The 57,671-nt window shown below is 51.6% G+C and carries 46 protein-coding genes and 1 pseudogene (1 of these 47 only partly in view); 20 read left to right on the top strand and 27 right to left on the bottom strand.

What is annotated here, in order from left to right; all coding sequences use genetic code 11:
* Nucleotides 1-1,122: the start of an ELWxxDGT repeat protein gene (locus EHT87_RS11070; protein ID WP_124906688.1), read on the bottom strand. It extends 1,125 nt beyond the left edge of the window; only the first 1,122 of its 2,247 coding nucleotides appear in the window; it begins with the start codon at nt 1,120-1,122; its stop codon lies beyond the left edge, outside the window.
* Nucleotides 1,123-1,277: 155 nt separating this feature from the next.
* Nucleotides 1,278-2,291, bottom strand: coding sequence for a zinc-binding alcohol dehydrogenase family protein (locus tag EHT87_RS11065; RefSeq protein ID WP_124906687.1), 1,014 nt, complete (start codon nt 2,289-2,291; stop codon nt 1,278-1,280).
* Nucleotides 2,292-2,808: 517 nt separating this feature from the next.
* Between EHT87_RS11065 and EHT87_RS11060 the strand changes: the two genes are divergently transcribed.
* From EHT87_RS11060 to EHT87_RS11045, 4 genes are all read left to right on the top strand, one after another.
* Nucleotides 2,809-3,951 (top strand): fatty acid desaturase family protein, encoded by a 1,143-nt coding sequence (locus EHT87_RS11060; RefSeq protein ID WP_124906686.1) that lies wholly within the window; start codon nt 2,809-2,811, stop codon nt 3,949-3,951.
* Between the two features lie 115 nt (nt 3,952-4,066).
* Complete coding sequence (locus EHT87_RS11055) at nt 4,067-5,350, top strand: M20/M25/M40 family metallo-hydrolase (protein WP_124906685.1); 1,284 nt, start codon at nt 4,067-4,069, stop codon at nt 5,348-5,350.
* A gap of 31 nt (nt 5,351-5,381) precedes the next feature.
* Nucleotides 5,382-6,539, top strand: a complete 1,158-nt coding sequence (locus tag EHT87_RS11050; protein ID WP_124906684.1) for an NAD(P)-binding domain-containing protein — start codon at nt 5,382-5,384, stop codon at nt 6,537-6,539.
* A gap of 73 nt (nt 6,540-6,612) precedes the next feature.
* Nucleotides 6,613-7,362, top strand: coding sequence for a hypothetical protein (locus EHT87_RS11045; RefSeq protein WP_124906683.1), 750 nt, complete (start codon nt 6,613-6,615; stop codon nt 7,360-7,362).
* Nucleotides 7,363-7,449: 87 nt separating this feature from the next.
* On the opposite strand, the gene EHT87_RS11040 is transcribed toward EHT87_RS11045, so the two are convergent.
* The 8 genes from EHT87_RS11040 to EHT87_RS11005 form a co-directional block, all read right to left on the bottom strand.
* Nucleotides 7,450-8,514, bottom strand: coding sequence for a ScyD/ScyE family protein (locus EHT87_RS11040; RefSeq protein ID WP_124906682.1), 1,065 nt, complete (start codon nt 8,512-8,514; stop codon nt 7,450-7,452).
* 198 nt (nt 8,515-8,712) lie between these two features.
* Complete coding sequence (locus tag EHT87_RS11035; RefSeq protein WP_229320993.1) at nt 8,713-9,750, bottom strand: dienelactone hydrolase family protein; 1,038 nt, start codon at nt 9,748-9,750, stop codon at nt 8,713-8,715.
* A 192-nt stretch (nt 9,751-9,942) separates the two neighbouring features.
* Nucleotides 9,943-10,677 carry a DUF72 domain-containing protein gene (locus EHT87_RS11030; RefSeq protein ID WP_229320991.1) on the bottom strand — a complete coding sequence of 245 codons (735 nt, stop codon included), beginning with the start codon at nt 10,675-10,677 and terminating at the stop codon, nt 9,943-9,945.
* Between the two features lie 134 nt (nt 10,678-10,811).
* Complete coding sequence (locus EHT87_RS11025) at nt 10,812-13,232, bottom strand: alpha-glucuronidase family glycosyl hydrolase (RefSeq protein ID WP_124906679.1); 2,421 nt, start codon at nt 13,230-13,232, stop codon at nt 10,812-10,814.
* A 43-nt stretch (nt 13,233-13,275) separates the two neighbouring features.
* The gene (locus EHT87_RS11020; RefSeq protein WP_124906678.1) at nt 13,276-14,112 is read right to left on the bottom strand and encodes an HpcH/HpaI aldolase family protein; all 837 of its coding nucleotides are present in this window, start codon (nt 14,110-14,112) and stop codon (nt 13,276-13,278) included.
* Nucleotides 14,113-14,229: 117 nt separating this feature from the next.
* Nucleotides 14,230-15,903 (bottom strand): SusD/RagB family nutrient-binding outer membrane lipoprotein, encoded by a 1,674-nt coding sequence (locus tag EHT87_RS11015; protein WP_124906677.1) that lies wholly within the window; start codon nt 15,901-15,903, stop codon nt 14,230-14,232.
* A 12-nt stretch (nt 15,904-15,915) separates the two neighbouring features.
* Nucleotides 15,916-19,230 carry a SusC/RagA family TonB-linked outer membrane protein gene (locus tag EHT87_RS11010; protein WP_124906676.1) on the bottom strand — a complete coding sequence of 1,105 codons (3,315 nt, stop codon included), beginning with the start codon at nt 19,228-19,230 and terminating at the stop codon, nt 15,916-15,918.
* 80 nt (nt 19,231-19,310) lie between these two features.
* Nucleotides 19,311-19,691, bottom strand: coding sequence for an RNA polymerase sigma factor (locus EHT87_RS11005; RefSeq protein ID WP_124906675.1), 381 nt, complete (start codon nt 19,689-19,691; stop codon nt 19,311-19,313).
* A gap of 459 nt (nt 19,692-20,150) precedes the next feature.
* Between EHT87_RS11005 and EHT87_RS11000 the strand changes: the two genes are divergently transcribed.
* The 7 genes from EHT87_RS11000 (at nt 20,151) to EHT87_RS10970 (ending at nt 26,139) form a co-directional block, all read left to right on the top strand.
* Nucleotides 20,151-20,864, top strand: coding sequence for a hypothetical protein (locus EHT87_RS11000; RefSeq protein WP_124906674.1), 714 nt, complete (start codon nt 20,151-20,153; stop codon nt 20,862-20,864).
* Between the two features lie 21 nt (nt 20,865-20,885).
* Nucleotides 20,886-21,527 carry a hypothetical protein gene (locus tag EHT87_RS10995; RefSeq protein WP_124906673.1) on the top strand — a complete coding sequence of 214 codons (642 nt, stop codon included), beginning with the start codon at nt 20,886-20,888 and terminating at the stop codon, nt 21,525-21,527.
* Complete coding sequence (locus tag EHT87_RS10990) at nt 21,491-22,324, top strand: sensor histidine kinase (RefSeq protein ID WP_124906672.1); 834 nt, start codon at nt 21,491-21,493, stop codon at nt 22,322-22,324. The genes EHT87_RS10995 and EHT87_RS10990 overlap by 37 nt, the downstream gene beginning before the upstream one ends.
* Before the next feature lie 72 nt (nt 22,325-22,396).
* Complete coding sequence (locus EHT87_RS10985) at nt 22,397-23,044, top strand: response regulator transcription factor (protein ID WP_124906671.1); 648 nt, start codon at nt 22,397-22,399, stop codon at nt 23,042-23,044.
* 127 nt (nt 23,045-23,171) lie between these two features.
* Nucleotides 23,172-24,131 carry a methylenetetrahydrofolate reductase [NAD(P)H] gene (metF, locus tag EHT87_RS10980; protein WP_124906670.1) on the top strand — a complete coding sequence of 320 codons (960 nt, stop codon included), beginning with the start codon at nt 23,172-23,174 and terminating at the stop codon, nt 24,129-24,131.
* Nucleotides 24,132-24,164: 33 nt separating this feature from the next.
* On the top strand, nt 24,165-25,679 hold the full coding sequence (locus tag EHT87_RS10975) for a glycoside hydrolase family 32 protein (protein WP_124906669.1): 1,515 nt from the start codon (nt 24,165-24,167) through the stop codon (nt 25,677-25,679).
* 28 nt (nt 25,680-25,707) lie between these two features.
* Nucleotides 25,708-26,139, top strand: a complete 432-nt coding sequence (locus EHT87_RS10970) for a nuclear transport factor 2 family protein (protein ID WP_124906668.1) — start codon at nt 25,708-25,710, stop codon at nt 26,137-26,139.
* Between the two features lie 20 nt (nt 26,140-26,159).
* Here the strand turns inward: EHT87_RS10970 and EHT87_RS10965 are convergent, their stop codons facing one another.
* Together EHT87_RS10965 and EHT87_RS10960 are read right to left on the bottom strand one after the other, a co-directional pair.
* Nucleotides 26,160-26,738, bottom strand: coding sequence for an acyl-CoA thioesterase (locus EHT87_RS10965; protein ID WP_124906667.1), 579 nt, complete (start codon nt 26,736-26,738; stop codon nt 26,160-26,162).
* 157 nt (nt 26,739-26,895) lie between these two features.
* Complete coding sequence (locus EHT87_RS10960; protein WP_124879477.1) at nt 26,896-27,222, bottom strand: HesB/IscA family protein; 327 nt, start codon at nt 27,220-27,222, stop codon at nt 26,896-26,898.
* 173 nt (nt 27,223-27,395) lie between these two features.
* Here EHT87_RS10960 and mce point away from each other — a divergent pair, with 173 nt between their 5' ends.
* The 5 genes from mce (at nt 27,396) to EHT87_RS10935 (ending at nt 31,978) form a co-directional block, all read left to right on the top strand.
* Nucleotides 27,396-27,803: a methylmalonyl-CoA epimerase gene (gene mce, locus EHT87_RS10955; RefSeq protein WP_124906666.1), complete on the top strand. Its 408-nt coding sequence runs from the start codon at nt 27,396-27,398 to the stop codon at nt 27,801-27,803.
* 76 nt (nt 27,804-27,879) lie between these two features.
* Nucleotides 27,880-29,031: an AAA family ATPase gene (locus EHT87_RS10950; protein ID WP_310587537.1), complete on the top strand. Its 1,152-nt coding sequence runs from the start codon at nt 27,880-27,882 to the stop codon at nt 29,029-29,031.
* On the top strand, nt 29,024-29,656 hold the full coding sequence (locus EHT87_RS10945; protein ID WP_124906664.1) for a DUF4276 family protein: 633 nt from the start codon (nt 29,024-29,026) through the stop codon (nt 29,654-29,656). Before EHT87_RS10950 ends, EHT87_RS10945 begins: the two co-directional genes overlap by 8 nt.
* The gene (locus EHT87_RS10940) at nt 29,653-31,029 is read left to right on the top strand and encodes a cystathionine beta-synthase (RefSeq protein ID WP_124906663.1); all 1,377 of its coding nucleotides are present in this window, start codon (nt 29,653-29,655) and stop codon (nt 31,027-31,029) included. The genes EHT87_RS10945 and EHT87_RS10940 overlap by 4 nt, the downstream gene beginning before the upstream one ends.
* Nucleotides 31,030-31,060: 31 nt before the next feature.
* Nucleotides 31,061-31,978: a sugar phosphate isomerase/epimerase family protein gene (locus EHT87_RS10935; RefSeq protein ID WP_124906662.1), complete on the top strand. Its 918-nt coding sequence runs from the start codon at nt 31,061-31,063 to the stop codon at nt 31,976-31,978.
* Between the two features lie 49 nt (nt 31,979-32,027).
* Here the strand turns inward: EHT87_RS10935 and rsgA are convergent, their stop codons facing one another.
* The 3 genes and pseudogenes from rsgA to EHT87_RS10920 all read right to left on the bottom strand — a co-directional run bounded on the left by rsgA (nt 32,028) and on the right by EHT87_RS10920 (nt 34,659).
* Entirely contained in the window at nt 32,028-32,954 is a 927-nt protein-coding gene (gene rsgA, locus EHT87_RS10930) for a ribosome small subunit-dependent GTPase A (protein WP_124906661.1), read from the bottom strand.
* Between the two features lie 31 nt (nt 32,955-32,985).
* Nucleotides 32,986-33,393, bottom strand: a pseudogene (locus tag EHT87_RS10925) (GxxExxY protein).
* Nucleotides 33,394-33,420: 27 nt separating this feature from the next.
* The gene (locus tag EHT87_RS10920; protein WP_124906660.1) at nt 33,421-34,659 is read right to left on the bottom strand and encodes a 3-deoxy-D-manno-octulosonic acid transferase; all 1,239 of its coding nucleotides are present in this window, start codon (nt 34,657-34,659) and stop codon (nt 33,421-33,423) included.
* A 68-nt stretch (nt 34,660-34,727) separates the two neighbouring features.
* Between EHT87_RS10920 and EHT87_RS10915 the strand changes: the two genes are divergently transcribed.
* From EHT87_RS10915 to EHT87_RS10905, 3 genes are all read left to right on the top strand, one after another.
* Nucleotides 34,728-35,027, top strand: coding sequence for a phosphoribosylpyrophosphate synthetase (locus EHT87_RS10915; protein WP_124906659.1), 300 nt, complete (start codon nt 34,728-34,730; stop codon nt 35,025-35,027).
* Between the two features lie 65 nt (nt 35,028-35,092).
* The gene (ytxJ, locus tag EHT87_RS10910) at nt 35,093-35,431 is read left to right on the top strand and encodes a bacillithiol system redox-active protein YtxJ (RefSeq protein WP_124906658.1); all 339 of its coding nucleotides are present in this window, start codon (nt 35,093-35,095) and stop codon (nt 35,429-35,431) included.
* A 233-nt stretch (nt 35,432-35,664) separates the two neighbouring features.
* Nucleotides 35,665-36,429, top strand: a complete 765-nt coding sequence (locus tag EHT87_RS10905; RefSeq protein ID WP_124906657.1) for a GntR family transcriptional regulator — start codon at nt 35,665-35,667, stop codon at nt 36,427-36,429.
* Here EHT87_RS10905 and EHT87_RS10900 read toward each other — a convergent pair.
* From EHT87_RS10900 to EHT87_RS10850, 11 genes are all read right to left on the bottom strand, one after another.
* Nucleotides 36,419-37,129, bottom strand: coding sequence for an SGNH/GDSL hydrolase family protein (locus EHT87_RS10900; RefSeq protein ID WP_124906656.1), 711 nt, complete (start codon nt 37,127-37,129; stop codon nt 36,419-36,421). The two genes, EHT87_RS10905 and EHT87_RS10900, sit on opposite strands and share 11 nt — an antisense overlap.
* Nucleotides 37,130-37,134: 5 nt before the next feature.
* On the bottom strand, nt 37,135-39,960 hold the full coding sequence (locus EHT87_RS10895) for a glycosyl hydrolase (RefSeq protein ID WP_124906655.1): 2,826 nt from the start codon (nt 39,958-39,960) through the stop codon (nt 37,135-37,137).
* A gap of 4 nt (nt 39,961-39,964) precedes the next feature.
* Entirely contained in the window at nt 39,965-42,808 is a 2,844-nt protein-coding gene (locus EHT87_RS10890; protein ID WP_124906654.1) for a glycosyl hydrolase, read from the bottom strand.
* A 99-nt stretch (nt 42,809-42,907) separates the two neighbouring features.
* A complete protein-coding gene (locus EHT87_RS10885) occupies nt 42,908-45,427 on the bottom strand; it encodes a hypothetical protein (RefSeq protein WP_124906653.1) in 2,520 nt (839 codons plus the stop codon).
* 110 nt (nt 45,428-45,537) lie between these two features.
* The gene (locus tag EHT87_RS10880) at nt 45,538-46,977 is read right to left on the bottom strand and encodes a RagB/SusD family nutrient uptake outer membrane protein (RefSeq protein ID WP_124906652.1); all 1,440 of its coding nucleotides are present in this window, start codon (nt 46,975-46,977) and stop codon (nt 45,538-45,540) included.
* Between the two features lie 27 nt (nt 46,978-47,004).
* Nucleotides 47,005-50,208 (bottom strand): SusC/RagA family TonB-linked outer membrane protein, encoded by a 3,204-nt coding sequence (locus EHT87_RS10875; RefSeq protein WP_124906651.1) that lies wholly within the window; start codon nt 50,206-50,208, stop codon nt 47,005-47,007.
* A 38-nt stretch (nt 50,209-50,246) separates the two neighbouring features.
* Entirely contained in the window at nt 50,247-51,740 is a 1,494-nt protein-coding gene (locus EHT87_RS10870; RefSeq protein WP_124906650.1) for an L-fucose/L-arabinose isomerase family protein, read from the bottom strand.
* Between the two features lie 324 nt (nt 51,741-52,064).
* Nucleotides 52,065-53,324 (bottom strand): MFS transporter, encoded by a 1,260-nt coding sequence (locus EHT87_RS10865; protein WP_124906649.1) that lies wholly within the window; start codon nt 53,322-53,324, stop codon nt 52,065-52,067.
* A gap of 203 nt (nt 53,325-53,527) precedes the next feature.
* The gene (folB, locus tag EHT87_RS10860; protein WP_124907228.1) at nt 53,528-53,878 is read right to left on the bottom strand and encodes a dihydroneopterin aldolase; all 351 of its coding nucleotides are present in this window, start codon (nt 53,876-53,878) and stop codon (nt 53,528-53,530) included.
* Nucleotides 53,879-53,962: 84 nt separating this feature from the next.
* A complete protein-coding gene (locus tag EHT87_RS10855; RefSeq protein ID WP_124906648.1) occupies nt 53,963-54,856 on the bottom strand; it encodes a DivIVA domain-containing protein in 894 nt (297 codons plus the stop codon).
* 122 nt (nt 54,857-54,978) lie between these two features.
* The gene (locus EHT87_RS10850) at nt 54,979-55,881 is read right to left on the bottom strand and encodes a WD40 repeat domain-containing protein (RefSeq protein ID WP_124906647.1); all 903 of its coding nucleotides are present in this window, start codon (nt 55,879-55,881) and stop codon (nt 54,979-54,981) included.
* Nucleotides 55,882-56,015: 134 nt separating this feature from the next.
* Between EHT87_RS10850 and EHT87_RS10845 the strand changes: the two genes are divergently transcribed.
* On the top strand, nt 56,016-56,645 hold the full coding sequence (locus EHT87_RS10845) for a 4'-phosphopantetheinyl transferase family protein (protein WP_124906646.1): 630 nt from the start codon (nt 56,016-56,018) through the stop codon (nt 56,643-56,645).
* An 87-nt stretch (nt 56,646-56,732) separates the two neighbouring features.
* On the opposite strand, the gene EHT87_RS10840 is transcribed toward EHT87_RS10845, so the two are convergent.
* Nucleotides 56,733-57,605 carry a transglutaminase-like domain-containing protein gene (locus EHT87_RS10840; RefSeq protein WP_124907227.1) on the bottom strand — a complete coding sequence of 291 codons (873 nt, stop codon included), beginning with the start codon at nt 57,603-57,605 and terminating at the stop codon, nt 56,733-56,735.
* Nucleotides 57,606-57,671: the final 66 nt, after the last annotated feature.

The raw sequence follows: 57,671 nt of genomic DNA, 5'->3' as shown, positions 1-57,671 counted from the left end.
TGTCGCATCCGAAGACTCCTGACCGGGGTTAATATCTCTGATCAGAACCGTTCCGGCGGTGGTGTTGTCGGTTTTCCAGAGTTCCCGGCCCATGCCGGCGGTGTTGGCGGTAAAGAAAATCTGGTTGTTGATGACCGTCATAAAACCGGGTACACCGTTGGCTTCCCCCGGCGGTCCGGGAAGGACGTCTTTCAGGAGTGACGTCCCATAGGAGGTGCCATTTGTTTTCCAGAGTTCGGTGCCGTAGGTATACTCCGAAGCTTTGAAGCAAACCGTACCGTTCAGGTAGGTATAAAAGGAGGGCTCGGAGGAGGGCCAGCCGGGGTTCACATCTTTGATCATAACGGTTCCGGCTTCCGTACCGTCGCTTTTCCAGGGTTCGCTCCCGGTGGCGGTCAGGGTTGCCGTAAAATACAACATGCCGTTGACGTTGGTCAGGTAGTTCATATTTGACCCATTGGCCCCCACATTGATGTCTTTGACCTGCACGGTTCCGAGGGCGGTTCCGTCGGTTTTCCAGAGTTCGTTGCCGAAGCTGCTGCTGGTGGCTTTGAAAAACAGGGTACCATTGACGTTGGTGAGGTGTTGCGGATCGCCGTTGGCCGAACCGTAGTTGATATCTCTCACCATTACCGTTCCGGCTTCGGTCCCGTTGCTTTTCCAGAGTTCGGTACCGTGGGTGCCGTTGTCGGCCCGGAAAAAGAGTGTGCCGTTGACAGGGGTCATCCAGACCGGCATGGAGTCGTAACCGCCGGGCCGAATGTCTTTCACCAAAACCGTACCGGCGGCTGTTCCATCGGTTTTCCAGAGTTCAACGCCGGTGGTGCCGTTGTTGGCCGCAAAAAATACAGTATTGTTAACCACCGTCAGGCGGGCCGGGGAGGAACTGGCCGCGCCGGGGTTGATGTCTTTCAGCAAAACCGTACCACCGGCGGTGCCGTCGCTTTTCCAAAGCTCCAGGCCACTGCTGCCGTCGCTGGCACTAAAGATTAGCGTGCCGTTCAGGTTGACGATTTCGGTTATTCCGCCGGAAAAGCTTTTCAGGGAAAGCGGTTGTGCCCGAACCGGGCACAAACTAAGGCAGCAAGCGAGTACTAAAATGGCAAAGGTAAATTTCTTCATGGCGTTCACAGGTAAATGGTGTGCTGATTAACGCCGTAAAAGTAGGGAAGTCGGGTGCTGAAAGGTGAGTCTGAATAAATAACAGGCCACTCTTGCTGAACAAGTGGTGACAAACGGAAATAGCTGGCAGTCGCTGAAAAAACCGGCAGGACCGGTTATAGCTCAACCATCGCTTTAATGACGCCGTTGGCGGGGTTGAGCCAACTGGCAAAATGGTCTTTCACCTGACCAAATTGCACGCGGTGCGTAATGTACGTAACCGGATCGATCAATCCTTTTTTCAGACTGTTCAGCACGTGTTCAAAATCCGGCCGGGTAGCGTTTCGGCTGCTCATCAGGGTGGCTTCGCGCTTGTGAAATTCCGGATGACTCAACGAAACCTCCCCACGCTGTAAACCCACCAGCACATACCGTCCTCCGTGGGCCATATACTGAAAAGCGTTGTTGATGGCGGTCTGATTACCGGTTGCGTCGATAATGACCGTCGGCATGTCGCCATTGGTGATGGCGCGGAGCTGTTCCGCTACGTCGGTCGAACGCGCATTGATCGTGTACGGCACGCGTAATTTCGCGCGGCAAAAGGCCAGCCGGGATTCGTTAACATCCATCGCAATGACGTTTCCGCCGGCAATACGGGCAAATTCCATCACGCCCAGACCAATGGGACCGGCACCCACCACCAGCACAAATTCGCCGGGTTGAACCTCCGCCCGCCGAATCCCGTGGGCTCCAATGGAAAGCGGTTCGGCCAGGGCCAGTTCGTCCAGGCTCAAGCCGTCGCCGTGAATCAGCGAGTAGGACGGAACCCGCAGGTATTCGACCATGCCTCCATCCATATGAACGCCCGAAACCCGCAGCTGAGCGCAGCAATTGGTCTTGCCCATCCGGCAGGCCACACATTTTCCGCAGTAGAAATACGGCATGAATGTAAGCTGTTCGCCTTTTGAAAAACCGGGCGCATTGTCGAAATCGACCAGCTCGCCTGCCAGTTCATGACCCAGAATGCGGGGGTATTCAAAAAAGGGCTGGGTGCCTTCAAAAGCGTGCAGATCGGTTCCGCAAATGCCGATTCGTTTAATCTTTAGAATGGCGTGATCCGAAGTCAGCTCCGGTTTTTGGCCGGACCGGTATTCAAACTGGCCGGGCGTAGTGCATACTAATGTTTCCATTTTTCTCAGTGGTCAATCTTTTCATCCCCAGAACACGGCAACGGGAAGCCGCACTTTCGTCGCAAAGCGGTTATTCACAAGTTGCATTCGATACCGATTACAAAGGTTAAGCAAATAGTTTAAGATGACATTCTTTTTACCCGAATAATGAGCGATTTTACTAATCTTCATGTTGCCGGTATTTTAAATCGAGAGCCGGAAAGCCGGGAATGCAAGGCCAAAGCGAACGAACCCTGCCGATTGTTGAGGCCCCCGGAAAGAGCCCTTGTCGAGAAATAACAGAAAATTAATACGCCCGTTTGACGGTATTTGGCGGGATACCGTCCTATTTATACCCCTGCTGTTCTACTTTTCCAAGATCTATTAATATATATATTTAATAGACACAGTATAAAATACGGTTTTCAACGTTATAGGTTATACATTGTACAAGTAAGCACAATTTAGAATCAAGGGTACGTTACAGTCGTCAGAAAATCATCGGTTGACAGGTATTTAGTAACCCAGAAAGTGAACTATGACGACTACAAACGTAAAGTTTCTAAACAAAGACAAGTCTACTTTTTTTCCGGTACTCCGCACAAGAATTGAGCAGTACTTTCAGGAAAACGAAATTAGCAAATCCGGGGGCTCGCCGATGGTTGGCAAGGCCATCTTTATGCTGAGCCTGTATCTGGTTCCGTATGGATTGATTCTGACCAATTTATTTCCGGCCTGGGCCATGCTGGTGATGGCGGGGGTGATGGGAATCGGTATTGCCGGCGTGGGTATGTCGGTGATGCACGACGCCAACCACGGCTCGTTTTCAACCTCCTCCTGGGTCAACAATCTGTTCAGCGGCAGCCTGTATTTACTGGGCGGCAATGTCTACAACTGGAAAGTTCAGCACAACACCCTCCACCATACCTACACCAACATCGACCAGTTGGACAGCGACATTACCGGCAAACCATTTCTGCGGCTTTGCGACCAGCAACGGCTGCAAAAGATGCACCGGTATCAGCACTGGTACGCCTTTATACTGTATGGACTGATGACGTTCTCGTTTCTGGTGAAGGATTTCAGACAGGTCGGTGAGTTCAACCGGAAGGCCAAAAGTAAGTTGACCAAGCCCTTCGCAACGTACGAAATCGGTATTTTGGTCCTGAGTAAATTGCTGTATGTGTTCTTTGTCGGGGTGTTGCCGTTCCTGCTGACTGATATAACCTTCGGGCAGTGGGCGCTTGGTTTTCTGTTGATGAATTTTGTTGCGGGATTCGTCTTGAGCGTCATTTTTCAGCTGGCCCACATCATCGAAGAAGTCCATTCTCCGGTTCGGAACGACCAGGGAAATATCGAAAATGCCTGGGCCATTCACCAACTGGAAAGTACGGCTAATTTTTCGGTTCACCCGGTATTGTCCTGGTGCGTCGGCGGTTTGAATTATCAGATCGAACACCATTTGTTTCCGTCGATCAGCCACGTTCATTATCCCGCCATTGCGCCCATCGTTCGGGCTACCTCCAAAGAATTCGGACTTCCGTATTACCAGAAAAAATCGTTGATCGATGCGCTGGGCTCTCACGTTACGATGCTGAAAAAACTGGGACGGCAAGCCGGGCAATCGGTTGCGAACCAGCGGGTTACTCGTACGCGCCAGCCGGTAGGCAGTTCACAATAAAAAGGAAACCATTCTCGTCGGGAACCAAGCAGTTTTTTGTCAGATCTTTTCCAAAAAAGAAGTTTTTCATACCAAAGCTTCTTACTTTGAAAATGATTTGATGATTCATCCCGCTATGCCTAACCCTTTCCTTTTTGCCTTCCTCCTGGCGGTATTTACACCGTATGCCTACGGTCAGTCGCTGGCCCCGATCGAAAAAAAAGTACTGTCAACGGTTCGACAACTTCAACCGGAAACCGAAACGTTTCTGGAAAAACTCGTCAACATCAACAGCGGAACGCTCAATCTGGCGGGGGTCCGGGAAAACGGTAACCTGCTGGCCGCTGAATTTGATAAACTGGGTTTTAAAACCGAGTGGATAACCCTCCCGGATTCACTCAACCGGGCCGGACATCTGGTGGCAACCCGCCAGGGAAAACGCGGCAAAAAGCTGTTTCTGATCGGCCATCTGGATACGGTTTTTGAAAAGAGCCTTCCGTTTGACCCGTTTACCCGTGTGAACGATTCGACGGCTACGGGCCAGGGATCGAACGATATCAAAGGCGGTAATGTGCTCATTCTGGCCGCTTTGAAAGCCTTGCAGGCGCACGGTTTGCTGGATGACGTGTCCATTACCGCTTATTTTACCGGCGACGAAGAAAGCAGTGGCGGCCCCGAAAGCCGCCGGGATTTCATCGAACGGGCCAAAAAATGTGATATCGCCCTGGCTTTTGAAGGGGCTCAGGGACTGAACCAGGTGACCACCGGAAGGCGGGGGTCGAGTAGCTGGACGCTTACCGTAGCGGCCCGAACGGGCCATTCGTCCCGGATTTTTAGTGATCTCGGTTACGGGGCCATTTTTGAAACCGCCCGGATTCTGAATGAATTTCGGCGGACCTTGGGTCAGGAACAATACCTGACGTTCAATCCCGGCCTGATCCTTGGCGGTTCCGATGTGCACTACGACAACAAAACCGCCAAAGGCGAAACCACCGGTAAAACCAACATCGTCGCACCCTCGGCGCTGGTGAAAGGCGATCTGCGGTTTATCTCGGAAAAGCAGAAAGAAAGTGCCCGAACGCGGATGCGCGAAATCGTGGAAAAAAGCCTGCCACTGACCAAAGCCACCATTGCATTTCAGGACGGAATTCCGGCAATGGAGCCTTCCGAAAAGAACGAAAACCTGCGAAAAGTAGTGGATCAGATCAGCCGGGATATGGGGCTTGGACCGGTGAAAGCGGGTGATCCGGGGTCGCGGGGCGCGGGCGACATTTCGTATGTGGCGGAGTTTCTGCCCTGTTTAGACGGGCTCGGCGCTTCGGGAAAAGGGGCGCACAGCATCGAAGAAGACATTAATCTGAAACAGTATCCTTTCCTGATTCAACGGGCGGCTTTGCTGCTATACCGTCTGACACGCTGACTATTCCAACCACCTAAATGCAACCCTTGGCATGAGCCAATATTCTGAAAACCTGATCATTGGTGCCGGGCCGTTTGGCCTGGGACTGGCTGCTTATCTTCGAAAACGGCAGCACGACTTTCGAGTAGTTGGACACCCCATGGAGTTCTGGAAGCGCCATATGCCTGCGGGCATGCTGTTGCGCTCGGGAGTCAATTGGCACCTTGACCCGGACGGGCAGTGGACCATTGAACGGTTTCTAGCCGGGCGGGGCGAATCGCCCGATCTGGCCGAACCGCTGTCGCGGGAATTGTATCTGGCGTATACCGACTGGTTTATTGAGCAGGCAGAAATTCCGGTTCAGGCCGCGTATGTGACCCAACTGAGTCGGGACAACGACCATTTCCGGGCCGTGCTGGACGACGGCTCGACCGTGCAGGCCCGGCAGGTGGTAATTGCCACCGGTTTTTATTCGTACAGCCATATTCCACTTACTTTGTCCGATTTGATTCCTGCCAACCGGATTCAACACACCCGCGATGCCGTGAATATGGCTGATTATCAGGGCAAACGCGTATTGATCGTGGGCGGTCGCCAGAGTGCGTTCGAGTGGGCGGCTTTGTTACGCGAAGCCGGTGCCAGCCGCATCGATCTTTGCTACCGGCACGATACGCCCCGGTTCATTCCGTCGGATTGGTCGTGGGTGGAAACCCTCGTCGACGGCATGGTCGATCAGCCCGGCTGGTTTCGCAACCTGTCGGCCGAAGAAAGGGACGCCCACCGTGCGAATCTCTGGACGGAAGGCCGGTTGAAGCTGGAACCATGGCTCGCCGACCGGATTTTTCGGCCGCAAGTGCATCTTCATCCCCGAACGCAGTTGACCCAGGTAACCGAATTACCCGATGGCTTACGAGTAACGTTGGATTCGGGCGACGAACTGGCTGTGGATGAGGTTATTGCCGCAACGGGCTATCAGGTCGACATTCGGCGGCTGCCTTTTCTGTGTGATTCCCTATTGGCCGAATTGGCCGTTGATACCGGTTTTCCGCTCCTGGACAACGACTTTCAGAGTAACGTACCCGGCTTGTATTTCAGTAGTTTCCCGGCGGGGTTGGCGTTCGGTCCTTTTTTTGGATTTACCATTGGCGTTCGGGCGGCTTCCCGCATCGTTGGTGTGGCATTGAACCGAAACGGGGCCGCTTTCCGGTAAACCCGGGAACGCCTGGCGTGATAAAACCATTTGTGCCGGAACGGGTTTATCCTGTGTCCACATCCAGCACGTTATGAACTTTATTTCTTTTTCGCGGGCGATTACGGCGGTTCTGTTGCTTTTGATCGCGCTACCTTCGCAGGCCCAGTTACGGCTCGATCTCGAATCGGGGCTTGTTCTCGGAACAGCCTACACCGAGGTTCGGATTCCCAATCAGGGCGGTACGCTCGTTGATCTGTCGAAGCAGTTGCGCGCTGATCCTCAGGTATTTTACCGCGCCCGGCTCGGGTATACCATCGCCAATCGCCACACCATCTCGGCTTTGTATGCCCCGCTGACGGTCCGTTTTCAGGGCCGGTTCAACCAGGATATCAATTTTAACAATGTCCTGTTTCCGGCCAGCCAGCCCACCACGGCGTATTACAAGTTCAATTCGTACCGGCTAACGTACCGTTACGATTTCGTCGTGCGGGAACGCTGGCGGGTGGGAGCGGGATTTACGGCCAAGATCCGGGATGCCAACACGCGGTTCGAAGGCGAAGGGCGTCAGGCCGATTTCGATAATGTCGGTTTTGTGCCGTTGCTGAATTTTTACGTGGCTTACAGGCCCGGCGACCGGTGGCGTGTGCTGCTGGAAGGCGATGCGCTGGGGGCGAAGGTGGGCCGGGCCGAGGATATTTTTTTAGGAGCCGCTTATCAGGTTAGCCCCAAACTGGGTTTCAAACTGGGCTATCGGGTCGTTGAAGGCGGGGCCGATTCGGATGAAGTTTACACCTTTACCTGGATCAATTACGCATCAGCCGGGGTGCTGCTGACGTTTTGACCCGGCGGCAAGTAGCTACTTATAATGACAAAGGCTCCGGATGGGAGCCTTTGTCATTGATACAATACCGCTTTACTTTCGGATGATTTACAGGCCTTTTCCTTTCAGCTTGTAAATGACACCTGTACCATAGCAAAGCAGATAATACGTGTCGGCATTGGCGTTACTTAGTTCAATGTCGATTGGGGTAATGACCGGTAAAGCCGGATCTAACGGCAGGGTTACTGCGCTTTCATTTGCGATACGCCCCATACCCGAGAATCCAAACTCGGTGGCAATGAGCTTGCCACCCGGCGTCAAGACCAGATCCGTCATCCCTGTAAAGCCCGATTTATATTCCGAAACGGTACCGGTGGCCCCGTTTGGCGTTATTTTAAAGATTTTCGCTACGCCGGACGGAAATGGAAATCCGCTGAGGGTACTGACGTAGAAATTGGTGCCATCGTAGACGATACCGGTCGGTACGGCATCGATTACGGGCGGGCCTGGATACGAAGGAATCGTGGCATAAATAGAAAGGGTTTTCGTCATCTTGTTCCGGCGAACAATGGCATTGCCGGCGGCATCGGCGATAAATAAATCACCGTCTGGTCCAAACGTAAGATTATACGGATCGGTTTCAGCCGGAGTCTTATAGCCCTGCATTTTAACAAAAGCTCCAATGTTTTCGCCTGCGCCCAATACGCTGGCATTTACTGCGGGTGTAACGCCCGGAACAAAACCCGATACATCATACGTGTACAGGATGCCATCAACGCCTTGCAGAATATACAGCCAGCCATCTTTGTACTTTAAATGCGCCAGGCCTTCCGGACTTCCTTCAACACCCGTGGACGAGTGCAAACCGGTAATAACCGGGTATTTTACACCACCTGGTGTAATGGCCGAGACCATGCCATCGTTAGCGCCCGTTCCGTTCTCGGTAACAAACAGCACTTCGCCCTTTCCAACCGTTAATCCGATGGGGCTTTTCAGGTTCTCACCCGTGCTGCGCGAACTGGGAAGACTTCCGTAAAAAAGTTCGGCGGTAAAGCCTGCCGGGTCGGGCACCTTGTGGTCTTCCAGCGTACCACAACTGTTGGTGACAAAAAGGCCGGTGCCAACGACCAAAAGGGTCAGCAAGTACTGAACTGTAGAGCGTGTGGTAATCATAAGTAGATTGTGTTAGAGTAAATTACTGTAATGGAATGAAGAAAAAGGGCATCAATCACAAGAGCTGCAAGGTAAGTTGTTGGTGGAAAGAAAATAGCGATAATTTATTATCTGGCGATATATTTTTGGTTTGAAACCGCATTTTAGACCGATCAACTGTTTCGGGTGCAAAAAAGGGCTTTCAACCGCATAAAACGACTAGCCTTTTGATCGGGAAAGGTGCCGGGAGAACGTGGCTTTTACCTGCTGCCACATGGCGTCCGTTAAGACGTGCCCTTGACCCGATTCAATGAACGAGGTGAAATTTTCGGATGCGCCCGCTTTCTGATAAGCCTCCGCGATTCGCCGGAGACCCCCGCGCACGAATTCAATCGGAGAACCCGAATCCAGTTCGCCAAAGTTCAGGTGGAGCGCCCGCGGAGCAATGAGTGCGGCAATGTCGGGCGTGTCGCCAAATTGAGCCCAGCCAGGAACAAAGTTGGGAAAACAATGCAACAGATGCTCGTTTTCAATGGCTGCATAGGTGGGCAGACAACAATTCCCGACCAGACACTTCAACCGGTTTTCCAGCGGACCCACGAGCCAGGCGTGGGTGGAGCCCATCGAATGGCCGTAGCAACCGATCTGACTGGCAATGACCTCCGGACGGGAACACAAATAATCGACCGCACGACGCATTTCCAGTACGTTTTGCCAGGCCATGCTGCGACCCCGCACCACCTGGCGCAGAAACTCGAAGCGTTCATAGTCGCCCTTTTTCAGTCGGCCCGTTGAGTCCTGCCGTTCTTCAAAACAGACCGCATCGGGGCAAAGCACGACGTAGCCTTCCCGAACCAGGGCAACGGCGGTGTGGTGCATGGGATTTCCGGCTAACCCGGCCGGTTCCGATTTCCCCAGGTGATACTCCCCGTTGTGCTGATGCCAGACGGCAATACCGGGTGCCGGGCGCTGGGGTGTCACCGAATCCGGAATCAGCACCAGGGCCGGAACGCGTTCGTTTGCCGTCACTTCGTAGGTTACAGATTCAATTCGGTAGCCTTCTTTCACAATCGTTTCCCGCAGGTTCGGAAGCAATGGCATGGCTTTGGGAAATGGCCCGCCCAGACAGGCCAGATACTGTTTTCGTAAGGTGTCAGGCGAGAGCGTGCCCGGTTTCAACGACTCCTCACCGCCTGGTATCGACAGGGGGCTGGTGGTGGCGAGGGCTCCCAGACCGTACATAAGCTGTTTTTTCATAAAGGCGCGTCGGTTGTGTCTGAGCGCGGCTGAAAAACGAGGATGTTTCATAAAGGTTGTCGCCGGGTTTGCTAAATAACGATCACGCTGAAACGGTGGGGAGAAGTCTTGAAATTATTATAAATTAGGTTTAAAAGAAACCGCGTACGGAAAAATACCGGGGCGGTTTATACGGAAACCCCGGCGATGGTTTCACCCTTCGATTTCGGCTGCATCTGTTGGGTGGCCAAGGATTTTCTGGAAAAGCAGGGCGTCTTCCAACATGTGCACATTGTTGAAAAAAACGTAGGCATTCCGGCTTTCGGGCAGGAGTTCCATCAACTCCCTCAATTCCTGTTCTTCGTACTGATACCGCCAGCCCCGGCGTCCGTGGAGTCGAAAATAAGCCTGTTCCGGGGTAACGGTGCTGGTCACGAACGGATCAACGACGTGCCACAAATTCAGGTCGGTACAAAGCCCTTCCACCACCTCCCGGTCCCACGCACCACGCGGCTCCCAGCCCAGGTTGAGTTGCCGGCGATCGATTTGGGAAAAGAAGCGTTCCAGATTCGCGATGTTCTCCCGCGTCGGCCGGAAACTGGCCGGGCACTGAAACAGCACGGTTTTCGCTTCCAGCGCTTTCGCACAAGCCAGCGTAACCTGCCAGGCTTCCTCCACCACCTCCGTAGCCTTGAAAGAACCGGCCTGCTGCCGTTCTGCTTCGGAAAGTTCCTTTTTCAGTCGCTTATACGTAGGGCTTCGGGCTTCGTGGGTAATCAACTGCCAGGCTTTGAGGGTAAACTCAAATTCGGCGGGCACTTGCCTGCGCCAGTTTTCCAGCGTAGCCAGCCGGGGCGGCTGATAAAAGGTCTGTTGCACTTCTACGCAGGAAAGACGCTGGGCGTATTCGGTTTTCGGGCGACCAAAGCCGCAGGTTCCAATTTGCACCGGATTCACCATCACGTCAGAGAGAACAGGGATCGATAGAAAATAACACCGTTCCTATAACGGATTTACTCGTTTCCTGTTCATTTATTCGTTTTTGCCATTTCTCCAACGCCAGCCTTCCTGTAAACAGCTTCTTATTTTCTGATCAGCCAGATTTCCGTGACCTGGGCACCCCGTTCGCCTTCATCACACGACCAGACAAAGGTTATTTTTCCATCGGCCGAAGCGGTTTTCGGAACATCGAATTCGTAAATCGGTTGCTTGCCCGTCAGAATATAATCGTGGACCAGCTGGCCATCATCCGTTTGCAATTTCACGCGTGAATGAAACCGCCCGGTATAGGCAATCCGAATGCGGTAGGAAGCGGTTTGATCCAGATCGGTATACGCAATTTTTAACGGTTGATCGTACAGGGTTTTTGCCTGTTTCATCCAGGCTTTTGGCGTCACCTGCCCCTTAAAACCGGTAGCTTTCAGCTCGCCCACCCATTGTTCGCCCACCAGGCCGACGCCGAAGCTCGTTCTGGGCGAGCGCAAACTGCCGGGATCCTGCTCCCAGGGCAGACCCGGAACCACGCGATACCAGCTTTCCGGAGCGCCAAAATGATCGTAAAAGCCGCCCGGCCCCGGGTCGGTTCGGTGTAACAGGGCGTCGATCTGCTTCAGTCGTTCCGGCTCGCTGCCCAGCTTTTCGATCTGCGAAAACTGGTTCAGCAGCCACGGAGCATCATTGAGCGGAAGGGCGATGTTGTCGATAAAATTACCCCGACCTGCCATCGCGCCGTGCTTTTTGATGGTAAGCTGAGCGCCAATGCTTTTGTAGAGTGAATCCGCCAGGGCAAAACATTTTTGCCGGTATTCGGGAAGAATCGGTTCGGCCCAGGCTTTTTCCAGCAGGTGGGTTGCCTGTTTCATAGCCGCTAGAGAACCCTCCGTTTGGGCCCGCCCCAGCAGATCCCGGGCTTTTTCCTCCAGTTCGGTTTCGTACAACAGCCGCCGTTGCGTGTAGGCATCGAAATAGGCCCGGATCAGGCCCATTTGAAAACGGGCATTTTGCAAAACCGGCAAAGGAACGGTTTTTTCCAGTTGTTGCCATTGCAGCAGTGTTCGGGCCACCTGGCCGTTGCTCAGGATCGGCCCGCGCCAGTTCTGCTCCAGCGCCACCAGATTCTGCGCAAAGGACTCGCCATACGCGCTACCGATAAAAAGCCGGGCATAGTCACGCAGGGTTTCAATAACGGGGGTTTCGGGGTTCCAGTCCTGATCGCTCCACACGAACTTATTCACATCGTCATTCGTGCCTTCCGAATAACTGATGCTCCCTACCGCATACTCATCCAGCGCATTGTGAATTTTTTTTTCGTCATGCGGCCGGGGGTTGATAGGCTCACGACCCAGCGCCATGGCATACGCCAGATCCCAGTGTGGTACGGGGTATTGCGAACTGTAGGTATGGGTAATGTCCGGGTAATGCCGGATGGGAATGGACGGTTTGATGCGTTTCCGGATTTCGGCCACCGGCATTTTGATCCACGGGCCGAAAACCACCCCGCCAAACCACGGATAGTCCCGGTTGACGTAGCTATAAAACACGTCGTACCATTCTTTGGTTGGTTTAAAAACCTGGGGCGAAACCCATATTTTCGCTTTGGGATGGTGCTCGTGCAGCACTATCGCCATTTTTTCGAGCCACGCAAACAACACATCGGGTTCCAGATCGCCGGGATCGCCGGCGGGAACGAACACATTATCCAGCCGGGAAACAGCCGCAAATACCTCGTGCCGTTCCTTGATTTCCCTGGCAATGGAGTCGGGATGCGTGTAGTTCTTGCCCAAATTCGGATACCACATCCAGACATCCAGACCGTACTCGTTGCAAATGCGCGCCTGTTCGGCAATCATCTGGATGGCGGGCAATTTCATGTGCGGACTGGTAAAATCGTCGTCGGTCCGGGGCGGCATAATTTCGATGCTGTTGGCCCCAAACAGGGCCAGATCGCGAATGTACTGGTCGAACTGCGCCACCGTAAAAGCATCATACGCGTTGGTTTTGGGTCGATAGCCCAGCTGATGACCCCGCACCGGATACGCCGGGCTGGTGGCGATTGAAAGACCCGCTGGCACCGCGATCATTCCCGGCTGCATTTCCAGCTTGCGCAGGAACCGGCCAATTCCGTATAAAATCCCCCGCGCATCGTTCCCCGCCACCACAACCGTGTTCGAATTATCCACCGTCAGGAGCTTAAATCCCTCGCTTTTAAGCGCCGGCATTCGGTTAAGCTCTTGCCGCAAAGCGGTTGGTAAGGCCGACAGGTCCGAATCAAGGGTGAGGTAAATAACCGGCGTTTTAGCCGTTGCTTTCCTGGTGACTACCCACTTGATACCGCTTCTTTTTTGAACTTCCTGCTGCAAAATCTCCAGACTTCGGCGGAGTATTTTTTTATCGGTGACCGAACAAACCACCTGTGCCCGGGAGAGATCGATCGACTGACCGAAGCTTTCCGTAGTTATCAGACGTAGAAAGGCAATAAGAAAAAAAATACTGTTTTTTGGCATGATTGGCAAGATTGACCGCTCCGTTTTCAACGACGGTAAAGGGTTAAATAACCGGAGCTTCATACGCTGCTGCGGGAACCGCCTGTTCGCCAACGGCTTCTTTGATGAGGGTAATATCATGCGTAAGTCGCTGGGTGAACAGGGCAATATCGGAACTATGAATGACCAGATTCACACCCTCTTTCACCCACTTCAGCTGGCGTTCCGGTTCGAGCGAAAAGTGGATTCCCACCGCCAGACCTTTTTGCCGGGACGTGCGAATAATCTGCCGGACGGCTTCTTCAAAATCCGGATGATCGTATTGTTCGGGCAATCCCATGCTAACGGACAAATCGTGGGGGCCAATAAAAACCGCATCCAGACCGGGAACCGATAATAGCTCGTCCAGGCGTTCCAGCGCGGGCATGCTTTCAATGTTGGCAATGCAGATGTTTTTTGAATTGAATTGCTCGATGTATGTTTTTAGCTCCGCGGGCATTTCGTCCTGTCCCGTCAAATAGTTCAGCAGCCGTTCGCCTTTCAAGGGGCGGAATTTGGTAGCCCCCACCAGTTCATAAATCTGTTCCAGGGTTTCAATGTACGGCACAATGACGCCAAGGGCACCGCCGTCGATCACCTGGCAAACCAGATAGGGGTCCGGTTTTGGAATGCGAACAATCGGCGTAATGTTCAGGGCCCGAAAGATCTGCGAGAGCCGCGCCAGTTCGGCCCGATCCAGCGGAATGTGCTCGGTGTCTAAAAAAACGAAATCCAGACCCGCCCGCGCCAGGGCGTTCGGCCACATCGGCGAGGAGGATGTCAGGCAGGTGCCGTATACATTTTGTCCGTTTTGCAGTTTTTGTTTAAGGGTCAGGGGTGTTGATTGATCAGATAAAGGCATACGAAATCAGGCTATATTTTTCAGGTTGTATTTACACGGTTTTCGGACGCACACTCATTCAAAAAAACCGGGCAGTCGGCGTCCGCATCCCGACTGCCCGGTTTCAAAACCAGAAACCTACCAGGGTTTTGATGTTCCCTGCACCAGCCACATTTTGGCATAGTGGTGATCCTTGCTCTGGCCGGCAGGAATAAAATTAGTGCTGGCCAGTCTGCTTACGGCCTCATTGTAATTCGCGATGTATTTGGGATCCAGATTGGGCGTCGGATACATGTACCGGATGGGCAGAGCCGCGCCGAACTGGGCCACCGGACCGGTTTTGAGGGCGGGATAGCCCGTCCGTCTCCAGTCGAACCAGGATTGGATGCTGAACCAGGAGGAGATCCATTTCTGCTCCAGAATCCGCTCCTGTTTGTTGCCCGCGCTGGCGTAGCTCACCCCTGGTTGCGCATAATACGTTTCGAAGTTGAAGCCGGTGGCGGTTAGCGCCCCTTCTTTGTCCATGGAAGCCTGGACCGCTTTTTTGTAATGGCCTTCCGCGTCAGTAGCCCCGAATCCACCCAACAAGGCGGCTTCCGCCAGAATAAACTCAACCTCGGGGTAGTTCATGAAATTCATCGCCACGTACGGGTCGGTATTTTTACGGTAACGGTCATGAATGAACGAAATGTAGGGATTCTGTTCGTTGGGATAGACCGACACATCATTTCCTTTGTTGTAGACGATGCCCTGCGTAATGGGAAGCCCGACCGGCAAACCTACGTAAAGGTTCGTGTCGGCACTGGAGGCCACGCTCGGTACATAGACCACGGAATACGTTTCGCCAAACAGGTTCGTAACCGTTTTGGTGGTGGCCTGGGTCACGTTGGCATCCCATTTTCGGCGCACCGGATTGGCCCACCGCTGCAACCTCGGATCTTTCAGCTGAAGCAACTTGTCGACGAGTGGTTTGGCCGGTTTGGTCAGCCAGTTGAACGTGGCCGATGCCAGCGGGCCACCGGGTTGGGCGTTATCGGAGTTGGTACCCAGAAAAGCCAGGGTTGCGTCGTCGGCCTTGCTGGTGAAGGCACCGGCGGCTGCTTCCTTGAACTCGGTTTCAAGATTGATCCCCAATGCGGCCATTTCCGCCTTTTTATCCGCCAGGCGAAGGGCGTAACGCAGCCGCAACGAATTGGCAAACTTTTTCCATTTGGCCGCATCGCCCTTGTACATCACATCGGACGTGGCGCTCACCACATCCTTGGCCGTCAGATTTTGCATCAACTCGTTCGCCTTTTTCAAGTCGGTCAGAATACCCTTGTAGACATCGGCCTGGCTATCATATTTTGGAAAAAATGACCCGGTACTGGCCTTCAGGGCTTCGCTGTAAGGGATGTCGCCATAGAGGTCGGTCAGCAACCCGAAAAGCATGGATTTCATGGTCAGCGCAATTCCCTGGAACAGTTTGTTGTCATCCCGCACGCCATTGTCATAAATGATCTGTACGTTCCGCAGGATATCGTAGTAGCTTGCCCAGTTTTCCTGCCCCCAGGCATATTGGTTCGTCTCGGCGGCCCCTTCGTTCGTACCTGCCTGCATGTACTGCATGGCCGCAGCGATTTTGGAACTGTTCTTGCCCAGCCCGAAGACTAGCTTTCCGCTATTGACCAGCGAATAGGTGAGGACGTAGTTGGAAGATACATTTTCCGGACTGTTGGGATTCTTGTTGATATCGGTTAGTTCCTGACAGGCGGATAGCCACAGAACCATCATGGCAAGCAGGGGAATTCTCAATGCTTTTATCGTTTTCATCTTCACTTCCAATTAAAAGTCGACATTCAATTTCATACCGAACGAACCCGTGAAAGGCAGTACGTTGTAATACTCCACTCCTTGCGTCCATCCCACACCGTTTGGCCGGAAAGCCCGTTCGGGATCGAGCCCCTTGATTCCGGCCCGGGTCCACATGAAGATGTTGCTGGCCACGAAGCCGACCGAGGCATTCTGCAAATGCAGCCGATTGACGAAGGGTTTAGGCAGGCGGTAGGTGATCGAAACTTCCCGCACTTTCACGTAGGTAGCACTGTACATGTTCTTTTCGGCAAACGGACGGTTGGCGTAGCGGAAGGCGCTGAAGGGGTCCAGCCATTTGCTGCCGGGGCCGCCCAGGTTTTCCGTATAAACCGTATTGCCGTTCGCATCTTTTGTGGCCAGAACGCCGGGGTTCAGACTGGCATCCTGCACCCTGCGGCTGGCTTCCACACTGCCTTCGGGCCAGGCAAAACCGTGGTATTCGGCATTGCGGCCGCCTACCCAGCTACCCAGGTATTTGTCCGGATTGGCTTTAATCTGATCGACCAGGCTTTTGCTCGGATCGTAGCTTTCTCCGGTCAGGGTTTTTTCCAGCTGGCCATTGTTGCCCAGGAACATCATCGTGTTGGAGTAGAAAGACCCGCCAAGACGCCAGTCGACATTGGCGAACAACGTTATATTTTTGTACGTGATGGAGGGTTGAACGCCCATCAGGAATTTGTGGTTAAAGTTCCCGATCTTTTTCAGGTTGTTCACATCGTTGTCGGTCTGGTAAAGTCCGCCATTGGTTACGATCGGATAGCCATAGTACGGCGAATTGGTGTCTTTCACCCGCAGGATCGGTGCGGCATAGATATCACCCATCTGATCCCCCTCGTACGTCCGTACTTCCGCTCCGGAGTAGGACGCAAAAGAGAAATACTTGATCCCGTCTGCCAGTCGGGTAATATACGTGCGGTTCCGGGTCAGGGTAATGTTCATGTCCCAGGTAAAGTTCTGGCGTTTGATGGGCGTCGTATACAGGGCCAGTTCAAAGCCTCGGCTTTCCACCAGTCCGGCGTTGATCTGCTTGGTGTTCGCACCGGATTCAATCGGAGTTACGATGGAGAGTACCTGGTTTTTGTTTCCGCGTTGGTAGAAGGTCGCATCCAGTCCCAGGCGGTTGTTCAGAAACTTCAGGTCAACACCAATCTCGCTCGACGTGGCGATTTCAGGCTTCAGGTTCGGGTTGGTGAGCGTTCCACCCATATACATGCTTTTGGCCGCGCCCCAATCGAGGGCGGTCTGGTAAATATTGCTGTAGGCGTAGGGCGCTACGTCATTACCCACCTGCGCATAGCCCGCCCGGATTTTGGCCAAACTGACCCAACGCGGCATGGTGATCATTTCCGACGCAATCACGCTGAGCGAAGCGGACGGATAGAAATAAGAATTGTTTCCTTTCGGCAGGGTGCTGGTCCAGTCATTCCGCGCGGTGAGATCGAGGAAAACCATGTCTCTGAACCCAATGGAGGCTGAGCCATATACGCCGTAAAGTTTCTTGCGGTTCAGCAGGCTGTTGTAAGAAACCGCACCGGGAGCGCCATTGGAAATGTTGTAAACGCCGGGCACAACCAGGGCAGTCGCCGAAGTCGCCAGGCTCCGTCCGTATTGCTCCAGCCGGTTGAATCCGGCCAGGGCGTTCAGGCTCCAGTCTTTGCCAAAGCTATGCTTGTAGGTCAAGATCAGGTCCAGGTTGGTTTCCTTGTTGTAGTTGTTTGAAACCTGATAGGCCCCATTCAGAGCCTCGAAGTTGTTGTAGGCTTTTTTAGCTTCCAGAATCTCTTCATAGGAGTCGCGCGAATACCGGCCGGTGATCGCGAACGCCTTCGAGATGTCGTAGTCGAGTTGGATCTTGCTCACAATCCGGTCGCGTTTAAAGCCGGTGGGATTCTCGTACGCCAGGTAGAACGGGTTATTTTGCTTATCCTTATACTTCCGCTGCGCAATGCCTTCCTGACCGGGCAGCCAGTAGTCGCGCAGGTCGTTGATGTTTACCTGAGCACCGGTTTCGTAGACACTCCGTACCACGTCATTGCGGCTTTGGTCGATGATCGGCCGGTTGTTGGAACCCGATTCGGTGATGTTCATATTCACCGAAGCCCGCAGCCTGTCGGTCAGGTTGTAGGTGGTGTTCAGCGCGATCGTAAGGCGGGACAGATCCGTGTTCGGGATGATGCCGGTATTCTTCATGTTCCCGAGCGAAAGCCTGAAACTTCCTTTGTCGTAGTTCCCGTTAACCGACACGTTATTGGTATTGGTGATTCCGGTTTTGAAAAAATCCTTGAATCGGTTGGGATAAGAAACCAGGGGTACTTTTTGTCCATTGCTGTTCCACAAGGCCCATTGCTCCCCTTTGTCGAGGGCAGCTCCCCAGCTTTCATTTTCCGGCTCCTCCAGGATGTGGGCCCCCGTCTTGCCGGATCCGAATTTGTTTTGAACCGCTACATATTGCAGCGGAACGTCAGCCACAACCGAGGTGTTCAGCGACACACCAATTCCCTTTTTACCACCCGCGCCGGATTTTGTGGTGATCAGGACGACCCCGTTACCAGCCCTTGACCCATAGAGGGCTGCGGCACTGGGACCTTTCAGGATGGATATATTGGCAATGTCGTTCGGGTTGATATCGGAAATGGGGTTTCCCATGTCGGCCCCGCCAAAACCATTGGAAAGTTTGTTGGCGACCGGTACACCGTCGATGACAAACAGCGGCTGGTTGTCGCCATTCAGGGAGTTGGCCCCGCGGATGATCATGCTCACCGAAGACCCGACGCCCCCGCTCATCTGCGAAATCTGTACCCCGGCTACCTTGCCGGCCATGGCATTCAGCACGTTAGTCTGGGGCGTTTCGGTGAGGGCTTTGCTTTCGATATTGCCGACAGAATAGCCCAGCGACCGTTTTTCCCGCTTGATGCCCAGTGCCGTTACGACCGCTTCCTGCAGGGTGGCAACCGTCTCGACCAGCCGGACATCGCTGATTTTTTTGTTGGCAACGGAAACTTCCTGGGGGGCAAAACCAATGTAGGAGAAAACCAGAATGGGTTCCGCGCCACTGACGTCGACGGAGTAATTTCCGTCTGCATTGGTGGTGGTTCCGACCTGGGTTCCCTTTAATACGACATTGACACCCGGTATCGGCGTGTTATCGGTGGCCGAAGTAACTTTGCCGCTGACTAATTGCCGGACAGGTCCCTGTGCCCAGGCTGGTAGCATACCCGGGCCCAACAATACCGCTAAAAGCAGGGTATAGGTAGCGAGTAACCTACTGGTAGATTTTGTTTTCATAGAAAGATTGAACGAGGGTTAGGAATTGTTAAGTTGAAAAAGTACGGCAGGTTTAGTTTGCCCGTTGCGTCAGAAAGCGTTCACCGTTTTCTGATCAGGGTGTTCATGAGCGAATGGATAAATTGCCCGCGGATTTTCCGTTGGTTCGAGTTTGTTTTCTCGTTTTGAAGGGCTTGTTGCTGAATGAGTTGGCAGGTATTGGTGGCTTTCAGATACGTAAAAACCGTGTTCCGCAGGCAGATGAATAAATGCTTTTCAAAATCCTGATCCGGGTTTAAACCGGACTCGGTATCGTGGATTTCGCTAAAAACAGCGCGCACCATTCTTTCCGCTTCGGCTTTATCTTTAATCAACGACTCGCAAAATTTAAGACAAGCCGACCGATAATACCGGTAAGCCTCCTCACGGGTCTTTTGATCACTCCGGATCATTTCATAAAACATTGGCGCATTGGAATCCATGGGTTAAAAGCGATGATTATCCGATGTGATAGTAAATAGTGCGTATTAAGATTTATGATAACAATTGCGATTTTTATAATTATATCGCAATATTATAATAATATTTTGTTGTTTTTATATACATTTATAGCCATTCGATGTACGATTTTATCACAATGGGAAATTTGGGAATTGTCTGGCCCTGGGTGGAGAATCAAGCCTGCTGGTCACCGGTAAAAAATGGATCGGAAAACAAACCGGCCAATATTGAGGAGGTTATCCGGCGGATAGGCGACCGGGAAATTTCCCGTATTTTGCAGGAAATTTCTCATAAAATAGCCCTGATACAGTGGATAACTTATTGATACTAAAATGATTGCTTTCTTTTACGGGAACCATTAAAAATAATTCTGAATTTTAATTAACGGGTAATTGATCAACTTTATGGACGATTAGTGTCAACCATAAACGTGTATCAGTATGCCAGCGATCATTCCTAATTATCTTGATCCCCAAAAAGTATTTCCCGATGAACCCGGTACGGGGCCAATATCTGGAAAAATGTTTTATGAATGGATTGAGGAGTTTGCAAGAAGAAGGCGGGAGTGGACAACGATTCCGGATGTAAATTTGAGTAAAGACAGGCTCAAGTATTTTTTTAATGCCGTTACATTTTATACCATTCTGAAAGCGGAACGCCTGAGCCGAATCGTTCTCTTTTTTAGTTGTAAGCCGAAAACGGAACAGCATGAAGAACTGACGATTTATGCGTGTGGTGTAGATACCAGTTGTCAGATTATTACAGATATATACAAAGGAAGACCCAGTGTTTCGGGTGATCCGGATATGCTCGACGACACAATCGGGTTTGATGAGTTGAAAAAGGGACAGATCAACTGGATTAGTAGAAATTTATGTACCGGTGCTGCCGGTTTTATCGATCCCTACAATGAATTCAATGGGTATGCCCATTCGCCTGATTATTTAAAAAAGACCTTTTTTGAAATGGATAAACCGGATCCGGCCTATAAAAAAGCGGCTGTGTATTTGGGTGTCGATACCCGCGAAGAGCCCCGGAATACCGTTGTATTTATTGGCGTTTTCAAAGATGACCGGGAAGATCTTCCGCCCAAAACGCTCATTCTGCTCGATCCTGTTGACAATGGTGCCCAGTGTTGCCCGATTCCTGGCTGAATTATCCTGTAGCTTGCCGCTATGCTTGAAGTCTATCTTACTTTTTTGTTGATCAGTCTGATCGTTGCCATCAACCAGCGAAGGTTTCTAACCGAAAATTTTCGCTGGTTGATGTGGTCGCTGTACGTAACGTGTGTTGTGGAAGGAATCGGCTATTATCATTTAAAAATGGTAAAGAATTCAAATTTTATTTATCATTTTTACCAGCCGATCGAATATATGTTAGTCGCTTTATTCTTCCTGAATACAATCAATAGCGTTTCGGTTAAAAAATGGATCGGTAGATCGATCCCCGGATTCTTGCTGGTTTGTGTACTCAATACGCTATTTTTTCAAAAACTAAATTCGCCTAATTCAACTAGCTTTATGGTCGAATCGGCCCTGTTAATTCTTTGGTCCGGTATTTACTTCTTTGAGCTATTTAAAGGAAATACGGAAGAGAAAATATGGGCCATCCCTGAGTTTTGGATCAGTACCGGTGTCCTTTTCTTTTATGCAGGTACCTTTTTTTTAATGGGGTTATTAAACTACTTGTATAAAGTAGATATGGGCCTGGCTAAAAAATTATACGTTATCAACCATATCTTAAATATATTGCTTTATAGCCTCTATACCGTTGGATTTATATGCAAAGCCCGGCAGATGAAGTCGTCATTGTTATAATAGCGGGTACAATTCTGATGTTATTACTGGCAACGTTTGTCGCGACCTTTTTCTTTCTCTATCAAAAACGAAATTTTCGCTACCAGCAGGAACTGAGCCTGACCAAAGAATCCTACGAACGTGGACTGCTTCAGTCACAACTCGAAATTCAAAACCACACGCTTCAGCAGATTGGGCAGGAACTGCACGACCACATCGGACAGATGCTCTCGCTGACCCTGATTCAGCTGAGTGTTCTTGAGGAAGACCTCGCGGGAAGTGTTCATGCGCCCACCGTGCAGCAAACGTTTGAAACCGTTGAGCGTACCATGCAGGATGTCCGCCGACTATCCAAAACGCTCGATGGCGGCACGGTTGAGCGGTATGGGTTACGGGAAAGCCTAGCGCTGGAAATGGAGCGAATTCAGCGTACCGGCCGGTTTCAAACCCAGTTTCAATTCATTGGATCGCCGTATTCGCTGGACGAAAATACCGAAACCATCCTGTTTCGCATGGTTCAGGAAGCACTCAATAATGCCATGAAACACTCCGGGGGACATCAGTTAACGGTCAGCGCCGATTATGGCCTCGACCGGTTTAGTCTGGTTGTTACCGACGACGGTTGCGGGTTCGATCTCGGCGAAGCAACCGAGCGCGGCCCCGACCGGTCAGGATCCGGTTTATGGAACCTAAAACAGCGCGCTCGGTTGCTGGGTGGCGAATGTGTTCTCATCAGCCAGCCGGGCTGGGGAACGCGAATTGAAATCCGATTACCGAACAAGCGGGGAGAAGCGGCTGTAAGTAAAATTACCATCTGAAAATAGGTAAATAGTATTTGCAAAGCGATTAGATTTGGTTTAATTTGAGGCCGCTGACCAATCTCTATCTCTGTGAAAACTTCTATCGTTATTGTTGACGATCACCGCCTTATGGCGCAGGGCCTGGCTGATCTTATTCTGAGGTTCGAAACTTATGAAGTGCATTATGTTGCGGAGAATGGACGTGATTTAATCCGGTATCTCAATCGGGGTAACCCGCCTGATATTGTATTACTGGACGTCAGTATGCCTGAGATGGATGGTTACGAAACGGCGGCCTATCTGAAAGAACACTATCCGGCTATTAAGATGCTGGCGTTGTCGATGATGGATCGCGAAGAAAACATTGTCCGGATGGTTCGGAATGGCGTAAAAGGCTATCTTCTCAAAGGTTGCCGTCCCGCCGAACTCCGACAGGCTCTTGAAGACATCAGTACCAAAGGTTATCATTATTCCGACTTCATGACCGGCGGACTCATCCGAAGTCTGAATCCCGCCGAAAACAGCACACCGGCGTCTTATTTTAAATTGAACGATCGCGAACTCAAATTCCTGAAACTGGCGTGTAGCGAGCTCACGTACGTAGAAATCGCCGATAAAATGTGCGTGAGTGCCCGAACCGTCGATGGGTATCGGGAAGCCATCTTTCAGAAAATGCAGGTAAAAAGCCGGGTCTGTATGGCCCTTGAAGCCGTTCGCTGGGGTTTGGTTCCGCTATAAGCCGGTTATCTCCGATTTTTCCCGTACTTTTGCACCAACGTAAGGCTGGGTGGTAACTACAGGCTTACCGGGTTTATTTTCGGCACCGGGTGACTGGTGTCGTTCTCAATGTTCCAAAAAACACCACATGGCTAAAGTTTCTGATCACATCCGGAAGGCGAACGGAAAAACGATCTTTTCAATTGAAGTTATTCCCCCGATCAAAGGCGACAATCTCAAAAATCTGTTAGATAATATCGAACCGCTCATGGAGTTTAAGCCTCCATTTATCGACGTTACTTACCACCGTGAGGAGTATATTGAACGACTCGAACCCGACGGAACGATTAAAAAAATCATTACCCGAAAACGACCCGGAACCGTAGGGATCTGCTCGGCGATCATGCACAAATTTGGCGTCGATCCGGTGCCGCACGTGCTCTGTGGCGGTTTTACCAGGGATGAAACCGAAGACTTTCTGATCGATTTGCATTACCTGGGCATCGATAATGTACTGGTTTTGCGGGGCGATCCGGCCAAGCCGTTCGATACGTTCAAACCCAAAACGAACGGGTATGCCTACGCCAGTGAACTGGTTGAGCAGGTGGCCAACATGAACCGGGGCGTTTATTTGCACGAAGGATCACACGCGATGACGCCCAGCGACTTCTGCATCGGTGTGGCGGCTTATCCCGAGAAACATTTTGAAGCGGTCGATCATGAAACGGATTTCACCTACCTGAAACTGAAAATCGATAAGGGCGCCGATTACATCGTGACGCAGATGTTTTTCGATAACCAGAAATATTTCGATTTCGTCAAACGCTGCCGGGAAGCCGGGATTACCGTGCCGATCATTCCGGGACTGAAACCGCTCAGTACCCGCAAACAATTACAGGTGTTACCACGCTTGTTTCACCTCGAAATGCCGGACGATTTCATAAAAGCCGTCGAAGCGTGCGAGAATGACGGGCAGGCGCGGCAGGTCGGCATCGAATGGTGCGTGCAACAAGGCCGGGAACTGGTCAAAGCCGGTGTGCCGGGGCTCCATTTTTATACCATGGGGAAATCGGATAATATCGTTAAAGTTGCCCAGGAAATCTTTTGACAAGATGGCCTACTAAACCCGCCCTACTCAGCGATGAAGCCTTCATTCCCGACTCTGTTTTTTAGTATGGTTATCACTGCCCTGTCCGGGTTTGCCCAAGATACGGCTTATAATCAGCCCTTTCGTCCGCAATACCATTTTTCGCCCCGCATCAACTGGACGAACGATCCGAACGGGCTGGTTTACCACGACGGAGAATACCACCTTTTTTACCAGTACAATCCGAAAGGCATTCGCTGGGGCCACATGACCTGGGGCCACGCCGTGAGTCCGGATCTGTTTCACTGGAACGAATTGCCGCCCGCCCTTGCCGAAGATGACAAAGGCATGATTTTTTCGGGAAGCTGTGTGGTCGATGCGAAAAACACGAGCGGTTTTGGCAAAAACGGCCAGATTCCGATGGTCGCCGTGTATACCAACCACCGCGAAACCAATCAGAGCCAGTACATTGCCTACAGCCTCGACAAAGGCCGGACCTGGACGAAATACGAAGGCAATCCGGTGATTGACCTGAACCAAAAGGACTTCCGAGATCCGAATGTATTCTGGCATGAACCGTCCAAACGCTGGATCATGACGGTGGTGTTGCCAACCGAGAAAAAAGCACTTTTCTACCGTTCTACGAACCTGAAGCAGTGGGAGAAAACCGGTGAGTTTGCGTCGGCGGATACGCCGGGGAACATCTGGGAATGCCCGGCTTTGCTGGAAATACCGGTGGTGGGCTCCAAAAGCAAAAAGTGGCTGCTGTTGATTTCCATCGGAGCCGGTACGCCCGCCGGTGGTTCCGGTATGCAGTATTACATCGGCGACTTCGACGGCAAAAGTTTTCGCAGCGATTTCAGGCAGGGCGACGTCCGGTTTGTCGATTACGGCAAAGACTATTATGCCGCTATCACCTACAACAACACACCGCGCAAACTGAGCCTCGGCTGGCTGAACAACTGGCAATACGCCAACGACATTCCGACCAATCCGTTTCGGGGAGCCATGACGTTGCCGCGTGAACTGAAAATTGTTCGCGGTAAAAATGGGTATGAACTCCGGCAGGAAGTGGCGAAAGAAATCCGTCCGCTGACGTCGGATAGCTTTCAGTGGCGGGGCATGGATACGAAAGAATTAAACCGCAGCATCGACTCCAACCGCATCCAGGGCGACGTGTATGTGCTGACGCTGGAAGCGGAGTTGACCGGCGGAACGGCCGGCGATATGGGCGTGAAGCTGCGGAAAGGCGCGGGCGAAGAAACCGTTATTGGCTACAATACCGCCCGGCAGGAAGTGTACGTGGACCGTACGCGTTCGGGACAAACCGGTTTCAAGAAAGAATTCAGCGGCCGGTTTACGGCTCCACTGAAGCGCGAAGACAGCCCGAACGGCCGGATCAAAATGCAGATCTTTGTGGATCGGTCGTCGGTCGAAGTGTTCGTCAACGACGGACAACGGACGTTAACGAATCTGATTTTTCCTAAACCCGACAGCCGGGGCTTCGAGTTTTTTGGCGACGGTTTCCGGGCCGTTACCATTCGGAATGTCGAATCCGTCTGGCCGTAATTGCTTCAAAACCAAACCCTTCTTCCTCATGAAATCGATCCTTCTTTTTTGCTGCTTACTAACCACGTCCTTCGTTTACGCCCAATCGTCCGCCGATGAGAAAGCCGTGTTAGACGTTGAAAAACAGCGGTTTGATGCGCAGGTTACCAAAAACTATGCGGTTCTGGAAAAAGTACTGGCCGATGACCTGATCTATAATCATTCCAACGGCAATCAGGACACCAAGCAGTCGTACATCCAGTCGATCAAAGACGGTAAGCAAAGCTACGACGCCATCGAGGCCCAGGAGCAGAAAGTCCGTTTGTATGGCAACACGGCGGTGGTGAACGGGATTTGTCAGGTCAAGGCGACCAACAACGGCCAGAGCATCAATACCCGACTGCGTTACATGGATGTGTATGTCAGGAAAGGCGCACAGTGGCAACTGGTTGCCTGGCAATCGCTCCGCCTGGCGAATTAAGGCTTATGGTGACAGTTAGTTTAATCATTAAAATCATTGCTGTCACTGTTGTCATAGCCAACTATACACCGTTCTTTTTTCAGAATGTCCAGCCCGCCGTCTTCGACGCGTATTCGTGATTTTTCGTTGTCGAATTCTTCCTTGTAGGTTTCTTTGAGTTCTTTCCGTTTCATCGCTTCCATAAACCGCCGGGTATCGTCCGGGGTTTCGAGCAGGAGCGGAGGTACTTCGGTTGGCTTGTGATCGTCGTCGGTAGCCACCATCGTGAAGTACGAAGTATTGGTATGTTTGACGGTTCCCGTTCGGACGTTTTCGGCAATCACTTTGATCCCAATCACCATCGACGTCCGGCCGACGTAATTGACCGATGCCATCAGCGAAACCAGTTCGCCCACTTCAACGGCTTGCCGGAAGTTGACGCCTTCCACCGAAACCGTCACGCAGTAGGCTCCGGAATGTTTGGAAGCGCAGGCGAAAGCCACTTTATCCATCAAGGACAGCAGAATACCGCCGTGAATTTTACCGCCGAAATTGGCATAGGAAGGAATCATCAGCTCAGTGAGCGTGGTACGGGAGGCAGCGACGGATTTGGGTGGCATGAAACTCGAATTACGGTGAAAAGGTCATAAAGACGCCCCAATTTCTACAAAGGAAAGGGAATCGTCTTTAAAATCAGTAAAAGTAAAATAATGGTCCAAAAAAAGGCACCGCGTGGAAGCCGACGGTGCCTTTAAACAATTCTAATCAAGAAAATTTTTAAACGGAGAAACTCTCTCCACAACCGCAGGTCCGGCTGGCGTTGGGGTTTTTGAACTGGAACCCTTTGCCATTGAGGCCGTCGGAAAAATCCAGTTCGGTGCCCGCCAGGTAGAGCAGGCTCTTGCGGTCGACGTATATTTTGATGCCTTTGTCTTCAACGATGTGGTCGTTGGGTTGCTGAGCCGTATCGAATTGCAGATCGTACATCAGACCGGAGCAACCCCCGCCCTGTACCGCGACGCGGATGGCATAGTTGTCGTTGAGGCCATCTTTCTGGCGGAGTTCGACAATTTTATCTTTGGCTTTATCAGTTACCGAAACCATAATAATCCGTAGTATTTAAACGCTAAGGTAAAAACCGTGTACGGAAAAGAAAAGTTTCTCATCATTTCTCTGATAACCTCTGATACACTCTGATTAACTCTGTGGAATAACTTTTAACTTGGGGCGAATTGTTACACAGGGTTTATCAGAGTGCATCAGAGGTTATCAGAGAGATGTTGACGAATGTAGAGCATATCGGGATTGCGGTGAAGAGCCTGGCGGCTTCCAATGACTTGTTTACGAAGCTCTTGGGCGGCAAACCGTACAAAGCCGAAGCCGTGGAATCGGAGGGCGTGACCACCTCGTTTTTCAAAATCAACCAGACCAAAATCGAACTCCTGGAAGCCACCCGCCCCGACAGCCCGATTGCGAAGTTTCTGGAAAAAAAGGGCGAAGGCATCCACCACCTCGCCTTTGAGGTGTCGGATATCTACGCCGAAATCGAGCGCCTGAAGACCGAGGGATTCACCCCACTGAACGAAACCCCCAGGCGGGGTGCCGACAACAAGCTGGTTTGCTTCCTGCACCCGAAAGAAACGAACGGCGTTTTGGTGGAGTTGTGTCAGGAAGTGAAGGAGTGAGTGAAAAAAGTGAATACTAGCCCATGACTTTAGTCGTGGGTATAAATGAAAAATCAACTCGTTAAATACAAACCGTTTGAACGGTTTAGCTCATACGATTATGCTAAAGCGCGTTTCCATCCAGAATTTCAAAAGCCTGAAAGACGTTACCCTCGATCTTCAGAAAGTCAATCTGTTGATTGGCCCCAATAACTCGGGGAAGACGAATTTTTTGAAGGCGTTAAAATTTTTTGACATCGCTTTCTGGACGGCATTAAGTGGAAAAGACTATATCGAATATCATAAGTCGGTAGCTTACAAAAGAGGAGATTTGCCAACAAGTTTCTTTATAGATGCAGAAGATTTGGATAATAACGATATTAGAGAATATGTATTTGTAATTGATAGTGAGCAAGGGCTTGTGACTAGATACTGGGATACGAAAAAAGAATGGTCTGGTCGTCGTAGTTTACCCATTAGTAAAGTTGATTTTAATAGAGATACATTAATAAGCTCATATTTGAGATTAGTCAAGATATATCGACCAAATCCTTCAAAACTAACCGAACCTTACCCTTTATTAGCAAATAGTGATTCTGTTGAAGAAGATTGCTCTAATATAGTTTCATACCTTGATACATTACAGGGTAAGTATACAGATGAAAACTTTGAAGATATTAGAAGGGATTTGACTTATTGTATTAATGAGTTTTCAAGTATTAGGTTTGACACAGTTGATGTTCCCGAGGATAATGATTTGCGTAAATTATACAGAGATAAAACATTTAAAAAATTAGGACTTTATAATAAACTTCAGCGTTTAATTTATTGGTCTGATGAACTTTCAGAAGGTACATTATATTTTCTTGCCCTGCTTTGCATTATTCATCAGCCCAATCCGCCCAAACTCCTCCTTCTCGAAGAACCGGAACGCGGTATTCATCCACGCCGGATTTGGGAAGTAATGAAGTTTATTTTTCAATTGGCCGAAGAAAAGGACATTCAAATTATTTTGACTTCGCATAATGAGCATGTCGTTAATGCTTTCTCCTCCATGCCGGAAGCGGTTTTTGTGTTTGATAAAGATGAGGAGGGTGCTACTGAAGTAAGAAATTTGCAGAAAGACATTATTGAACCGTCGCATAAAAAAAGTGAAGAATTTGGTTTAGATAAAATCGATTTCACTGAGGATTTAGGAGAGAATTGGCTTTACGGTTTACTGGGCGGAGTACCCACTGATAATGACTAAACTTATTTACACCTTAGTGGGCGAAGGATTTGCTGAATATGCTTTTATTCCGGCGTATCTGAAACGGATGGCTGAAAACCGCCCTGTGCAATTTGTTAGAAGTAATATTCGGATTGCAATTTCTGCAAATCCAAGTTCATCCAAAGTCATCGAGAAAGCTCCGCAATTGTGCGAACAAGCCCTCGTTAGCGAAAGTCATGAGCCTTTTATTATCGGTATCGATCTGGATAAAGCCGATTTTCCGCCAGAGCTTATACACCACACAAAACGCATGAATGAACTTGTGTCGAAATTGGGTAAACTATATAAGACATTTGAGAAGAAAATAGTCTTGTATATTCCAATTCAGGCATTTGATCATTGGCTGTACTACCAATTTTATAAAGTGAATTCAAAGGAGATAAAGCCAGCGGCAAACAGTCTGGAAGCGAAACATCAGGAAGAAGTTAAATCCAGGCTTTACGGTAAAAAAGTGGCTGATCGGCTCACGATGGAAAAGATTGCCAAAACCGTCGCCGAAAAAGCCGATTTCGATGAACTCGCGAAACAATCCCGCTCGTTCAATCATTTTCACCAACAAATCGTTACTTTTCTGGCGTCGTACAACAACACCACAACACCATGAAATACTACAATTCCATCATAGATACCATCGGCGACACGCCCCTGGTGAAGCTGAATAAAGTGACCAAAGGCATCCGGGGGACGGTTTTGGCAAAAGTCGAGTATTTTAACCCCGGCAACTCGGTGAAAGACCGCATCGCCGTCCGCATGATCGAGGATGCCGAGAAAGCCGGAACCATCCAGCCGGGCGGGACCATCATCGAAGGCACGAGCGGCAATACCGGTTTCGGGCTGGCGCTGGCGGCCATTGCGAAGGGCTACAAGTGCATTTTCACGATGGCCGATAAACAGTCGAAGGAGAAAATCGACATCCTGCGGGCGGTGGGCGCCGATGTGGTCGTTTGCCCGACCAACGTCGAACCCGACGATCCGCGCTCGTATTACTCCGTAGCCAAACGCCTGAACCGCGAAATTCCGAATTCGATTTACCCCAACCAATACGACAATCTTTCGAATACCGCAGCCCATTACGACACCACCGGCCCCGAAATCTGGCGCGATACCGAAGGTAAAATCACGCACTTTGCCGCGGGCGTTGGAACGGGCGGGACCATTTGCGGAACGGCGAAATTCCTGAAAGAACAGAACCCAAACGTCGTGACGGTCGGCATCGATACCTACGGCTCGGTGTTCAAAAAATACAAGGAAACCGGTATTTTCGACCAGCGTGAGGTCTATCCGTACCTGACGGAAGGCATCGGCGAAGACATTCTGCCGCAGAACGTCGATTTCAGCCTGATCGATCATTTTGTGAAAGTAACCGACAAAGATGCGGCCATTATGGCCCGGCGACTCTCGCGGGAGGAAGGGCTTTTTGTGGGCTGGTCGACGGGTTCGGCGGTGCACGGGGCGCTGGAATGGGCGCGCGAACACCTGACCGACGACGATGTGCTGATCATTCTCCTGCCCGACCACGGCACGCGGTACCTCGGCAAAATCTACAACGATACCTGGATGAAGGACCACGGCTTTCTGGAATCGCGGGAGTTTTCGACGGCCCGCGACATTGTTCGCAGCAAAAACGGGAAGGGAACGCTGACCACCGTCGACTGGGACCTGAAAGTGGGCGACGCGATCCGGCTGCTCAACCAGCACAGCATCTCGCAGATTCCGGTGACCGAAGCCAACGGCGAAATTGTCGGTAGCCTGACCGATTCGACCATCCTGAGCAAACTCATTGAAGACCCCGCCGTGAAAGATCTCACGGTTGGCGAGGTGATGGATAAACCGTTCAAGTTCGTCGCGCTCGACAATACCGTCGATGTGCTGTCGTCGCTCATCGACCGCGACAACAAGGCGTTGCTGGTGCGGGACGAAAACCAGCAGGTGCACATCATTACGCAGGCGGATTTGCTGGCAGCGATTACCAATTAGGAGTTAGGAGTTAAGAATTAAAACCTCTGCTATGGAAAAACCGCAATCGAGTCGTCGGAATTTTCTGAAAACCGCCGTTGCTGGCGTGCCGCTTCTGGTTGGTGAAACGCCTTCGGTGACGCCTTTGATCGCGGACAAACCGGAGCGGGTTCGGCTCAGTTGCAATCTCTACTCGTTCAACGAACCGCTGACGAGCGGGCAAATGACGCTGGAACAGGTGCTGGAATTCTGTGCCGATCTGGGTTTCGATGCGGTCGATCCGACGGCCTATTACTTCCCCGGTTATCCGGCTTTACCAGACGATACCTACCTCTACCAGATCAAGCGAAAAGCGTTTCGGCTGGGCCTCGACATCAGCGGCACCGGCGTGCGGAATGACTTCACGTTGCCTGACTCCACGCGCCGGAAAGCGGAAATTGAGCTGGTCAAAAAATGGGTTGGTTTTGCCGCCCGGTTTGGGGCACCGGTATTGCGGGTTTTCTCCGGAACGGGCAAGGAACTCAAAGCCGGGTATAATCGCGAGGAGGTCACGACCTGGGTGGTCGATGCGATTCGGGAATGCGCCGAGTTTGCCGCCGGCCAGGGCGTCATGATCGTCCTGCAAAATCACGCGGATTTTATTCAAACGGCCGATCAGCTTCTGGACATTATCAAACGGGTAAATTCGGACTGGCTGGCTGTTAATCTGGATATTGGCAGCTTTAAAATTGGCGATCCGTACGCGCAGATCGCGCGCGCGGCTCCCTACGCGGCTACGTGGCAAATCAAGGAAAATCTGTTTGTCAATGGCCAGGAAGTTGGGACGGATTTGCCCAAAATCATGCAGATTGTGCGCCAGTCCGGCTACCGGGGCTACCTCCCCATCGAAACACTCGGCAAGGGCGATCCCCGCACGAAAGTCCCCGTCTTTTACGAAAAAGTAAAAAAAGCCCTCAAAAGTTATGAATGATGAATGTACGCGCAGCCAATTCATCATCCATCATTCATAACTCCTAACTCTACCTCCGGTTGTCGTCGCCCGAAACCATGCCCAGGTAACTCCAATAGCGGCTTTCGGCGATTTCTTCGGTGCCGACAGCTTCTTTGATGGCGCATCCCGGTTCGTTGATATGCAGGCAGTTGTGAAACCGGCACTGATTCAGGCGGTCGCGCATTTCGGGGAAATAATGGCTGATTTCTTCTTTCGCCATGTCGGCCAGTCCCAATTCCTTGATACCGGGCGTGTCGATGATGAAGGTATCGGGCGAAATTTCGAACATCTCGGCGAACGTCGTCGTGTGAACGCCCTTGTTGGCAAACGTGGAAACCTCGCTCGTGCGCAGGTGCAGGTCGGGCGCAACGGCGTTGACCAAAGACGATTTTCCAACCCCGGAATGACCCGCCAGCAGGCTGATTTTGTGGTCCAGCAAATTCCGGAAGACTTCGACGTTTTCGCCTTCCGTCGCCGACGTTTCCAGACACCGATAGCCAATGCTTTCGTAGAGATCGATGATTTCGCGCTGGTAGTCCAGGGCTTCGTCTTTCAGAATGTCGGCTTTATTAAAAACCAGCGTCGTCGGGATGCGGAATGATTCGGAGGTGACCAGAAACCGGTCGATGAAACCTAGCGACGTACGCGGAAACGCCAGCGTGACGATCAGAACCGCCTGATCGAGGTTGGCGGCCAGAATGTGTCCGTGGCCGGTTTTGTGGACGGATTTTCGAATGATGTAATTGTCGCGGGGCTCGATGTCGGTGATGACGACGGTATTTTCTAGTTCGTCTTCCAGGTCGAACTGCACGCGGTCGCCCACGGCAATCGGGTTGGTGACTTTCAGGCCCTGAATCTTGAATTTGCCTTTCAGCCGGGCGCGGTAAATGTGTCCGTCGGTGTTGCGGACTTCGTACCAGGAGCCGGTGGAGCGTATGATTAAGCCGGTTTGCAAAGTTTTTTTGGGAGTTGTTACACAGGGTTAATCAGGGATTATCAGAGTTAATCAGAGGTTTAAAGGCTGGATTGACTACTCGACGAACTCCATGTTTTAACAAAGTAACGTGAAAATTGATTAGTAAACCTAAGTGAAAATGACCCAATTTTAGATAAGTGAGAATCTGAGCAAGATGCACATCGGTTAATTGTTCAACAGTTTTGAGTTCTACAACGACCTCTCTTTCCACCAATAAATCCAACCGATACCCATGATCCAGTTTTATTTCTTTATAAATAATCGGAATCGGTTTTTCCCGCTCAACAAATAAACCAGCCTTCGTTAATTCAAAAGCTAAACACTACTGATAGGCTGATTCGAGCAAACCCGGCCCAAGCGCCCGGTGAACCTCAATTGAACATTGCAATACTTTCTGAGAAATTTGATTCAAAAGCATACTCTGATTTCCTCTGATAATCTCTGATTAACCCTGTGTAACAACCCTTGCTACAATCTCCATCACTTTAGACGTAGCACCGGTATTCAGAGTAACGTAATCGCCGGAAATCGCTGAGGCTGCGGAAGGGTCCTCATAAAGCCGCCGGAAAACCGCTTCCAGTTCAGCGGTATTGGCCACGGGAAAAGCCGCCCCCGCTTTCACCAGATCGACCGCTTCCTGAAATTTCCCGTAATTCGGCCCGAAAAACAGCGGCATCCGGAACGTCGCGGCCTCCAGAATGTTATGCAGCCCTTTCCCAAACGCGCCACCGATGTAGGCAAATTCGCCATATTGGTAAAGCGACGAAAGCATGCCGACGTTGTCGATGATCAGCGTAGTGGCGGAGTCGTAGGACGTTTGCGCTTCCGAAAACCGCACGGTCTGGCCGGGGAGTTGGCTGCGCCAGCGTTCGATTTCGTCGTCGTGGATTTCGTGGGGCGCAATGATGACTTTCAGCGGTTTGTCGAAGCGGTTCAAAAACGGAATCAACACCTCCATGTCGGCCTGCCACGCACTCCCGACCACCAGCAGGGGCGTATCCGCCTTGAACAGCCGGGCCATCGGAATGTCCTTTTTCGCATCGGCAACCTGCTTCACCCGGTCGAAACGCGTATCACCCGCCAGCGTCACGCGGGTAATGCCAATGGTTTGCAGAAGATCGACCGATTCCTGATTCTGCACCAGAATGTGATCGAAAAACCGCAGGAAATTCCGGTAAAAACCGCCGTAGGGTTTGAAAAAGATCTGATCGGGCCGGAAAATGGCCGAAAACGAAAGGATTGGAATTTGCCGGGCTTTCAGTTCCCGCAGGTAATTGTACCAGAATTCATACTTGATAAAAAACGCAATCGCCGGATTGACCAGCCTGACGAAGTGCCGGGCATTTTCGGGCGTATCGAACGGGAGATAAAAGACAAAATCAGCCCCGGCGTAGTTCTTTCGAACTTCATAGCCCGATGGTGAAAAGAACGTCAGCAGGATTTTATACGTGGGATACTGCTGCCGAAACGCTTCCATCACCGGTCGACCCTGCTCGAATTCGCCCAGCGACGCGGCATGAAACCAGGCGATTGGTGCGGTATTATCTGCCAATTTTGTGTTTATTTGTTCGAGCCATTTCCGTCGGCCCTCCACCGCTAACCGAGCTTTGGGGTGAAACCGGGCCGCAAGCAGTAACGTGGCCTGATAAAGTCGGATGGATGTGGTATAAAGTGCAGGAAGCAAGCGGGTGGTTCGTTGGTTCGACTCTGTAAAACTACAAACTCAATCGGTATATTTTAACTCGTAAAGGCATGCAATCGTACGATACACTCGTGGAAGCCCTCGAAGATCTGAACAAAAAAGGGTATACACTCGACTTTAATCTGGCCAATGACGCTCTGATTTGCCACCAGCCAGCCCTCCAGCTTCGGCCTGAGCAATTCCACATTACGGACGTCTTTCGCTTCGAAGGAATGAGCAATCCGGATGACAGCTCGATTCTGTACGCCATCGAGTCGACCGACGGCCAGAAAGGGACATTCGTCAGTGCTTACGGGACCTACGCCGATGAGGTATCGAACGAAATGATGGAAAAATTAAAGATCCATTGATTCAGTTCGAAACTTTTCCGGTATAATATAGCTTATAGGCACGTAGTTACGTGTGAACAAGCATCATGAACTGGAACAAACTGCAAGACAACGCCCAACTGGCCCAAATCAAGCAAGAGTCGGCCGAACAGCCGGTATTGATTTTCAAACACAGCACGCGCTGCTCCATCAGCTCGACGGCTATGAGCCGTTTAGAGCGCAATTGGAGCGATTCGGCCGGTATCAAACCCTATTATTTAGATCTGATTTCGTTTCGATCGGTGTCGGGCCAGGTGGCCGACGAGTTCGGAGTCGATCACCAATCTCCCCAGGTTCTGCTGATTCAGAACGGCGAATGCATTTACGATGCATCTCATTTTGAAATTTCGTTCGACGAGTTGAAGCAACAGGTCGTATCGGCATAATCCAATTCCCAACGAATTTAACAGCGCTTGCGTCTTCATCCGACCGGGCGCTTTTTTTGTGCGGTTTCGGGTAAACCGGGCCGATGGCCGCTTCCGGTTACTGAATAGATAACCCCACATTTGGCACTTTGGTCAAGACTGCCGTAATTTCGCCGGAGAAACGCTATTTTAGCGCATCAAGTCTTCTTTTCGGCAATCGGGCAGTGAATGGATCTTTACTAGGTAGCAGCAAAATGAAATCAAAATTCATTGAGATCAGCGATAGCATTATCGAAAAGATAAAAACCGGTGAGTTGCAGCCGGGCGATCAGATTCCTTCCGAAAATGAGTTGATCAAGCATTTTAAAATCAGCAATACAACCGCACGAAAAGCGCTGCTGGAAATTGAATCAAAAGGGTGGGCGAAACGAATAAAAGGGAAGGGAACGTATGTGCTAAACCGTACCGACGATCACCATTTAATTCGGACACTCGGATCGATTTATGCCACACGTCGCGGTTTTCACGACAGTTTAATTGCCGAAGGTTTTACGCCTAAAAATATTGTTCTCGAGAAAACCATTCTGGAGGATGGTATTTCTTCGGAGATAAACGGGCGGCATTTTATCATCGATGGCCCGGTTTTAAAATTGCACCAGCTTCGCTACGCCGATGATTTATTGATCAAGGACGAAGTTAAATACATCTCGCTAACCTTGTGCCCAAAAATCAATAAAATACCAACGGAAGTTTCGTATTTTAAAGTCTACGAAAGTAGTTATCGCTTGAAAATCACCGAAGTACAGCAAACTCTGGGCGTAACGATTATGCAGCCTAATACCAACAACTTCGAAATTAATAAGCCAACTCCGGCCTTCGTTCTCGATAGTGCGGTAATTTGTACGGGCGAGAAAGTGGTTGAAATTGAACGGTCTTATTACCACGGCGATAAATACAAGTTCGCCATTATTGCCAGCCCCGAACACGATTACCGCCCCGCCAAACCCATTACTTCGTAAACCATTTCAGGACTTCATTTACAATCAATTGATGGCCTGCCAGATTCGGGTGATTAACGGAGGCCATATGCTTGACTAACTCACCCCGTGCCGCTACTTGCCTGAATTGGGCGTACGAATCTACCAGGCCGATGTGATGCGTTTCGGCGAGTTTTATAATCTGGTTGGTGTGTTGTTCCAACGGATTTCCGGCCGCCAGAATATCCACCCGCTGATCGGGAGAGGGCGTTAAAAGAATAACTTTTATATTTTTGGAAAGCGCCGACTGAATCATTTTTTCCCAGGCTTCTTTCGCTTTTTCCAGCCCCGCTCCCCGGTCGTTCAGGGCGTAATCAATGAACAGAACATCCGGTTTATGAACGAGCACATCCCGCTCAAACCGCTCCTGTCCCTTCAATGAATTTTCCCCGCCGATTGCCGTAACGATCACGTTGATAACCGCATACGGATACCATTCCTTCAGTTTCGCCAGCACCAGATTCGGATACGATTCCAGCGTGTGTACCTCGTGATTTTGCCAATACCCGGCGGGAACCGAATGGCCGTGAAAGACCAGGTTGATCGTCCGGTTTTTGGGCCATTCAATCACTAATTCCTTTTTCAAATCGGCTAAATACGTCGCCGAATCGGCGATAGCGGGGTTTTGAGCTTTGGCGGCAAACGTGAAACTCGCAATGAAAGCGAATAGGAATCCAGTCATTTTTCTCATTTTACTGATTGTGTTTTGATAGTTTGGATCGTGACGGGTCCCAGCAAACCGGATTCAATCAAGGGCACCTGTTTCCAGGGCGTGCCCTTGTAGCCAATGGCAATGTTGGTGTTCGTAAATTTTTCGCCGGTGATTGCGTCGCCCGTCAGCCGGTTCGACCAGGTGTTGGCCACCTCGATTTTCAGCGTATTCTGACCGGATTTCACAAAATTGGTAATGTCGAATCGATGCGGTTCGGCCCAACAGATGCCCAGATGCTGACCATTCAGCCACACATCCGCCAGTTCCGATACGTTTCCGAGGTTCAAAAAGACCCGTTCATTGCGCAAGGAATCAAATTTAGCGGAAAATTGAAACGTTTTTTGATACGTACCGATGCCCGAAAAATACCGGATGCCCGGCTCTTCCGATTCCGTCCAGGAAATCAGTTCCGGTAGCGTTACGGATGCGGGTGCGCCCCAGTTTTTCGGGAACGTTAACTGCCACGAACCCGCAATGGGCTGACTGGAAATAGAAGTCGTAATCCGGCTTGGGCGGTTGGTTACGTTGGTCAGCTCAACCGTTCCGGACTCCGGAAAACGGATGCCGGTCGGCGTATAATCCAGCGTTGGAAGTTTTCCGTTTGTTTCGACTAAACCCGTGTAGTGGGTTTTGGAAGTGCCTTTTTTAAAGACGACGAAATACGAGCCGTAAGGCGGTAAGGAAAGCGGTAAACGAAGGTGTTGTTTCTCCTGGTTATAAATCGAAACCGGCGCAATTTTGCCCGTTACCGGGTCCCAGACCTCCGGTATTTTGCCCGTTTGACGAAAAGAAAGATTTTGTGTTATCCACTGATCCGTTGTATTTCGAACTAAATAATAATCTGTGTCCTGCTGCCGGTAATGAACGTAATCCAACGCGGAAGATGCCGCATTTGTATGACTGAAATCAGGGTTAATACCGCGGTTTTTAAGCAAGTTAGAAGCAGTTTCGTTTGAAAAACCTTTGCCACTAACAACCGCACCTTGTTTCGCCAGAGCCCGAAGTTTATCAATGATTTTTGGCGACAATTGATCCGTGTTCCCCAACGCCAGAATGCTAAATGTGGCACCGTTTGATAGCGCCAATTTTCCGTTTTTTACGGTTAAGTCGTTCAGTAGAATATCCGTGTTGATCACCTCATAATCATAGCCCGGACCTACCCGAAACCGCGTATTTTTGGGTGAAACAAAATTCGGCACTTTATCCCCGTAATAATACACCACATCGGCCACAAACTGGGTGTTTTGCAAGACGTGCGAAATCCGGCCGAGGTAATCTGTAAACGGTTTTATTTTGGGCCACCAGGTCTGCTTGGTATTGAAGTGCGTACCGGCCCCATAAACGATTCCGGGAAAACCGGTGCCTGTCGGGTTGTGGCTAAAGCCGTGAATCACGACGCGGTTCATCCCTTCGCAGAAAGCCCGGTCGGCAATGGATTTCAGGTCGAACGGCCCTTCCTGCCAGTGATGAAAGCTCGTAAACGATTCTTCTTCAATCAATTGTCGCTTGTAAATGTGGGCCGCAGCCGCAATCTCTTTCACGAGCCACATGATATCGACGCTGTCGGCGTCCAGGTACTGATACCGGCTCCAGAATTCTCCGCGTGGTACATCCAGTGCCCCCAACGCTTTCAGGGTTTCGACCGGAACATTATGGAGGGGCGGGCCGGGGCCACCGGCTTCAGACGTGAGTTTTAGCCCATACCGGTTGGCTATTTCCTTCCCTTTGCCGTAATGATTCCGAATCATCAACTCCGATAACGTCCGGTTATAATCCTGCTGAAACTGAGCAGTTGTTTCGGGATTAAGGAGCGTTTTGTCGAAAAGAACCGGCAGAAATTTGTCGATGGCGTACCCGTTTAGCTGGAAAAATTCAGCCGGTAACGACGGTGTCCAGACGAAACCGGTGGCTTCATAACTCGCCAGGTATAAAGTCTTTAGCGTTGTTTTTGAAAAATCACCAAAAAGTGGTTTAAGCCGGTTGATAAAATACATGAAATGAGCGCGGGTAGCCGTCGAATCAAAATGATCGATAATCGGCCCTTTGGAATTGGGGCTGGGCAGCTTTAACGGTTCACCCGAACTGGCGCAAACATACCGATGGATTTCCCATTTTCCGGATGGAATCGGCCCGTTCAAGGTCTCCGTTTTGGGATCGAAATACCGGGAAAGTGAAATGATTTTGGTCGTATCCAGAAAGCCGGTTTTGTCGCCAGCCGGCAGGGCGATCACCGCAATTTCCTGGTGAAAAACCGGTTTGCCATCCGCACCGAATTCAATGAAAACCGGCTTCCCTTTGGCATCGGTTTTTGAAATTTCCGGGAAAAACAATCTGATCGGTTTCTGAGTGGCACCATCGACCGTTGTTTTCGAAACATAAATCGACTTGGCCGCGTGTTGGGGCGTAATCCAGCTGCCGCCCGCATTCCAGCTACTGGCCAGATTCAACCCCACTTCCAGTTTTAACCGCGTCGCTTCCCGAATGGCAATTTCGATGGCTTTCAACGACTCCGTTCCCATGAAAGCGGGTCCGGCTTTCACCATGTCGTTGGGATTGTTGTAGGGCGGAACGCCGATTTCAAAAATGTCTACGCCACCGATGCCAGCGGTTTTCATCGCGTTCAATTCTTCCTTTAGCCGGACGGTATCCACGTTGCCGTTAAGCCACCACCAATAGACTTTGGGGCGGGCCTGCGTGGGCGGATTTTTGAAGCCTTCCCGGATGGATGCATAGGACGCCGGTTGAGCCTTCAGCGGGAAGGAAAAAACGGTCAGTATACAAAAAAGCAGTACGACTTTCATGTTGTCAACGAATGGTTTTCACGGTCTGAATGGTCACCGGCCCCAGCAAACCCGATTCGATCAGGGGCAGTTGCTCCCAGGGAACCAGGTTTTTGTTGGCCTTCGTGATGTTGGTTTTCGTATACTTTTCGCCGGTCAGGGCGTCACCGGTCAGCCGGTTCGACCACGTATTGGCCACTTCAACTTTCAGCGTATTGGCACCCGGTTTGACGTAATCAGTAACATCGAAGTGATAAGGCGGTGTCCAGACGATGCCCAGCGGTTTATCGTTCAGCCATACTTCGCCAACTTTCGATAAGCGGCCTAAATCGAGGTAAACCCGTTGATTATGAGCGGTATTAGAAACCGGTGTGTACGAAAAACTCTTTTGATATATGGCGGTCCCCGAAAAATACCGGATGCCTTTCTGATCGGATTCCGTCCAGGAAATGAGTCTGGGAAAGGTCGCCGATTCGGGGGCACCCCAGCCTTTCGGAAACGTAAGCTGCCACGGGCCATCCAGCGTCACGGCGGGTTGCCTGTTGTCAATCTGCTCAAAACCGGATTCTTTTCGAACTTCAAAAGTGCCCGCCTGCCAAAAAGTCAAGCCGTTGGGGGTGAACGCCAGATGCGGTGGATTGGGGCCGGAACCGGTCACTTCGGTGTGGTGAGCCGGAGCGGTTTCTTTCGAGAAAACCACAAAATAAGACGCGTACGGCGGTAGCGAAACCGGCAATTTCAGGTAGCCCGCTTCCTGATGATAAACCGACACCGGAGCGGTTTGGCCCGAAACCGGATCCCAGATTTCGGGCGTTTTATCCGTTTGCCGAAATGAGCAGGTTCTCGACACCCACTGGTTGGTGGTATTCCGAACCAGGTAAAAATCGACGTCACCAGTTCGGTAATGAATGTAGTCCAGCGGGGTTTCGCGCTGATCGGCTTTCTGGTCGGCATAACTGAAATCCGGCCAAATCTTCAGTTCGGTCAAGGCAGGTAAAGCCGGTTTTTGATCGACTAAACGGCCTCCCTGTCCGGCCAGTCTTTTGAGTTTTTCCCGCACGTCCGGCGGTATTCGCCCCTCGGTTCCGATGCTCAATACCTTGTAGCGCCCGACGCCCGGCAGCACCCATTCGCCGTTTTCGACAACCAGATCCCGCATCAGCACTTCGGTGTTCACGACCTCGTAATCGTAGCCCGGCCCGACCGAAAACCGGGTGTTTTTGGGCGGTATCAGGTTGGGGACATTGTCGCCGTAATAATGCAGCACGTCAGCGACGAAACTCGTTTTTTGCAGGATGTACGAAATCCGCCCCAGGTAGTCGTTGAAGGGTTTGATTTTCGGCCACCAGACGTTGCGGTCGTTGTAGTGCGTACCGGCGAAATAGGCGATGCCCGGATGACCCATTTCTGCCGGATTGTGCGGAAAACCGTGGATCACCAGCCGGTTCATGCCCTCGCAAAACGCCCGGTCGGCGATGACTTTCAGATCCGACGGCCCTTCCTGCCAGTCCCAGTAACTCGTAAACGACTCTTCCTCAACGATACCGCGTTTGTAAATGTGCGAAGCAGCTGCAATCTCTTTCACCAGCCAGATCATGTCGACCAGGCTATCCGTGTCATTTTCCATGAAAAATTCGCGGTTGTACCAGTATTCTCCGCGCGGCACGTCCAGCGAACCCAGGGCCTTCAGCGTCTCGACCGGAATGTGGTGCAAATGGCCCGGTCCGCCTGATTCCGAAATGATTTGCAGCCCGTAGCTGTTGCAGATTTCCTTGGCCTTCCGGTAATGGTTGTTAATCATCAGCTCGGACATGGTTTTGTTGAAATCGAACTGAAAATTCTCGGCCACGTCTGGGCGGTACCAGTCCTTGTTGTACATGGCGGGCAGAAATTTGTAGAGGTCGTAACCGTTCAACTTTTTGAAAGCCGCCGGCAGGGTGGGCGTCCAGGTAAACTCCTTGGCTTCGTAACTGGCTAGATACAAGTTCTTTAACGCACTTTTGCTAAAATCACCAACCACCGGTTTTAAGCGATCGATAAAATACATGACGTGCATCCGCGTCGCCGTCGAATCGAAATGGTCGATGATGGGGCCGACCGAATTGGGTGTGGGGCGGATCAACTGCTCGCCGGAATTGGAGCAGACGTACCGGTAAATATTCCACGTACCCGCCGGAGCCTGCCAGGTCAGTTGTTCGGTTTTGGCGTCGAAAAAAGCCGTTACGTTGATGATCTTCGTGGTGTCGAGTTGGGACGTCTGACCGGCGGGCAAGGCAATCACGGCTACTTCCTCGTGGTAGGCCGGTTTGCCATCAGCCCCGTAAACGATGGGCCTGGGCTGGCCTTTTTTGTCGGGCGTAATGGTGGGGAAAGGTAATTTAACCGGTTGACTGCCAGCGCCTTTTAGGGTGGTTTTTGAAAAGTAAATGGTTTTGGCCGCATATCTGGGCGTGACCCAGCTTCCGCCCGCGTTCCAGCTGCTGGCCAGATTCAGGCCCACTTCCAGATCCAGCTTACCGGCTTCCCGAATCGCCAGACCGATGTTTTTCACCGACTCCTCACTCATGAAAGCCGGGCCTGCGGGAATGATCCGGTTCGGGTCGCTGGCGGGTGGCAGTCCAATTTCAAACAGATCGACGCCCCCTAAACCGGCGTTTTTGATGGCAACCAGTTCTTCTTTCAGCCGGAGGGTGTCTACGTACCCATTCAGCCACCACCAATACACTTTTGGCCGGGCGTGAATCGGCGGATTTTGGAACCCTTCTTTCAGGGTTGAATAGCTGATCGCTTCGGGTTCGGATGCGGTTTTTTGGCAGGAAACCAGCGAAGCAATCAGCCCAATTCCCAGCAGGCAGGCGGTGAGTTTCATCGGGACGGTTTATAGGGTTTAGGACTCGTAAAATCGGATTGCAACGGGTCGCCCGGCGATCCGGGACAGAAGGGGTCAAGATTTCAAATCCCGACCAGCCTACCAAAACGCGACCAGATCACCGGTTACATTCTCGATAACGTAATGCTTGCCGTACTTTTTATCACCGGTTTTAACGGCGGTTTTTCCTTTTTTCCACGGATAACCCGCGTTCGTGTAGACGTTCAGGCTTTGCTCCGTCACGTCGTCATCCGGGTAAATCCGGACCGTCGCGTTTTTCAGACCCGTCAGGCGAACGCAGCGTTTCATGTGTTGTACGCCCGACGTCATTTCCTGACAGGAAACCATGCCGTCGGCCTGATCGACAAAAAAACGGCTTTCGCGGTGCCAGGCTTTAGGCATCGAATACACCGAATACCCATCGGCCAACTCCGTTTCATAGCCCGTCAGAATGGGCGCGCCCTGCGGCAGCTTAAACCGGTGGGTGAGGGTGGTATTCGGACAATACCCGGAAAACATGAAGCCGTTGCTACTCCGCGAAATGGTCAATACCGGGTTTTTAACCGCCGGGTTCCGTTTGTCGACGCGGTAGTCGACGCCGAATTCCTTCAGTACATACCGCATCAGCAGAGGCCCCGTAAACAGTTGCTCCGGATTGTCGGGCGTCAGGAGTTTGCCCCCCGTAAACCGGCTCGAATTGGTGCCGCGGACATACGCCACTTTGCCGCCTTTCCACGCCTGGTTTTCACGCACCCAAACCACGTCGCGTTCGCTTCCGGCCTGGGTCATTGTTGCCAGCACTTTCGTTCCGGCATCGGCTTTGTTTTTGACCTGCGTCGCCACACCGCCCCCCGAAAACAGCGCCTGATGGACGATTTTGTTGGGATAAGGTTTGGTCAGTTGATCCACCGTAATCGATGAGTTTACCTGAAATTCGCCTTCAATCGCTTTCGTATTCCGGAGATTCAGCAGATTTAGAAAAACCGCTCCGGCGTGATCGGCGGGGCCGTAGACGAGCAGTTTGCCGCCATTCTCCACAAAATCGATCAGCGTTTTTTCGAGCGGAGAACCGGCTTCCGGCACAATCGATACCAGAATGGACTCATTGAAATAGGCGGGTTTGGCTGCCACCACTTTCTGGAACGAACTCGTCGAGATGATGGTATTGAGCGGAAAACCGTTGTTGATCGCCTGGCGGATGATCCAGTCGCCGTAATAAATTTCCGGCAGTCGGTCCGGCTGTTTGTAGGCCCAGTTGTGGTATTCCTCGAACGGATAGACCCACACCAGCGGCCCCGGAGCCGTCGGCGAATCGTAGCGGGCTTTCAGAATGTGGGGAATGACCTCGTCGGGCACCTGCGCGGGCATCTCGCCGTAGGAATTGTCGGCGGTCAGGAAATTCAGGTGTGTCGGCAGCCGGATTTCGCCCTTCGCGTTAATGCGGGCCACCGACAACGGCAGGTAGATGTCGTGCGGTTCCTGCCCATAACGGTCGAGCCACGGACTGTTGACCCACCACGGATCGTGGGTATAATACCGGAACAGATACCGCTCGTCGGGCAACTCGGCCATGCGCGACATGTAGCCCACCATTTCCAGGCCAAAATCGCCGTCCAGAGCCGCCCAGGGCGAATTGGGGGGCGGCAGCATATTGTATTTTCCGTTGTAAATCTGCCTCAGATCGACGCCATCGCGCGCCAGATCCGCACCGGTGGAGAGGTTGGTTCCCCGCGTCTGGATCTGAAAATCCGGGCATTCTTTCCGAAACAGGTTCCAGAAACCGGCAATCAGTTCTTTTGTATTCGCCAGTTTTTCCGGCAAAAACGCCTTGCCCGTAAACGTCGCACCCGTGGACGACCAGCCTTCGACACCAAAGCCAAACCCGTTGCTGAGCCAGATGTAATCGTAACCCAGATCCGTGAGGAAATGCTGGCTCTGACGACCTAAAAACGTGCCAAACGGTGTATTGGCGGGAATGCCTTTTGGAAAACCGGCATACGCTTCTGAATCGGCATTCAGCGTCGAGTAACAACTGACCATCGTTTTGTGGCCCATCGCGTTGCCACCCAGAATTTCGGGGTGTTTTTTGTACTTGAACTCCGATTTGGCAAATTCCGGACCCGGGTCGAACGTAGCCCCAATCCGCACCGGTTTGCCGGTAATCCGCTGGCCGGTTTCTTTCAGCGTTCGAATGATGAACTTCAGGTCGCCGTAGGTAAACCGGGGCGGGTTTTCCATGTACAGGTAGGCCCGTTCGTGGAGTGAGAGCTCTTTCGGACCCGAACCGACTTCGTGTTCCGTGTTCGGGTTGCCGATGTAGCGCGCCCATTCCAGCGGCTGGTTCAGGTTGCCCTTGTAATCCAGAATCTCCGACCCGTCCGACGTCCAGAGCATCACCGAAACCGTGTCCGTATGCCGCAGGAGCGATTGCCATTGGGTGAACAGCTCCGTTGCCACCTGCTGGATATACGCCTTGTCGTTCTTCTTGAACGGCTTGAGCGAGGCTTCCAGCGTGATGTTGTTGAACGGCTTTCCTTTTAGCGTGGAATTGTCCAGATTCGGCGTTTCGGTGGGGATAAAACCGCACAGAAGCAGGGTGAGTAAGGTGGCTAGGCGCATATACTTAAGGTTGTTTCGCGGAGTTGAGCGGAGTAAAAGGAGTTCAGCGGAGTTATTTTTTCTCTGCGCAACTCCTTTTACTCCGCTCAACTCCGCGAAATAGTTAGTTCTCAATACCCCGGGTTTTGCTTGATCAGCGTCGGGTTCAGGTCGACTTCGTTCTGCGGAATCGGGAAGACCAGCTCGAAATCATCGACTTTGAACGAAAGATTCAGGCTGGCATAATGGGCGTTCAGCACGGTTTGTGCCCGGCCTGTCCGCACCAGATCGAACCAGCGTTGCCCTTCCAGTAAAAACTCCACGCGACGTTCTTTTTCAATCGCCAGCCGCAGATCGGCCTGACTCAAGCCGGTTTTATCGGCCAGTCCCGCCCGTTTCCGAACCTGGTTCAGGTAAGGCAGCGCGTCGGCGGTTTTGCCCTGTTCGTTCAGCACTTCGGCATACATCAGCAAGACGTCGGCATAGCGAAGAACCGTAAAGGTAACGGTGCCGTCGGACAGGTCGATGGCTTTAAAATCCACGAATTTCAACCCGTAGCGGCTGTACGATTTCTTACCGCCAATCAGCAAAACCGAGTCGTTGACCGAAACGGCCTTGCGGGCATCACCGGGTTCGTAGGCCCTGATCAGATCCAGCGTCGGAACAATCCGGCCGGAGCCTTGCAGGTTGTTTGGGAAAATGGCCATGCTGGTGATGGCCGGGGTGAAGATGGCGGAATAATTGTTGCCCATGCTCCGACCCGCCACGTATTCGATTTCAAAAATCGACTCCGGCAGGTTGTTATTGCCGTTGGTAAACAGCGTTTTGTAATCGGCCACCAGCGAATATGTTTTGGCATCGATGACTTCTTTGAGCTTCGTTGCAGCCAGATCGTAATTTTTCAGCGTCAGATGCACTTTGCCCAAAACCGCTTTGACGGTCGGGCGTGAGGCCCGGGTCCGGTCCGAATTGAGCGTGGCGGGTAACAGCGTTTCGGCTTCGGCCAGATCGGCCAGAATCACTTTATACACCTCATCTTTCGGCTTTAGCGTCAGGTCGGCCGACGTAACCTGCGACGGACTGCTGAACGTCTGGCTAATGATGGGCGCCGTGCCAAACAGCCGAACGAGGTAAAAATAGCTGTAGGCCCGCAGAAACTTCGCTTCGCCCTTGATCCGGTCTTTGGTGGCCTGATCGAACGAAGCCCCGTCGATTCGGGTCAGAATGGCGTTGCTCCGCGAGATTGTATAGAGGCAGGTGTTCCACGAACTCGACACAAAAGCGTTGGTCGAGGTTGGGGCATTCTGGTCCATCTGCATCTCATCGGCGGAGGGCGACGACCACTGAATCTCGGTATTGTCGGTGTCGAGTTCCGCCAGATACAGGATCGCACTGCTGCTGAACAAGCCCCGGAACGTGCTGTAGACCCCCGTCAAGGCCGTTTCGTAGTCGTTTTGGTTTTCGTAAAACGTCTGGTCGCTGATTTGGTAATCCGGGTTTAAGTCCAGAAAATCCTTGCAGGAAAAAGCCGAGCCGGCCAGTATCAGAAAAACAATTAGTTTCTTTTTCATGGTAATGATGGTTTAACCGTCAGTCGATTAGAACGTTACCCGCAAGCCGAGCGTGTAGGTTCGTGGGTTTGGATAGGCGAAGAAGTCGATCCCGCTGCGGGCAATGTTGTCGCCGGTGGTGCTGCCTTCCGGATCGTAGCCGGGGTATTTCGTGAACGTGTACAGGTTTGTCACGTCGGCATACACCGAAAGCGCCTGTAATTTCAGCTTGCTAACCAGCGGCTGCGGAAAGGCGTAGGCCAGGTTGACATTCCGGATGCGGACGTAGGAGCCGTCGAACAAATACTTGGTGGTTCCGGAAGAGAAACCAAAGGCGTAGTCGTTGCGGATGGCCCGCGAAAACTGGCCCGTTCCCGGACTGGTCGGCGATTTCCAGCGGTCGGCCATGATCGAGAGCTGGTTTTGAACACCGGCTGCGTTCAGGTTCACTTCGCCACCCTGGAAATAGATATCGTTGCCCTGCGACCCATTGATGCTCACATTCAGACTCAGATTTTTATAGCTAAACCGGTTGCCAAATCCGAACGTAAACTTGGGCCACGGATTGCCGACGATGGTGCGGTCCGACTGGTTGATGGTTCCGTTGCCGTCGGCATCCTGGTAGCGGTAGTCGCCCGGCTGCACTTTCGGATGCTGCTTGGGACTGCTGTTGACTTCTTCCTGCGTCTGAAAGACGCCCAGAATGTTGAGCAAACGGAAGCTGGAAATAGGATAGCCCACCTGAGCGACCTGAAAATCAGAGGTTTGGATGCGGGATGTGGCCGAATTGAGCGCCAGTACTTTATTGCGGTTCCAGCTAATGTTAAAATCCGTACTCCACTGGAAAGGTCCTTTGGCGATATTCTGCGAGTTGACCGTCAGCTCCAGACCTTTGTTTTCGACTTCACCGATGTTTTGCAACGAACTGCTAAAACCGGATGCTGCGGGCAGGATGACGTTCAGCAGCAGGTTCTTTTTGTGGGCGCGGTAAGCATCCACCACCACCGAAATCCGGTTGTTGAACAACGCCAGATCGAGGCCCAGATTGGTTTGTACGGACTGCTCCCAGGTCAGAACGTCGTTGGCCAGACTCGAAGGAATCACGCCCGAAAGAACCTGGCCGTTCTGCACATTGCGCGAGATACTCAGCAGGCCCTGGCTGGCGTAATTCGGAATGAGATTATTGCCCGAAATACCGTAGCTGGCCCGAATTTTCAAATCGCTGATGAAGCTGACCGGCTTCATAAACGCTTCATCCGACAGGCGATAGGCGAAAGAAAGCGACGGGAACGTGCCCCAGCGGTTTTTGGACCCAAACCGCGAGCTGCCATCTTTCCGGATCGTTGCCGTAAACAGGTATTTTCCGGCCAGCGTGTAATTCACCCGGGCGAGCCACGACAGCATCGACCATTCGCTTTTGTAGTTCGTCCCGGACGTGACGGCCCCGGCGGCCAGATAAGGCACGTAGTCCGTCGGGAAATCGGACGCACCGGCCTGGAGCACTTCATCGGTATTTTTCTGGGCAGTAAAACCCACTAACGCATCAAAATCGTGTTTTTCGCCAAACCGGTGGCGGTAATTCAACGTGTTCTCATTCAGCCAGTTCAGACTTTTAATTTCCGTAACGCCGGCCGTAGCCGCGCCGGTCCGGCTGGTGGCCAAACCGACTTTCGACGATTTCCACAAGCGGGTTACGTTGTTGGAATAGTTGACCCCGACGGAGGTTTTGAAGAGCAGGCCGGGCGCCAGTTCGTATTGCAGGTAATTGTTCGTGAAGACGTTGGTATTGTTGCGTTTATCCGAAAATTCGGCCGCAATAATCACCGGATTTTCCACCGGAATACCGGTTGGGCTGGAAAATTCCGAATACGGCGTGCCGTCGGGATTGTAAACCGGAATGGTCGGGTCGCTGGCCAATGCCGCCGAAATCAGTCCGCGGTATTGCAAGTGGCCTTCCGCGCGGGCAAAATCACCGTACGAATGCGCCCCCGAAAACGAAGCGCCGATTTTTAGCTTTTCGGTCAACTGCGCGTCGATGTTGGTCCGCAGCGTGAATTTCTTGAAGTTCGAGCCAATGACGATGCCTTTCTGGTCGAAAAAACCGCCTGAGACATAATAACCGACGTCTTTGCTCGTCCCGCTGGCCGATAGCTGGTAGTTCTGCACCAGGCCCTGCTGGAAAATAACATCCTGCCAGTCGGTGCCGTAGCCGGAGTTGGCAAACTGGTCCAGGTTGCGGAATTCGGGTTTCACCTGCGTTGCCGTACTGCGCAGGTTGTTGGGGTCCGTGGCTTTTCCACCGGCAAACACCCAGGCATTGTCGCGACCTTCGGCCACGAATTCGGCATACTCGCGGGGCGTTAACAGCTTGAGTTTTTTGGCTAATTGCTGAATGCCGGTCGAATGCTCGAAGCTGATCGTCGGTTTGCCGACTTTTCCGCGTTTGGTCGTGATAATGACCACGCCATTGGCTCCGCGTGACCCGTAAATGGCGGTTGCCGAAGCATCTTTCAGGACCTGAATGGATTCAATATCGGACGGATTGATGGTACTGAGCGGGTTGATCCGGTTGGTCGAACTGCTGCTGGCAATGCCACTGGCTGAATACGAACTGGAGCTGAAAGTGCTCAAATCGGAGCCGCCACCGCCTGTTCCGATGGCATAGCCGTCGACCACGTACAAGGGCGAATTGCCGCCGGTAATCGAGCTGATGCCGCGAATAACGACGTTGACGTTCCCGCCCGGCGCACCCGAGGTTTGTGTAATCTGGACCCCGGCGACTTTCCCCTGCATCATCTGATCGACGCTCGTCGCCGACGGCACCGGAACCAGATCTTTACTGGAAAGATTGACAATCGAACCGGTCAAATCCTTTTTGCGCTGGGTTCCGTAGCCCACCACCACGACATCCTGCAATTGCTGCTGGTCGGTTTTTAGACTTACATTAATCGCCGAACGGTTTTTAACCAGTACTTCCTGGGGGGCATAGCCAATGAAGCTGACGACCACCGTGGCATTGGGCGATACGGACAGTTTAAAGGTACCTTCAGGATCGGAGGTCGTTCCGTTCGTGGTTCCTTTTTCCGTGACGGTGGCACCGACCAACGGCTGGCCGTCTTCCTGGGCGGTGATTTTTCCGCTGATCGTGATTTTTCCGGCCGATTGGGCCAGGGCGACGTTGCCGACGGTCAGCAGGGCGAACAGGCTGACCATCAGCGGTAATCGCAGTCGGTGAAATAGATACTCATTCATAGTAGGAGGATTTAGAAATCTGGTTTACCGGGTGTTTATCAATTGATAATGACGGATTCGATTTTCAGGTAATCGGCAATCTTCCGGATCGTTTCGGCGTGGTGGCCGACGCCCAGCGCAAAGTGGTGCGTTGGCCCTTCCTTGATCCATCGTTTGAGGAACGTGCGGACGTCCGGTTTGAAAAAACCGCGCGTGTTGGTGTTGCCCGTTGGTGGAATGGGCCCGGCCAGCGACTCGCCTTCGGCAATGATGAATTTCATTTTTCCTTCATACGTCGAGTTGATACTCAGCATCGTAATCGGTCCCTGTTTGATCTTGAACTCGACGCCCGCGCCAAAACCGGGTTTGCCGTGGTATTTTTTCAGACTGCGTAAAACCGGCTGGCCGTCGGCGATGGCGATGTTGTGCGGGCCGTCGTGACCGACCAGCACAAAATCTTCTTTAAAATCGACCGGGTGAAATTCGGCGAAACTGCCACCGATGCCCAGGCGCTCCATGATCAGCATGGCAATGCAGGTTTTCAGATCCGATTCGCCACACATCGGAAATCCGGCGCCCTGGAGCAGGGAGTTGCCCACGATCAGATTCGACATCACCACCCGCGTGTCGCTGCCATCGGGACCGTCGTAGTAGTAAGCCAGTCCGTCCAGTTTTTTCGCCTTGACAAATTTTTCCAGCGCCACGGCGACCTGAGCGGCAATCCGCAGATCCGAATCCCGGAGTTTTTCAGAAATCGGATCCGATACCGGGTCGGGCGTGTCGAAAAACGCCAGAATCTGATCCTGAACCGCTAGAATCTCGTCTTCCGTGGCTTGCTGGTAGTGCGTGACAATTTCGTGGGCTTCACACTGCACGATGTGGGCACCAAAGTGCGCCGTCAGCATGGTTGAATCCGAATGCATGTCGAGCATGGCTTCGATGGGGTGGCCAATGTGCCCGATTTTGGCGGTTTTGAGGTCGTGCAGAACGGCCGCAATCCGACAGTATTCCTCAATTTCGGCTTCCGCAGCGGGGTCGTCGTGGAGCGTACCGATGATCATCTGCGGTACTTTTTTCCCCATCCGAACGGCAACACCGGCAAATTCGGGCAGGGAGCAAATGTCGTCGTTGTAGAGTTGCAGGTAGGTCGACGCCCGGCTGTAATCCATCGCTTTGTCGGGTTGCAGGGCTACGAGGATAATCGGCGTTTCAATGCTTTTGATAACGACTCCAAACGTGCTCGAGGTGGCGTAGGTGAGCATATCGCAAAAAATCAGGTCGAGGTTGGCAGCCTGAAGTTTCGGGACGAGTTCGTACGCTTTGGTCACGTCGTCGACCAGGCCAAAATCGATGATTTCCACGCTGTCGAGTGCTTCGATTTTCCGGATAAAAGCCGTTTGCTTTTCCATCAAGTCTTCCAGCAAACCATCAAACTGGTCCCAGTATTTGAAATAGCCCACGCCAAACACCCCGATTCGGGCGCGCGTTTTTTTTCGTTTTACAAAACCCGTCTGATTGACAGCGGCTACGTGGTTGAGCGATTCGTTTTCCATATTATCTAAGTTGTATCTTTTATCGATTTGGTTAACGCACTAAGTGGATTGTGGCAAATTTTATTCAGCACACGATTCTCGTTGCGAGATGTGGGCTGTGTTATTTGTAACAGCCCACGGTTTGAACCGTGGGTTCAAATGGTGTCAAATGGGTATTCGATAAACCGTTTTAACGGTTTTTGGATTGTTGCTGATGATTGGACAAAACCGGTAAAACGGGTATTAAATCGTCCCATTTTTATTCGTTTCCCACGGTTAAATCGCAACGGCGAACCGTCCGTGGGCTGTTTTATTAAAAATGCCGGGGTGAAGTACCCTCATTCGTCAATCGGCCTGGATGCCTTCCGGGACAACGCCAATCGATTGGGATTCTTCGAACAAAGGTTTTATTCTGGGAATCAGCCCGATAAACAATAAAAAAGCCAGCGGATAGAGCAATCCCGACGCAATCCAGAGCGGCCGGTAGGAGTACTGCTGAATCACCACGCCCATCAACGGATTGAGCAACAGGCCGGATACCGCGCCGGCCGTTCCCGACAAACCCACCACCGTCGAGGTCGCTTTCTGGCCAAACATGTCGGAAATGGAGGTGATGTAATTGGTAATCCAGAAACCGTGGGCAAACATGAACAGCGCCATCAGCGCAATCGCCAGTTCGACCGACGAAACCCATTCGATGGCCGGCGTCAGCAGCGTTAGTCCGGCCGCAATGCCCATGACGGTTTTCCGGGCTTTGTTCACCGAATACCCCCGGGCAATCAACTGGCCCGAAAGCCAGCCGCCGATGATGTTGGAAATGCCCAGCGCCAGAAACGGAATCCAGAAAAGGCCGCCAATTTGTTCAAAAGAGACGTTTCGCACCGAACTGAGGTATTTCGGAATCCAGAACATCATGAAATAAAATACCGGGTCGAGCAGAAAACGCACCAGAATAAACACCCAGGTGGGGCGGTTTTTGAACAACTCCAGAAACGTTATTTTTCCTTTCGGTTCGAGCGCCGTTTGCAGTTCTACGACCAGATTTTCTTTTTTCCAGGGAATGAACAGCCACACGATCACCCACGCAATGCCGATCAGCCCGGGAATCAGGAAACCGCCCCGCCAGCCGTAAGTGGTCGACAACCATATGGTTAAGGGCGGAGCGACGACCGCGCCAATGGCCGAACCGCCAATGGCAATACCGTTGGCCAGGGCGCGTTCTTTCTTGTCGAACCAGCGGTATACCGTCCAGGCCGCGCCCGGAAAACAGCCGCCTTCGCCCATGCCGAGCAGAAACCGGAAGGCCAGTAATTGCGAAAAGCTGGTCATGACCGCGTGCAGGCTGTTGGCAATCGACCAGAGGCCGACCGACAGTGCCAGCCCCATTTTCCCACCAATCCGGTCGATGAGCCAGCCCCCGAGCGTGAACATCAGGGCGTAGCTGATCAGAAAACTGGTGTTGATCATGCCGTACTGAACATCCGTGATGTGGAATTCCTCCTGAATCTTCAGAATGGCGATCGAAAGCACCTGACGGTCCAGAAAACTCAGGCCGGTTGCCACGAAGAGGAGAAAGACGATGAGCCAGCGGAGGTTGTTTTTCATCTGGTAGAGCGTAAAGAGGTTAGATGTGAGCTAAGAGACTTTAACCGTGAAATTTCGATCCGTATTCTTTCTGCTCACTTCTCCTGTCTTTTGTCTTTGTGCTAACTTAACGCACTAAGTCGATGCCTGCAAAGATAGAAGTGTCCCGATGAATAAATCAAGCGATCCTGGTACTTTTTTTTAAATAAATTGCAGGAATCTAATTAGCCTCGTAAGGTAATCTTGGCCCGATGGCAAACCCCCCCGATCGGCGGGTTAAATTTCGACACACTAACTTCGACGGAATCGACGTTGGGATACCGTTTGCGGATTTCCAGGATAATGTTGTGGGAGATGTGTTCCAGCAGCCGGGCGGGGCGCTGCATGGCTTCGTGGGTAATGCGGTATAATTCCCCGTAATTAACCGTCGTACTCAACTTATCGACCCGGGCGGCTTCGGACAAGTCGGCTACGACCGTAATATCGACCGAATATTTGTTGCCGATCTTCTGTTCTTCATCGTAGAAGCCGTGATAAGCGAAAAATTCGAGACCTTCGAGCGAAATAGTTCCCATAAACGGGGGCATGACGGTTTTGCCAACCGGTTGATTTTCGCTCAAAAGTAGAATAAAAAAAGCGGACTCTGCGTCCGCTTTGTGTTAAATCTGATCGAAGAACGATCCGGCTTCTTTTTTCTTTTCGCCCGAATCCGATTCTTCGTGAACGGCCTGCGGCTCGGTTGTTTCGTTTTCTTCGGATTCGGTTTCCGCAAGCGGTTCGGTAGCGGGAAACCCGGCTTCGGCCGTTTCATCGCCCTGAGCGGCAACCAAATCTTCCACCGGTTCGTCAGCGGGTGTTTCTGCTGCTTCAGCGGCATGCTCCAGCGCATCGTCCGTGTTTTCGACGTGCAGGGTTTCGGGGTCTACCAGGGCCGTATCGGAAGGAACAACCTCGGTTTCGGCAGCCGCCACCGGCTCACTTTCAGTATGTTGGGCCGTCACCTCTTCGATCTTCGCCTGAAGTGATTGCTGATCAAATTTCTTCTCAAACCGGTCGACGCTGTCGATGGCGTTGTTGGCCAGCGTACGAATCTGCTTGATGAGTCCTTCCTTGTATTTTTCCATCGCCTTGAAGTCGTGTTCCATCGACTTCAGGTCGTTCAGTATGTTCTCTTTGATAAACCGGGCCTGATTTTCGGCATCCTGCACCATCAATGTGGAGCGTTTGCGGGCGTCGGCCAGGATTTCATCGGCTTTCTGTTTCGACTCACCCAGGTATTTTTCGGCGGCTTTGTTGGCCTGATCGGTAATCTGGGTGCTGGTGTCGTCGGCGGTTTTTAACGTTTTGAACAGCGTCATTTCGATGTCCTTGAACTTGTTGAGTTCTTTTTCAGCCAGTTCAAGCTGCATCTTCAACATTTTGCCTTCACTCGTAACGCGTTCCCATTCCTGCGATAAGGATGCCAGAAAGGCATCCACTTCGTCGGGGCGGTAACCGCCGAATCCTTTCTTTTCAAATGTATGCTGCCGTATCTCGATGGGCGTAATTTTCATAGTTGAAAGAATTATGGTGCCAAATGGTCACTTGTCTGTTAAAAGTAAAGTACTCTGGCCGAAAATATCAATTTTTTATTCTGAAATATGCGAAAAAGCTAAAAACTAACCAAATGATTTAGTTAATGGGTAATTTCCCAGACCGAAATCAGGCGGTCGTCGCCGGCAGAAATCAGTTGCTGGTGATAGGGACTCCAGAGCAATTTGTTTACCGACGTACCGTGTCCGGCGTGTCGGGCCCGGTCGATCACCTTCAGCAGCCGAAATGTGCCGGCATCCCAGACTTTGATGGATTTGTCCATACTGCAGGTAGCAAATAACGCGCCATCCGGGCTGTAACAGATGTGATTGATCGCAAATAAATGGGCGGCAATGTCGTTCTGCGGGCTGTACTGATCGGTAACCTCCCAGACTTTCAGGTGAGCATCGCGCCCGGCCGAGAGTAAATACCGCCCATCGGGCGAATACTGAACGGTAAAAACGGAGTTGGCGTGCGCCGGAATAATCTTCTTGAGCGTCCGTAAATCCAGGTCAAAAATCCGAATGCCGTTGTCGCTGTAGCCCACGGCCACTTCCCGGCTAACCGGATTGATGGCAATGCTGCGGGCGCTTTTATCGCTCACTTTCAGGTGCTTTTTAACGACAAATTCGGCGACATCCATCACCACCAGAACGCCGTCGGACAAGGCAATCCAGGCAAAGCCCTCCACGATTTTGATGTCGAAAATAGCCGCCGATGTAATTTGGGCGGACCGAACTTCCTGTTTTTGAACGGGATCGATGATGTGAATACCGTCGTAATTTTGACCCACCCACAATTGTTGCTGTTCCGGGTCGAACGCCAGGGCATACACGGACGCCGGAATGCGGGCCAGAAGGGTTCCCAGATCCGGTTTGTCCAACTGCCAGCGAACGACCAGGCCGTCGGCCCCTGCCGAAAAGAACTCGGTCGGCGAGGCTCCGGCATCCAGCGTATACACGCAGTCGCGGTGTCCGGCAAAGGTGTCAATTTTTTGGACTTGCATTGCTATAATTTCTGCAATGATAAATGTAAAATGTCGAATGATAAATGGAAAAGTGTCCGGATGGCCTTGGCACTACCATTTTACATTCATCATTTTACATTTTACCTTAGATTTTTTATTCAGAAAACCGGGATATGTCCGTTTATCAAACCCACCGGCTTGGTGCCGATTGTACGGCGGTGTTGTGGAAAATTGAAGAAAGTGAAGACGCTCTGCGCGCGCTGCTGACGCTGACGGTTCCCGAACAACTGGAGTTGCTCGACATTACGCACCCCGCCCAGCGTGTCGAATGGCTGGCTTGCCGGGCGGCCGTTCTGGCCCTGGTTCAGCCGCATTGGTCTTATGCCGGTCTTTACAAAGATGAGTACGGAAAACCGTATCTGATTGGTCTGAAGGCGCACGTCTCGATTTCGCACACGTCGGGCTGGGCAGCTGCCGTGTTGCACCATTCCAAAGCCGTTGGGATTGATATTGAGCCGTTTCGGGAGCAATTTGTCCGGGTGGTACCGCGGGTTTTATCCGACGAAGAAATCCGCCACGCCAACGGGGATCTGCACCGGCTGGCGGTGTACTGGTGCGCCAAAGAAGCCCTCTACAAACTCTATGGCAAACGCCAGCTCACGTTTCGGGAACACCTGCACATCGAACCGTTTGTGGATGGAGCCGGCTTGTTGACGGGCCATGTTCGCTTGCCCGACGATGTGCGGGAATTGACGATTCACTACTTTGAAACCGGACCAGGCATGCTGGCGGTGGCGTTTTAACGTACCCACGGACTTGAGTCCGTGAGATTTTATTTATCAATCAGCATTTGAAATGATCAGATCTCACGGACTCAAGTTCGTGAGTACTTACTTGTTCGTATAATCCGACAGGGGCGGGGTGGCATCTTCGTCGTAAACCGCATTCAGCAACTGCTCGACTTCCTTCACGCGCCCTGTATCCCCGATTTTCTCAAAAGCCAGCATCAGATTGCGCAGTACCCGGCGGATAATATCCAGATTGGTACAGGGCTGGTAATACGTGTCGGCCGGTTTCAGATTCAGCTGACCAATGTAATGATCGATGTCCGATTTCGAGAACACCAGGCCCCGGTTGAAGACATTGATGTAAAACTGCGTGTGATCTTTTTTGTAGGTCAGCACAAACAAGCTGGGCAGATTGACGCCGTATACTGGCAAATCGAGCTGCTGGGCGATCAGCATGTAAATGACGCACAGCGAAATGGGGTTGCCGCGCCGACTTTCCAGCACCACATTGATCATCGAATTGGAAGGCGAATGAAAATGTTTGGTGTTGGCGGCAAATTTAAGCTTGTTAAAAAAGACGGTATTTAAGGTTTTAATCTGATCGATCGGATGCATTTCGGACTTTCCTTCCAGCCACACATCCAGGTAAAGCTGCTTAATTTCCTGCCGTATTTTATCGAGTGACAAATCCGGATATTGGTACGTCGCCACAATCCACAAACCTTCCAGCAGGTCGATGCCGCCGGATTCTTTCCAGAGGGTAATGCGCTCCAGAACGGATTGGTACTGCAAATCGTGAATCAACTCCTCAATTTTCTTCTGGTGAATCGGGCTAAAGCTACCTTCCCATTCACTTTCCAGAAAAGGAATCAACTGGCCGCCCAATTCGCGGATTTTCTGTTCAACATGCTCGGTGATTTCCTGGTCTTCGTCGTCCAGTAAAGAAATCAAGGCTTTTATTTCATTATCGTTTATCATGCCACTGTAATGGGTTACGGCCCGACGCTTCGGCGGTCCGATGCTTCGGCAGTCTGACGCTTC

This window comes from Larkinella knui, from assembly GCF_003858645.1.
Taxonomy (GTDB): domain Bacteria; phylum Bacteroidota; class Bacteroidia; order Cytophagales; family Spirosomataceae; genus Larkinella; species Larkinella knui.
The sequence above is the reverse complement of the archived record's forward strand: the minus strand, read 5'-3'. Positions and strand labels throughout refer to the sequence as shown.

What these genes read in the sequence shown, in the direction of transcription:
- EHT87_RS11065 (WP_124906687.1), bottom strand. Translation starts at nt 2,291, where the DNA reads ATGGAAACATTAGTATGCACTACGCCCGGCCAGTTTGAATACCGGTCC.
- EHT87_RS11060 (WP_124906686.1), top strand. Translation starts at nt 2,809, where the DNA reads ATGACGACTACAAACGTAAAGTTTCTAAACAAAGACAAGTCTACTTTT.
- EHT87_RS11055 (WP_124906685.1), top strand. Translation starts at nt 4,067, where the DNA reads ATGCCTAACCCTTTCCTTTTTGCCTTCCTCCTGGCGGTATTTACACCG.
- EHT87_RS11050 (WP_124906684.1), top strand. Translation starts at nt 5,382, where the DNA reads ATGAGCCAATATTCTGAAAACCTGATCATTGGTGCCGGGCCGTTTGGC.
- EHT87_RS11045 (WP_124906683.1), top strand. Translation starts at nt 6,613, where the DNA reads ATGAACTTTATTTCTTTTTCGCGGGCGATTACGGCGGTTCTGTTGCTT.
- EHT87_RS11040 (WP_124906682.1), bottom strand. Translation starts at nt 8,514, where the DNA reads ATGATTACCACACGCTCTACAGTTCAGTACTTGCTGACCCTTTTGGTC.
- EHT87_RS11035 (WP_229320993.1), bottom strand. Translation starts at nt 9,750, where the DNA reads ATGAAAAAACAGCTTATGTACGGTCTGGGAGCCCTCGCCACCACCAGC.
- EHT87_RS11025 (WP_124906679.1), bottom strand. Translation starts at nt 13,232, where the DNA reads ATGCCAAAAAACAGTATTTTTTTTCTTATTGCCTTTCTACGTCTGATA.
- EHT87_RS11020 (WP_124906678.1), bottom strand. Translation starts at nt 14,112, where the DNA reads ATGCCTTTATCTGATCAATCAACACCCCTGACCCTTAAACAAAAACTG.
- EHT87_RS11015 (WP_124906677.1), bottom strand. Translation starts at nt 15,903, where the DNA reads ATGAAAACGATAAAAGCATTGAGAATTCCCCTGCTTGCCATGATGGTT.
- EHT87_RS11010 (WP_124906676.1), bottom strand. Translation starts at nt 19,230, where the DNA reads ATGAAAACAAAATCTACCAGTAGGTTACTCGCTACCTATACCCTGCTT.
- EHT87_RS11005 (WP_124906675.1), bottom strand. Translation starts at nt 19,691, where the DNA reads ATGGATTCCAATGCGCCAATGTTTTATGAAATGATCCGGAGTGATCAA.
- EHT87_RS11000 (WP_124906674.1), top strand. Translation starts at nt 20,151, where the DNA reads ATGCCAGCGATCATTCCTAATTATCTTGATCCCCAAAAAGTATTTCCC.
- EHT87_RS10995 (WP_124906673.1), top strand. Translation starts at nt 20,886, where the DNA reads ATGCTTGAAGTCTATCTTACTTTTTTGTTGATCAGTCTGATCGTTGCC.
- EHT87_RS10990 (WP_124906672.1), top strand. Translation starts at nt 21,491, where the DNA reads ATGCAAAGCCCGGCAGATGAAGTCGTCATTGTTATAATAGCGGGTACA.
- metF (WP_124906670.1), top strand. Translation starts at nt 23,172, where the DNA reads ATGGCTAAAGTTTCTGATCACATCCGGAAGGCGAACGGAAAAACGATC.
- EHT87_RS10975 (WP_124906669.1), top strand. Translation starts at nt 24,165, where the DNA reads ATGAAGCCTTCATTCCCGACTCTGTTTTTTAGTATGGTTATCACTGCC.
- EHT87_RS10970 (WP_124906668.1), top strand. Translation starts at nt 25,708, where the DNA reads ATGAAATCGATCCTTCTTTTTTGCTGCTTACTAACCACGTCCTTCGTT.
- EHT87_RS10965 (WP_124906667.1), bottom strand. Translation starts at nt 26,738, where the DNA reads ATGCCACCCAAATCCGTCGCTGCCTCCCGTACCACGCTCACTGAGCTG.
- EHT87_RS10960 (WP_124879477.1), bottom strand. Translation starts at nt 27,222, where the DNA reads ATGGTTTCGGTAACTGATAAAGCCAAAGATAAAATTGTCGAACTCCGC.
- mce (WP_124906666.1), top strand. Translation starts at nt 27,396, where the DNA reads ATGTTGACGAATGTAGAGCATATCGGGATTGCGGTGAAGAGCCTGGCG.
- EHT87_RS10945 (WP_124906664.1), top strand. Translation starts at nt 29,024, where the DNA reads ATGACTAAACTTATTTACACCTTAGTGGGCGAAGGATTTGCTGAATAT.
- EHT87_RS10940 (WP_124906663.1), top strand. Translation starts at nt 29,653, where the DNA reads ATGAAATACTACAATTCCATCATAGATACCATCGGCGACACGCCCCTG.
- EHT87_RS10935 (WP_124906662.1), top strand. Translation starts at nt 31,061, where the DNA reads ATGGAAAAACCGCAATCGAGTCGTCGGAATTTTCTGAAAACCGCCGTT.
- EHT87_RS10915 (WP_124906659.1), top strand. Translation starts at nt 34,728, where the DNA reads ATGCAATCGTACGATACACTCGTGGAAGCCCTCGAAGATCTGAACAAA.
- ytxJ (WP_124906658.1), top strand. Translation starts at nt 35,093, where the DNA reads ATGAACTGGAACAAACTGCAAGACAACGCCCAACTGGCCCAAATCAAG.
- EHT87_RS10905 (WP_124906657.1), top strand. Translation starts at nt 35,665, where the DNA reads ATGAAATCAAAATTCATTGAGATCAGCGATAGCATTATCGAAAAGATA.
- EHT87_RS10900 (WP_124906656.1), bottom strand. Translation starts at nt 37,129, where the DNA reads ATGACTGGATTCCTATTCGCTTTCATTGCGAGTTTCACGTTTGCCGCC.
- EHT87_RS10895 (WP_124906655.1), bottom strand. Translation starts at nt 39,960, where the DNA reads ATGAAAGTCGTACTGCTTTTTTGTATACTGACCGTTTTTTCCTTCCCG.
- EHT87_RS10890 (WP_124906654.1), bottom strand. Translation starts at nt 42,808, where the DNA reads ATGAAACTCACCGCCTGCCTGCTGGGAATTGGGCTGATTGCTTCGCTG.
- EHT87_RS10885 (WP_124906653.1), bottom strand. Translation starts at nt 45,427, where the DNA reads ATGCGCCTAGCCACCTTACTCACCCTGCTTCTGTGCGGTTTTATCCCC.
- EHT87_RS10880 (WP_124906652.1), bottom strand. Translation starts at nt 46,977, where the DNA reads ATGAAAAAGAAACTAATTGTTTTTCTGATACTGGCCGGCTCGGCTTTT.
- EHT87_RS10875 (WP_124906651.1), bottom strand. Translation starts at nt 50,208, where the DNA reads ATGAATGAGTATCTATTTCACCGACTGCGATTACCGCTGATGGTCAGC.
- EHT87_RS10870 (WP_124906650.1), bottom strand. Translation starts at nt 51,740, where the DNA reads ATGGAAAACGAATCGCTCAACCACGTAGCCGCTGTCAATCAGACGGGT.
- EHT87_RS10865 (WP_124906649.1), bottom strand. Translation starts at nt 53,324, where the DNA reads ATGAAAAACAACCTCCGCTGGCTCATCGTCTTTCTCCTCTTCGTGGCA.
- folB (WP_124907228.1), bottom strand. Translation starts at nt 53,878, where the DNA reads ATGGGAACTATTTCGCTCGAAGGTCTCGAATTTTTCGCTTATCACGGC.
- EHT87_RS10855 (WP_124906648.1), bottom strand. Translation starts at nt 54,856, where the DNA reads ATGAAAATTACGCCCATCGAGATACGGCAGCATACATTTGAAAAGAAA.
- EHT87_RS10850 (WP_124906647.1), bottom strand. Translation starts at nt 55,881, where the DNA reads ATGCAAGTCCAAAAAATTGACACCTTTGCCGGACACCGCGACTGCGTG.
- EHT87_RS10845 (WP_124906646.1), top strand. Translation starts at nt 56,016, where the DNA reads ATGTCCGTTTATCAAACCCACCGGCTTGGTGCCGATTGTACGGCGGTG.